This window comes from Brevibacterium otitidis (assembly GCF_042429315.1).
Classification (GTDB): Bacteria; Actinomycetota; Actinomycetes; order Actinomycetales; family Brevibacteriaceae; genus Brevibacterium; species Brevibacterium otitidis.
The window spans coordinates 56709-113586 of sequence record NZ_JBHMAU010000018.1 but is presented as its reverse complement, the minus strand read 5'-3'; the positions used below and the strand labels follow the sequence as shown (position 1 = coordinate 113586).

Annotated in this window: 49 protein-coding genes (2 of these 49 only partly in view); 23 read left to right on the top strand and 26 right to left on the bottom strand. The window is 66.6% G+C overall.

Going from position 1 to position 56878, the window contains the following annotated elements:
- Nucleotides 1-301: the 3' portion of an FKBP-type peptidyl-prolyl cis-trans isomerase gene (locus tag ACFFN1_RS01920; RefSeq protein WP_376838070.1), read on the top strand. Its footprint begins 74 nt before the window's first position; only the last 301 of its 375 coding nucleotides appear in the window; its start codon lies off the left edge, out of view; it ends in the stop codon at nt 299-301.
- Nucleotides 302-304: 3 nt separating this feature from the next.
- Here the strand turns inward: ACFFN1_RS01920 and ACFFN1_RS01915 are convergent, their stop codons facing one another.
- The gene (locus ACFFN1_RS01915) at nt 305-1456 is read right to left on the bottom strand and encodes a DUF3866 family protein (RefSeq protein WP_376838068.1); all 1152 of its coding nucleotides are present in this window, start codon (nt 1454-1456) and stop codon (nt 305-307) included.
- Between the two features lie 39 nt (nt 1457-1495).
- On the opposite strand from ACFFN1_RS01915, the gene ACFFN1_RS01910 reads away from it, so the two are divergent.
- From ACFFN1_RS01910 to ACFFN1_RS01890, 5 genes are all read left to right on the top strand, one after another.
- On the top strand, nt 1496-2611 hold the full coding sequence (locus ACFFN1_RS01910) for a helix-turn-helix transcriptional regulator (RefSeq protein WP_376838066.1): 1116 nt from the start codon (nt 1496-1498) through the stop codon (nt 2609-2611).
- On the top strand, nt 2592-3605 hold the full coding sequence (locus tag ACFFN1_RS01905) for a WYL domain-containing transcriptional regulator (RefSeq protein WP_376838064.1): 1014 nt from the start codon (nt 2592-2594) through the stop codon (nt 3603-3605). Before ACFFN1_RS01910 ends, ACFFN1_RS01905 begins: the two co-directional genes overlap by 20 nt.
- Nucleotides 3606-3698: 93 nt before the next feature.
- Complete coding sequence (locus ACFFN1_RS01900; RefSeq protein WP_376838063.1) at nt 3699-3986, top strand: twin-arginine translocase TatA/TatE family subunit; 288 nt, start codon at nt 3699-3701, stop codon at nt 3984-3986.
- A 59-nt stretch (nt 3987-4045) separates the two neighbouring features.
- Nucleotides 4046-4819, top strand: coding sequence for a twin-arginine translocase subunit TatC (gene tatC / locus ACFFN1_RS01895; protein ID WP_376838118.1), 774 nt, complete (start codon nt 4046-4048; stop codon nt 4817-4819).
- 57 nt (nt 4820-4876) lie between these two features.
- Nucleotides 4877-7576 (top strand): DEAD/DEAH box helicase, encoded by a 2700-nt coding sequence (locus ACFFN1_RS01890; RefSeq protein WP_376838062.1) that lies wholly within the window; start codon nt 4877-4879, stop codon nt 7574-7576.
- 145 nt (nt 7577-7721) lie between these two features.
- Here the strand turns inward: ACFFN1_RS01890 and secA2 are convergent, their stop codons facing one another.
- On the bottom strand, nt 7722-9986 hold the full coding sequence (secA2, locus tag ACFFN1_RS01885) for an accessory Sec system translocase SecA2 (protein ID WP_376838061.1): 2265 nt from the start codon (nt 9984-9986) through the stop codon (nt 7722-7724).
- Between the two features lie 99 nt (nt 9987-10085).
- Nucleotides 10086-11828, bottom strand: a complete 1743-nt coding sequence (locus ACFFN1_RS01880; protein ID WP_376838059.1) for a 5'-3' exonuclease H3TH domain-containing protein — start codon at nt 11826-11828, stop codon at nt 10086-10088.
- A 47-nt stretch (nt 11829-11875) separates the two neighbouring features.
- Between ACFFN1_RS01880 and ACFFN1_RS01875 the strand changes: the two genes are divergently transcribed.
- Together ACFFN1_RS01875 and ACFFN1_RS01870 are read left to right on the top strand one after the other, a co-directional pair.
- Nucleotides 11876-12862, top strand: coding sequence for a metal-dependent hydrolase (locus ACFFN1_RS01875; protein ID WP_376838057.1), 987 nt, complete (start codon nt 11876-11878; stop codon nt 12860-12862).
- Nucleotides 12863-12973: 111 nt separating this feature from the next.
- Nucleotides 12974-13729 carry a polyprenol monophosphomannose synthase gene (locus ACFFN1_RS01870; RefSeq protein WP_376838055.1) on the top strand — a complete coding sequence of 252 codons (756 nt, stop codon included), beginning with the start codon at nt 12974-12976 and terminating at the stop codon, nt 13727-13729.
- Between the two features lie 186 nt (nt 13730-13915).
- Here the strand turns inward: ACFFN1_RS01870 and ACFFN1_RS01865 are convergent, their stop codons facing one another.
- Together ACFFN1_RS01865 and ACFFN1_RS01860 are read right to left on the bottom strand one after the other, a co-directional pair.
- Nucleotides 13916-14257 (bottom strand): RNA polymerase-binding protein RbpA, encoded by a 342-nt coding sequence (locus tag ACFFN1_RS01865; RefSeq protein ID WP_376838053.1) that lies wholly within the window; start codon nt 14255-14257, stop codon nt 13916-13918.
- A gap of 134 nt (nt 14258-14391) precedes the next feature.
- Nucleotides 14392-15123, bottom strand: a complete 732-nt coding sequence (locus ACFFN1_RS01860; RefSeq protein WP_376838051.1) for a glycerophosphodiester phosphodiesterase family protein — start codon at nt 15121-15123, stop codon at nt 14392-14394.
- 225 nt (nt 15124-15348) lie between these two features.
- On the opposite strand from ACFFN1_RS01860, the gene ACFFN1_RS01855 reads away from it, so the two are divergent.
- Nucleotides 15349-15876, top strand: coding sequence for a hypothetical protein (locus tag ACFFN1_RS01855; protein ID WP_376838049.1), 528 nt, complete (start codon nt 15349-15351; stop codon nt 15874-15876).
- Between the two features lie 159 nt (nt 15877-16035).
- The gene (locus ACFFN1_RS01850; protein WP_376838047.1) at nt 16036-16842 is read left to right on the top strand and encodes a septal ring lytic transglycosylase RlpA family protein; all 807 of its coding nucleotides are present in this window, start codon (nt 16036-16038) and stop codon (nt 16840-16842) included.
- A 138-nt stretch (nt 16843-16980) separates the two neighbouring features.
- Here ACFFN1_RS01850 and ACFFN1_RS01845 read toward each other — a convergent pair whose 3' ends face one another.
- The 3 genes from ACFFN1_RS01845 to ACFFN1_RS01835 all read right to left on the bottom strand — a co-directional run bounded on the left by ACFFN1_RS01845 (nt 16981) and on the right by ACFFN1_RS01835 (nt 21341).
- Nucleotides 16981-17499 (bottom strand): ferritin, encoded by a 519-nt coding sequence (locus ACFFN1_RS01845; RefSeq protein WP_376838045.1) that lies wholly within the window; start codon nt 17497-17499, stop codon nt 16981-16983.
- Nucleotides 17500-18745: 1246 nt separating this feature from the next.
- A complete protein-coding gene (locus tag ACFFN1_RS01840; protein ID WP_376838043.1) occupies nt 18746-20302 on the bottom strand; it encodes a polysaccharide deacetylase family protein in 1557 nt (518 codons plus the stop codon).
- A 106-nt stretch (nt 20303-20408) separates the two neighbouring features.
- Complete coding sequence (locus ACFFN1_RS01835) at nt 20409-21341, bottom strand: AEC family transporter (RefSeq protein WP_376838041.1); 933 nt, start codon at nt 21339-21341, stop codon at nt 20409-20411.
- A 118-nt stretch (nt 21342-21459) separates the two neighbouring features.
- Between ACFFN1_RS01835 and ACFFN1_RS01830 the strand changes: the two genes are divergently transcribed.
- Nucleotides 21460-21894: an Hsp20/alpha crystallin family protein gene (locus tag ACFFN1_RS01830; protein WP_376838039.1), complete on the top strand. Its 435-nt coding sequence runs from the start codon at nt 21460-21462 to the stop codon at nt 21892-21894.
- Nucleotides 21895-21979: 85 nt separating this feature from the next.
- Here the strand turns inward: ACFFN1_RS01830 and ACFFN1_RS01825 are convergent, their stop codons facing one another.
- From ACFFN1_RS01825 to ACFFN1_RS01815, 3 genes are all read right to left on the bottom strand, one after another.
- Entirely contained in the window at nt 21980-22963 is a 984-nt protein-coding gene (locus ACFFN1_RS01825) for a quinone oxidoreductase family protein (RefSeq protein WP_376838037.1), read from the bottom strand.
- An 85-nt stretch (nt 22964-23048) separates the two neighbouring features.
- Nucleotides 23049-23840, bottom strand: coding sequence for a class I SAM-dependent methyltransferase (locus ACFFN1_RS01820; protein WP_376838035.1), 792 nt, complete (start codon nt 23838-23840; stop codon nt 23049-23051).
- Nucleotides 23837-24829 carry an endonuclease/exonuclease/phosphatase family protein gene (locus tag ACFFN1_RS01815; RefSeq protein ID WP_376838033.1) on the bottom strand — a complete coding sequence of 331 codons (993 nt, stop codon included), beginning with the start codon at nt 24827-24829 and terminating at the stop codon, nt 23837-23839. Before ACFFN1_RS01815 ends, ACFFN1_RS01820 begins: the two co-directional genes overlap by 4 nt.
- Nucleotides 24830-24881: 52 nt before the next feature.
- On the opposite strand from ACFFN1_RS01815, the gene ACFFN1_RS01810 reads away from it, so the two are divergent.
- Nucleotides 24882-26159: an aspartate aminotransferase type Ic gene (locus ACFFN1_RS01810; protein WP_376838031.1), complete on the top strand. Its 1278-nt coding sequence runs from the start codon at nt 24882-24884 to the stop codon at nt 26157-26159.
- Between the two features lie 126 nt (nt 26160-26285).
- Here the strand turns inward: ACFFN1_RS01810 and ACFFN1_RS01805 are convergent, their stop codons facing one another.
- Genes ACFFN1_RS01805 through ACFFN1_RS01795 form a run of 3 tightly spaced genes read right to left on the bottom strand, consistent with a single transcriptional unit; the run spans nt 26286 to nt 31081 of the window.
- Nucleotides 26286-27140, bottom strand: coding sequence for a 3-hydroxybutyryl-CoA dehydrogenase (locus ACFFN1_RS01805; protein ID WP_376838029.1), 855 nt, complete (start codon nt 27138-27140; stop codon nt 26286-26288).
- Nucleotides 27141-27183: 43 nt separating this feature from the next.
- Nucleotides 27184-27687, bottom strand: coding sequence for a peptide deformylase (gene def / locus ACFFN1_RS01800; protein ID WP_376838027.1), 504 nt, complete (start codon nt 27685-27687; stop codon nt 27184-27186).
- Complete coding sequence (locus ACFFN1_RS01795; protein WP_376838025.1) at nt 27680-31081, bottom strand: pyruvate carboxylase; 3402 nt, start codon at nt 31079-31081, stop codon at nt 27680-27682. The genes def and ACFFN1_RS01795 overlap by 8 nt, the downstream gene beginning before the upstream one ends.
- A gap of 197 nt (nt 31082-31278) precedes the next feature.
- On the opposite strand from ACFFN1_RS01795, the gene ACFFN1_RS01790 reads away from it, so the two are divergent.
- The 3 genes from ACFFN1_RS01790 (at nt 31279) to ACFFN1_RS01780 (ending at nt 37282) form a co-directional block, all read left to right on the top strand.
- Nucleotides 31279-32442: an exonuclease SbcCD subunit D gene (locus ACFFN1_RS01790; protein ID WP_376838024.1), complete on the top strand. Its 1164-nt coding sequence runs from the start codon at nt 31279-31281 to the stop codon at nt 32440-32442.
- Nucleotides 32439-35567 carry an AAA family ATPase gene (locus ACFFN1_RS01785; protein WP_376838022.1) on the top strand — a complete coding sequence of 1043 codons (3129 nt, stop codon included), beginning with the start codon at nt 32439-32441 and terminating at the stop codon, nt 35565-35567. The genes ACFFN1_RS01790 and ACFFN1_RS01785 overlap by 4 nt, the downstream gene beginning before the upstream one ends.
- A 158-nt stretch (nt 35568-35725) precedes the next feature.
- Nucleotides 35726-37282, top strand: coding sequence for a ParA family protein (locus ACFFN1_RS01780; protein WP_376838020.1), 1557 nt, complete (start codon nt 35726-35728; stop codon nt 37280-37282).
- Nucleotides 37283-37373: 91 nt separating this feature from the next.
- Here ACFFN1_RS01780 and ACFFN1_RS01775 read toward each other — a convergent pair whose 3' ends face one another.
- The 3 genes from ACFFN1_RS01775 to ACFFN1_RS01765 form a co-directional block, all read right to left on the bottom strand.
- Nucleotides 37374-37949 carry a MerR family transcriptional regulator gene (locus ACFFN1_RS01775; protein ID WP_376838018.1) on the bottom strand — a complete coding sequence of 192 codons (576 nt, stop codon included), beginning with the start codon at nt 37947-37949 and terminating at the stop codon, nt 37374-37376.
- A 239-nt stretch (nt 37950-38188) separates the two neighbouring features.
- Nucleotides 38189-38911, bottom strand: a complete 723-nt coding sequence (locus ACFFN1_RS01770; protein WP_376838017.1) for a lysophospholipid acyltransferase family protein — start codon at nt 38909-38911, stop codon at nt 38189-38191.
- Between the two features lie 45 nt (nt 38912-38956).
- Nucleotides 38957-39127: a hypothetical protein gene (locus ACFFN1_RS01765; protein WP_376838016.1), complete on the bottom strand. Its 171-nt coding sequence runs from the start codon at nt 39125-39127 to the stop codon at nt 38957-38959.
- 17 nt (nt 39128-39144) lie between these two features.
- On the opposite strand from ACFFN1_RS01765, the gene ACFFN1_RS01760 reads away from it, so the two are divergent.
- On the top strand, nt 39145-39927 hold the full coding sequence (locus ACFFN1_RS01760) for an alpha/beta hydrolase (protein ID WP_376838015.1): 783 nt from the start codon (nt 39145-39147) through the stop codon (nt 39925-39927).
- Nucleotides 39928-39929: 2 nt separating this feature from the next.
- Nucleotides 39930-40364, top strand: coding sequence for a hypothetical protein (locus ACFFN1_RS01755; protein WP_376838014.1), 435 nt, complete (start codon nt 39930-39932; stop codon nt 40362-40364).
- A 22-nt stretch (nt 40365-40386) separates the two neighbouring features.
- Here the strand turns inward: ACFFN1_RS01755 and ACFFN1_RS01750 are convergent, their stop codons facing one another.
- Entirely contained in the window at nt 40387-40752 is a 366-nt protein-coding gene (locus ACFFN1_RS01750; RefSeq protein ID WP_376838012.1) for a hypothetical protein, read from the bottom strand.
- A gap of 108 nt (nt 40753-40860) precedes the next feature.
- Between ACFFN1_RS01750 and ACFFN1_RS01745 the strand changes: the two genes are divergently transcribed.
- Nucleotides 40861-42648: a DEDD exonuclease domain-containing protein gene (locus tag ACFFN1_RS01745; RefSeq protein ID WP_376838011.1), complete on the top strand. Its 1788-nt coding sequence runs from the start codon at nt 40861-40863 to the stop codon at nt 42646-42648.
- Nucleotides 42649-42704: 56 nt separating this feature from the next.
- Here ACFFN1_RS01745 and trpD read toward each other — a convergent pair whose 3' ends face one another.
- Complete coding sequence (gene trpD, locus ACFFN1_RS01740) at nt 42705-43808, bottom strand: anthranilate phosphoribosyltransferase (protein ID WP_376838010.1); 1104 nt, start codon at nt 43806-43808, stop codon at nt 42705-42707.
- A gap of 363 nt (nt 43809-44171) precedes the next feature.
- Here trpD and ctaE point away from each other — a divergent pair, with 363 nt between their 5' ends.
- From ctaE to qcrB, 4 genes are read left to right on the top strand one after another with little or no spacing between them, the layout of a single operon-like run.
- A complete protein-coding gene (gene ctaE, locus ACFFN1_RS01735) occupies nt 44172-44810 on the top strand; it encodes an aa3-type cytochrome oxidase subunit III (RefSeq protein ID WP_376838008.1) in 639 nt (212 codons plus the stop codon).
- 51 nt (nt 44811-44861) lie between these two features.
- A complete protein-coding gene (qcrC, locus tag ACFFN1_RS01730; RefSeq protein WP_376838006.1) occupies nt 44862-45647 on the top strand; it encodes a cytochrome bc1 complex diheme cytochrome c subunit in 786 nt (261 codons plus the stop codon).
- 43 nt (nt 45648-45690) lie between these two features.
- Nucleotides 45691-46740, top strand: a complete 1050-nt coding sequence (gene qcrA / locus ACFFN1_RS01725; protein ID WP_376838004.1) for a cytochrome bc1 complex Rieske iron-sulfur subunit — start codon at nt 45691-45693, stop codon at nt 46738-46740.
- Entirely contained in the window at nt 46737-48371 is a 1635-nt protein-coding gene (gene qcrB / locus ACFFN1_RS01720; RefSeq protein WP_376838003.1) for a cytochrome bc1 complex cytochrome b subunit, read from the top strand. The genes qcrA and qcrB overlap by 4 nt, the downstream gene beginning before the upstream one ends.
- Before the next feature lie 1104 nt (nt 48372-49475).
- On the opposite strand, the gene ACFFN1_RS01715 is transcribed toward qcrB, so the two are convergent.
- The 6 genes from ACFFN1_RS01715 to ACFFN1_RS01690 form a co-directional block, all read right to left on the bottom strand.
- Nucleotides 49476-49877 (bottom strand): cytochrome c oxidase subunit 4, encoded by a 402-nt coding sequence (locus tag ACFFN1_RS01715; protein WP_376838002.1) that lies wholly within the window; start codon nt 49875-49877, stop codon nt 49476-49478.
- Nucleotides 49874-51586, bottom strand: a complete 1713-nt coding sequence (gene ctaD, locus ACFFN1_RS01710) for an aa3-type cytochrome oxidase subunit I (protein ID WP_376838000.1) — start codon at nt 51584-51586, stop codon at nt 49874-49876. Before ctaD ends, ACFFN1_RS01715 begins: the two co-directional genes overlap by 4 nt.
- Nucleotides 51583-52473 carry an aa3-type cytochrome oxidase subunit II gene (gene ctaC / locus ACFFN1_RS01705; RefSeq protein ID WP_376837999.1) on the bottom strand — a complete coding sequence of 297 codons (891 nt, stop codon included), beginning with the start codon at nt 52471-52473 and terminating at the stop codon, nt 51583-51585. Before ctaC ends, ctaD begins: the two co-directional genes overlap by 4 nt.
- A 133-nt stretch (nt 52474-52606) precedes the next feature.
- Complete coding sequence (gene aat / locus ACFFN1_RS01700; RefSeq protein ID WP_376837998.1) at nt 52607-53245, bottom strand: leucyl/phenylalanyl-tRNA--protein transferase; 639 nt, start codon at nt 53243-53245, stop codon at nt 52607-52609.
- 32 nt (nt 53246-53277) lie between these two features.
- Complete coding sequence (gene erpA, locus ACFFN1_RS01695) at nt 53278-53631, bottom strand: iron-sulfur cluster insertion protein ErpA (RefSeq protein ID WP_376837996.1); 354 nt, start codon at nt 53629-53631, stop codon at nt 53278-53280.
- 229 nt (nt 53632-53860) lie between these two features.
- Nucleotides 53861-55225, bottom strand: a complete 1365-nt coding sequence (locus tag ACFFN1_RS01690) for a M20/M25/M40 family metallo-hydrolase (RefSeq protein ID WP_376837993.1) — start codon at nt 55223-55225, stop codon at nt 53861-53863.
- A 24-nt stretch (nt 55226-55249) separates the two neighbouring features.
- Here ACFFN1_RS01690 and ACFFN1_RS01685 point away from each other — a divergent pair, with 24 nt between their 5' ends.
- The gene (locus ACFFN1_RS01685; protein WP_376837991.1) at nt 55250-55894 is read left to right on the top strand and encodes a DUF3043 domain-containing protein; all 645 of its coding nucleotides are present in this window, start codon (nt 55250-55252) and stop codon (nt 55892-55894) included.
- Nucleotides 55895-55940: 46 nt separating this feature from the next.
- On the opposite strand, the gene ACFFN1_RS01680 is transcribed toward ACFFN1_RS01685, so the two are convergent.
- Nucleotides 55941-56878, bottom strand: the 3' portion of a protein-coding gene (locus ACFFN1_RS01680) for a quinone-dependent dihydroorotate dehydrogenase (RefSeq protein WP_376837989.1). 142 nt of this gene lie beyond the right edge of the window; the window shows 938 of its 1080 coding nt (coding positions 143-1080); its start codon lies beyond the right edge, outside the window; the stop codon is at nt 55941-55943.

Here is a 56878-nt window from a genome sequence, read left to right as displayed (position 1 = left end):
CGTCGGTGACGGCGCCGAGGCGAAGGCCGGCGACACCGTGTCCGTGCACTACGTCGGCGTCGCCCACTCGACCGGTGAGCAGTTCGACGCCTCCTGGGACCGCGGCCAGCCGCTGCAGTTCAAGCTCGGTGTCGGCATGGTCATCCAGGGCTGGGACGAAGGCGTGCAGGGTATGAAGGTCGGCGGACGCCGCACCCTGCGCATCCCGCCGCACATGGCTTACGGCCCCAACGGCGTGCCGGGTGCGATCGGCCCGAACGAGAGCCTCATCTTCGTCTGCGACCTCGAAGGCGTCGGCTGAGTCTCAGCTCAGACGAGCAGCAGCAGCACAGGTGCCCGCTGCGGCAGCAGCGATGAATGACACGGGATCCTCTGTCAGTCCCCGCCCCATCGTTGAAAGCCGCACGGGCACCTGCTGCAATTCAGCCAGCAGACCGCGCGGGTCGACCCAGTCGACGGTGTGCCGCTGCAGGCCCGGCAGCTGCGCTGACACCGTCTCGATGACCGAGCGCGGATCGGCCGCCTCGGCGCCGAGCGCCTCGCTGATCTCCGCATCGCTCAGCTGCGCCAGATCCGGCAGCGGGACGAGGCAGCCGGGATTGGCCGCCTGCCCGACGGCGGTGAGCGTGTGGTGGGAGATGCCGTAGTGCCGGCCGCGGGCATCGGCATTCGACATCCGTGCCAGTGCGATCGGCGTGCCGCCCAGCAGTGCTGCGGCATTGAGGTGGTCGGCGACCATCATCCCGGTGAACCCGTACGGGGTGCCGGTGCCCAGGTTCCCCGGACCCTGGGAGACGATGACGATATCGGCGCGGGCCACCTCGGCGGCGGCCAACAGCGCCGAGTGGATCGTCACCGCCTCATAGTCCCCGCCATAGGCCTGCCCGACGCTGATCGTCGCCGCCAGCCAGCCGCACGCACGCAGCTCAGCTGCCGCGCGGGAGAACGGCAGCGGCAGGGCCGCCCCATCGGTCATGACATAGGCGACCCGCGCCTCGGGAGCGGCCACCCGGATCCCGGCCAGTGCCGCTGGCAGCGCCGAATGGAGGTCAGCGACGATAACCGGCAGACCAGAGAGCGAAGCGGCGTCGCGGATCGCGGTGTGATGCGCAGATTCCTGATCATCGACGCCGAGCACCATCGTCTGCAGCGGCGCATAGCGGTCCTTGACCATGTGGCCGGGCTGCGGTGGGGGATCGGCTGGGAGGTTCTCCGGCAGCGCGACGATGAGCCCGAAACCGCCGGTGCCCAGCCGGCGGGCCAGCGCCGAGACGTTGACGAGCACCCGGTCGCCGGGGCGCGGGGTGCCGACGATCTCCGTATAGGCGATCGCGGCGATCTCCCGTTCGCTGTCCTCGCGCCCGGGCAGCGGGGAGGTGAGTTCGACACGGGTCTGGTGGACGCCCGACCAGGTCTTCGTGACCGCGCGGACGGTTCCTTCACGCCAATGGATCATGTGCTTAACCGTACCGGCCAAACGTAGTAGCTTAGAAGCGTGAACCAGATACGCCAGGCCACCGAGCGGCTGCTCAATCTGCTCATCGCCCTGCGTGCCGCCTGCGGCTGGGTCGATCGCGACACGCTGCGGCGCAAGATCACCGGCTATCACGGCCTCAGCGACGATGCCTTCGACCGGCGATTCTCCCGCGACAAGGACGCGCTGCGGGATCTGGGAATCGAGATCTCCACGACGAACTGGACCGATATCGGCTCCAGCGACACCGTCTACGGCTACCGGATCACCCATGAGGACTATGAGCTGCCGGCCATCGACTTCACCCCGGCCGAGGCGGCGGCCCTGTCCGTGGCCGCCGACTGGTGGCGCTCCTCACCCGTGGCCGGGCAGGCCGAACGCGCCCGGCACAAGCTCACCGGCCTCGGCACGGAGCTGAGCGCGCAGGCCGATGGCAGCGAACCGCTCGTGGCGCCCTCTGCCGGTTTCTGGCCCGGCGATGTCGCCACCGCCATCCGGGCGACGAGCGAGCGGCTGCCGGTGCGCTTCTCCTACCGCAAGACCAGCGGTGAGACCGCCACCCGCACCCTGGAGCCCTATGCGCTGCTGACCCGCGGCAACCGCGTGTACCTCATGGGCCGCGACGTCGACCGCGATGCGGTGCGCACCTTCCGGCTCTCGCGCATCATGGGCCGGATCCGCAAAGCTCCGCGACGCACGGCCGGTGACTATGAGATCCCGGCTGGCTTCGATGCCGCCGCGCACTTCAATCCGGCTCCGGAGCCCGGCACCCGCCGGCAGGCTGTCATCGCGATCGCACCCGGCCGGGCCGAGCCGCTGCGCCGCGAGGGTACCCACACCGGCACGACCGCGCAGGGCTGGGACACGTTCGCGCTCGACTTCGACGACGCCGAGCTGTGCGCGACGACGCTGGCAGAGTTCGGTCCGAGCGTGCGCGTCATGAGCCCCCGCGAGCTGGCTATCGCCCACCACGCGCATGTGCAGGCGACGATCTCGGCGCTCACCGGGCTCATCGGCGCTGGGGATGACAGCGAAGGCCCCGCGGACGACAGCGGAGGCGCCGGCGACGACACCCACACCGCACGTGAAGCCACCACCGCAGGGGAGGGGAGTGACGATGGCGCAGACGACGCCTGAGCGGCTCAGCCGGCTGCTCGGCCTGGTGCCGTACCTGACCGCCAATCCCGGAGCCGAGCTCAGCGACGTGGCCGCGACCTTCGGCTGCACCCGCGAGGAGCTCATCGACGACCTCGAGCTGCTCTTCGTCTCCGGCCGGCCCGGGCACATGCCCGATGACCTTATTGAGGCGAGCTGGGAGGACGACCGCATCTACGTCTCCAACGCCGAGGAAGTCTCCGTGCCGGTGCGCCTCTCACGCGCCGAGGCCGGCACCCTGACACTGGCCCTGGAGACGATCCTGGCCCTCGACCCGGCCGACGCCGAGGCGGTGGCCAGCGCCAAGGACAAGCTCGCCGCAGCTGCCAGCCCCGAAGAGACTGCGCAGCGCTTCGACATCGTTCTCCCGCCGGTCGACCCGCACGTCAAACAGGTCGTCGAGACCGCGCTGGCCGACGGCGACGATCTGCAGCTGACCTATTACGTGCCCAGCCGCGATGAGCTCACCGAACGCATCGTCGACCCGCTCACCCTCCGGCTGTCCGGCCGCTGGTACCTCGCAGCCCACTGCCACACCGCCGGCGGGCTGCGCAGCTTCGCCCTCGACAACATCCGCCGCATCCAGCCGGTGCCTGCCCGTCCCCACGCCGGCACCAGCAGCAAGGAGACCGCAGCAAACGCAGCCGGCGCAGCGGCTGGGACCGTTCCCGAGGCGGGGGAGAGGCGACGCGATCGCCGCACCCCCGCCTCGGGCGCGGTGACGATGACGCTGACGGCCGCCGGGGCCAGGCTTGTTGAGGACATGCAGGCAGAGACCTCCTATGACACGCATGGGCCGGGCACCGTCACGATCACCCTGCCGGTCTACGACCAGGCGTGGCTCGTACGCTGGCTGCTCGCCCACGGCAAGCATGTCATCGCCCTCGACCCGGCCGATGCCGTGCATGAGGCGCTGCGGCAGTCCGAGGCGGCTCTGGCAGAGATCCGCTCCGCACCGCAGAGCGCTGCCGGCTGAGTCCCAGCGGCCGGAGATCCGCCAGCTGTCACGGTGTGAAGCATCCGGTCCGAAGGACTACACTTGAGAAGCAGTCATTGCAAAGGAGACTCCATGCGTCCGCAACCTGTCCACCTGCTCATCCTCGTGCTGGCCATCATCGTCGTCTTCGGCGCGGCCAAGCTGCCGATGGTGGCGAAGAACCTCGGCCGGTCGATGAAGGTGTTCAAATCCGAGATCAAGGATCTGCGCGACGACGACGGCAGCGATGATGACGCCAAGGAGATCACCGATGCCCAGCGCCCGGCCGATTCCGGCAGTGCGCATCGTTCGGCACCCGCGGCTGATCGTGTGTCCGAAGCCCGCAGCGAAGGTGAGTCGCGCCGCGACGACGACCTCTGAGGTCGTTCGTGGCGAAACCTTCCAGGCGTCAGCCGCGACGCCAGAACCCTGAGCGCCGCATGCCCCTGGGCGGGCATCTGCGCGAACTCCGCAACCGCCTCATCATCTGCCTCATCGGCCTGCTGCTGGGCGGTGTTGTCGGCTGGATCCTCTATGATCCGGTGCTCGACATCCTGCAGATGCCGATTCGCCAGGTCGCCGAGCAGGAGGGCCGCGATGCGACCCTGAACTTCGCCGGCGTCGCCTCTCCCTTCGATCTCAAGCTCAAGGTCTCGCTGTTCCTCGGCATCCTCGTCACCGCCCCGCTGTGGCTCTACCAGCTGTGGGCTTTCATCATGCCCGGGCTGACGAAGCGGGAGCGGCTCTACACCCTCAGCTTCCTCGCCACTGCTCTGCCGCTGTTCTTCGCCGGCGCGGCGCTGGCGTTCTTCGCGCTGCCCAATGCGGTGCGCACCCTCATGGTCTTCACCCCGTTGGGGGCGTCGAACTTCGTGCCGGCGCAGGACTACTTCTCCTTCGTCATGCTCATCATCGTGGTCTTCGGCATCGCGTTCGTGCTGCCGGTCCTCATGGTGGGGCTCAACCTCATCGGCATCCTCTCGGCGACCGGGATCCGCAAGTCGTGGCGGTGGATCGTCGTGCTCGTCTTCACCTTCGCCGCGATCGCCACCCCGTCACCGGACGCGCTGTCGATGTTCTTCCTCGTCATCCCGATGATGCTGATGTTCGTCCTCGCCTGGGTGGTGTGCGTGTTCAATGACCGCCGCCGCAAGAAGCGGATGATCGCCGAAGGCACGTGGGTGGAGCCGGTCGAACTCGACGACGAGGACTGAGCAGCAGGGCGCTCACCGCGACGCTGGGCCGGACCCGAGCCGGTAGAATGGGCCGATATGGAGCTCTCACCTGCCGAAGCCTATGCCGCCCACCAGCGCCGCGTGGAACAGGCAGGCTCACCGCTCGGCCGCTATGCCGCTGAACTCGACTACGAGCTCGATGACTTCCAGACCTCAGCCTGCCTGTCGCTGCAGGCCGGCAAGTCCGTGCTCGTGGCCGCACCCACCGGCGCCGGCAAGACCGTCGTCGCGCAGTTCGCCGTCCGCCTGGCCTTCGAACGCGGTGTCCGGGCCTTCTACACCACCCCCATCAAGGCGCTGAGCAATCAGAAGTTCCTCCAGCTCTGCGCTGAGTACGGTGAGGAGAACGTCGGCCTGCTCACCGGCGATACGACGATCCGCCGCGACGCCCAGGTCATCGTCATGACGACCGAGGTGCTGCGCAATATGATCTACTCCGGCACCGATCTGACGAAGCTCGGCTTCGTCGTCCTCGATGAGGTCCACTACCTGGGCGACAGGTTCCGCGGCCCGGTGTGGGAAGAGGTCATCATCCATCTGCCCATGCACGTGGCGCTCGTGAGCCTGTCGGCCACCGTGTCGAACGCTGAGGAGTTCGGCGACTGGCTGGCCGAGGTGCGCGGCGACACAGACGTCATCGTCTCCGAACACCGCCCGGTGCCGCTGTACAACCACGTGGCCGTCGGCACGAACCTCTATCCGCTGTTCGCGCCGGGGAAGAAGAACGCCCACAAGCTCAACCGCGATCTCGTCTATGCGACGCAGAAGTTCACCCGCCGGCCCACGAGCCGCCGGGACCGCCGCAATCCGCGCCAGATGCGCTTCCGCCGCCCGACCCGCACCTCGATCATCACCGAGCTGCTGCACGAACGGCTGCTGCCGGCCATCTGCTTCATCTTCTCCCGCAATGCCTGCGACGACGCCGTCGAACAGTGCCTGGCCGCCGGCCTCGAACTCACGAGCGCGGAGCAGAAGCGCCACATCCGCACCCGAGTCGAGGAGCTGCAGGACGAACTCGCGGCCGAAGACCTCGGAGTGCTCGGCTTCCACACCTTCGCCACCGGCCTCCTCCACGGCTTCGCCGCCCACCACGCCGGGCTCATTCCGCAGTTCAAAGAGCTCGTCGAGGAGCTCTTCGCCGCCGGCTGCCTCCACGTCGTCTTCGCCACTGAGACCCTGGCCCTGGGCATCAATATGCCGGCGCGCACGGTGGTGTTGGAGAAGCTCACGAAGTTCAACGGCGAATCCCACGTCCAGATCACGCCCGGTGAGTTCACGCAGCTGACCGGCAGAGCCGGCCGGCGCGGCATCGACATCGAAGGCCACGCCGTCGTCATCTGGCATCCGACGATCTCACCGGAGGAGATTCAGGCGCTGGCCTCGAAGCGCACCTATGCGCTGCGCAGCCAGTTCACCCCCACCTACAACATGGCGGCCAATCTGCTCGCCCGCATGACGAAGGACGACGCCGCGAAGGTGCTGGAGACCTCCTTCGCGCAGTTCCAGGCCGACCGCGGCGTTGTGGGCCTGGCGAAGAAGCTGCGGCGCAATGAGGAGGCGATGGCCGGCTACCGGGCCTCGATGACCTGCGAGGCCGGAGACTTCACCTCCTATGCGCAGTTGCGCCGGACGCTGTCGACCATGGAGAAGAAGGCCAGCCGCTACCGCTCGAAGGTCAAGCAGCGGGATGTCATCGAGTCCCTCGCCAGCCTCACACCCGGCGATGTCATCGTGCTGCCTTCGCACAAGTTCTCCGAGCCAGCCGTCGTCATCCAGGCGATGCAGAGCCAGGAGGGCACGAGCCGGCTGCCGACGATCCTCACGAGTTTCGGCAAGGTGTGGCATCTGCGCCCGCACGAGGTGACCGAACCTGCCCAGCAGCTCGGCCACATCCGGCTGCCGAAGAAGTTCAACCACCGGCAGGTCGCTGCCCGCCGGCAGGTCATCGACCTCATGGAGAGCGCTTTCGAACGCGGACAGCTGAGTTCGCCGCAGGGCAAGAACAAGACCCGCCACCGGCCGCCGCGCTCGGGGGAATCTGAGATCGAGGCGGTGCGCGAACAGCTGCGTGCGCACCCCTGCCATTCCTGCCCGGAACGGGAGAACCACGCCCGCTGGGCGGAGCGGCTGTTCAAACTCGAGCAGGAGACTGCCGCGCTGCGCCGCCAAATCTCCGGGCGCACCTCCTCGATCGCGCACGTGTTCGACCGGGTGTGCTCGGTGCTCACCGCGCTGCACTTCCTGCCGGATGATTCGAGGATCCTGCGCCGCATCTACGGGGAGCGCGATCTGCTCGCTGCGATGAGTGTGCGAGCTGGTCTGTGGGATGCGCTCACCGAGCCCGAGGCAGCGGGCCTGGCTTCTGCGCTGTGCTATCAGTCCCGCCGCGAGGGCGGCTGGGCGATGCCGCCGATGCCGACAGCCGGCCTCGAGCAGGCCGCCACCGAGCTGCGCGGGCTGTGGGCCGATCTGTTCCGCATGGAGACCGACTTCCGGTTGCCGCCGACCCCGGAGCCGGATTTCGGGCTTGTGCAGGCGGTGTTCCGCTGGACGGAGGGCAAGAGCCTCAGCGGCGCGCTGGCCGGATCCGAGGTGGCTGCCGGCGACTTCGTGCGCTGGGCCAAGCAGACGCTCGACATGCTCGGACAGATCGCCGATGTCTGCCCGCCGGCAGTCGAACCGACGGTGCGGCGGGCAGCCGATGCGATCCGCCGCGGCGTCGTCGCTGATTCCTGAGCGCCGGCGGCTTCCTGAGCGCCGGCGGCTTCCTGAGCGCCGGCGGCTTCCTGAACGCCGGCGGCGTGGACTCCGCAGCGGCTGGCTCGCCGCTCAGCCCTTCCTCGCCCCTTCGCCGCTCAGCGCTTCCTCGACTGTTCGCCGCTCAGCGCTTGCGGGCGCGCTTGACGACGGCCTCGATATCGGAGCCGAATGTCGACTCGGTCGTCAGATACGTCCATGTCGACGACGGCCGCTTCATACCGTGAGAGGGCAGGTCGATGCCATCAGCAGTGATCTCAGCTTCTCCCAGCACCTCCTCGGCAGCATCGAGGACATCGGGCCAGAAGGTGTCGAAGGCTGCGATCGACTCGGTGTTGAACGCCTCGTGCGGCCGTTCCTTCGCCAGGGTACGCAGGTGGATGCCCTCGCGCAGATCGTTGAGATAGGCCAGGTGCTCGACCCAGCGCTGATCGAGCTGGAAGAGCAGCACATCGCGCAGCGCATCGTCGACGACCTCTGCGCCGAACTCCTCATCCCAGGCCTCGACCGCCTCGGGCAGCCGGTCGCGCAGCTCATCGACGCCGGAGTGCTCCTTGCGGATCCGGTCGCGCTTGCCGAGCACGATCTCCCGCTGCTGCTTCATGAGCTGGTTGAACCGCCACGTATCGCGGTGCACCGCGGTGTTGTGTCCTTCGGACATCCGCTGGGCGTGCTCGACGAGCTGGGCGGCGCGCCGATTGCCGATGTAGCCGGTCTCATCGCCTTCTTCGACGAAGCGCTTGGCCTCGGGAACGTGACTCATGAGCTCGTCCTCCAGGCAGGTGAAGAACACCGAAGAGCCCGGATCGCCCTGTCGTCCTGCACGTCCGCGCAGCTGGTCGTCCAGCCGCGACGACGGGTACCGCCCGGCACCGATGACGAGCAGACCACCGGCGTCGACGGCCTTCTCGTCGACGAGCCGGATATCGGTGCCGCGACCGGCCATCTGGGTTGACACCGTCACTGCTCCGCTGCGTCCGGCCTGGGCGATGATCTCCGCTTCCCGGGAGTCGTCCTTGGCGTTGAGCACCTCGCAGGAGATGCCGCGCTCCTTCAGGCGGGCTGCGAGGCTTTCGGATTCGGCGACCGAACGGGTGCCGATGAGGATCGGCCGGCCGGTGGCGTGCTGTTCGTCGACCTCTTCGACGATCGCACGCTCCTTCGACTCCTGGAAGGTGTAGAGCCGGTCGGGTTCGTCCTCGCGGATGACCTTCTCATTCGGTTCGACCGGCACGATCTCCAGGTCGTAGAACTCGCGCAGGTCATCACCGACGGCCAGCGCGGTGCCGGTCATGCCGCAGACGGTGTCGTAGCCGCGGATGAACTCCTCGACCGTCATCTGGTCGAGGATCTCACCGGATTCCGTGGTGGTGAGCTTCTCCTTCGCCTCGACTGCCGCCTGCAGGCCGTCCGGCCAGCGCTGCAGCTCGGCCACACGCCCGCGCGAGCCGGAGATGAGCTTCACCTGCCCGTCGACGACGAGATAGTCGATATCGCGCGTCACGAGAGCTTCTGCGTAGAGGGCGATGTTGATCGCCGCCAGCGTCTGGGCATCCTCACCGTAGAGGTCGACGTCGAGCAGCTCTTCGATGTGGTCGACGCCGGCATCGGTGAGGGAGACGGCCTGCCGGTCGGAGCTGACCTCATAGTGGACATCAGGGTCGAGGCCGCTGACGAGCGCGGCGATCTTCTCATCGGCATCCTGCACCTCGGTGGAGCCAGCGAGTACGAGCGGCACGCGCGCCTCGTCGATGAGCACCGAATCGGCTTCGTCGACGATGACGACATCGCGGGTGTGCACGCGGATCTCATCGTCATCGACGATGAACCGGTCGCGCAGCACATCGAAGCCGATCTCCGTCACCGCCCCGTAGACGACCTCCGCGCGGTAGGCCTTGCGGCGGGTGACGTTGCCGGCGGACTCGAAGATGCTGGCCGACTTGACGCCGAGCAGGTCGAACAGCGGCTTCATCCAGTTGCGGTCGCGCACCGCGAGATAGTCGTTGACCGACACGACGTGGACGCTGCGGCCCTGCAGGGCATAGCCGGCCGCTGCCATCGCGCCGACGAGCGTCTTGCCCTCACCGGTGAGCATCTGCACGATCGAACCGTCGAGCAGGCCGATGAGACCTTGGATCTGCGAGTTGTAGGGGCGCTCGTCCAGAGCGCGTTCGGCAGCCTCCCGCACAAGCGCGGCATAGCGGCGCAGCTGCTCCTGCCGGCCGCCGGTGGTGAAGATCTCAGCCGCGGTCTCGGCGATCTCCTCGTCCGTAAGCTCGGCGTACTCCTTGCCCAGCGCATCGAGCTGCGGCCAGGCCCGGTCGAGCCAGCCGATGCTCTTCTCAGCTTGGGCGCCGGGCCGGTTGAGCAGGCGGGAGAGGAATCCCATATGTCACGTCCTCAGGGTCGTTCGGGGGCAGTGGCGCCGCTCACCGGCGCCGCGGGTTCGTGCTCTGGAAAGTCTACGTGCTCTTTTCGCCGCTGCGGCTCAGTCCGGCAGGTGTGGTGTCTCGAACGGCCATTCGCGGCTGACGGTGATGGAGTCGTCCCCGCGTTTGCGCCGCAGATACGCCTCGAAGCTCGCCGACTGCTCCCGCTTCCAGCCGACCTGCGCCTCGTGCAGCTCGCCCGCCGCGAGGCTGCCGATCGTCTCCGGGTGGGCGGCCGCGATCCGCAGCGCGATCTCGACAGCAGCCACCGCATCGGCAGTGGCATCGTGGGCATTATCGAGTGCGACGCTCCAGTGTTCTGCGAGCGCTGTCAGCACGCGGGATCCGCGGCGGTAGGGGTCGACGTGCTTGTCAATGACGAAGGTGTCGATCACCGGCGGGCACACCTGTGCGGCGTGAGTCGGTGTGCCCAGCCGCTGGGACTCGACCTCGAGGATGGTGAGGTCGAAGACGATGTTGTGGCCGACGATGAGCCCGCCGCTGTCCCGGATCCGCGCGAACCATTCGAGCACTTCGCCGACGACGTCCGCCAGGGGCCGGCCGTGCGTGCGTGCGTGTTCGGTGGTGATCCCGTGGACCTCAGCGGCAGCGCGCGGGATCTCCACCCCCGGATCGGCCAGCCATTCGAGCCGGCTGGTCTCCACACCGTCGCGGAACTCGCACAGTGATGCGGTGACGATGCGGGCGGTGTGCGGGTCGGTGCCGGTGGTCTCCAGGTCGAAGCCCCAGACCGGGGAGCGCGTCCAGCCGCGGTCCGGCAGCGTCGGTTCCGGCGGGGCGAACAGCTCGCCGGTGGCTTCTGCCGCCGCACCTGAGGTGGTGGGCGCCGCTATCGAGGCGAGGGGCGCCTCGGCGGTTGGCGTGGGGGAGAGCACGGCGATGAGGCGTTCGGCGCTGCGTTCGAAGCCGTGCGTGCCGGCCAGCTCGCGCAGGGTTGCGGCGTCGCGGTTCTGTTCAGAGGCCGCCACGGCAGCGAGGAACTCGCCGATCTCCAGGTCGTCGACGGCCGTCATCACCTGATGCTGCCGACGGACCGCCTCGGCGTGGACGAGGATGCTCTCCCGGCGCTTGGGGCTGAGCCCATGGTCCTTCTCACCGGCCTCGGCGGCGGCGATGACTCCGTCCAGGCTGCCGTAGCCGTCGACGAGTTTCGCGGCGGTCTTCTCTCCGATCCCGGGGACGCCGGGCAGGCCATCAGAAGGGTCTCCGCGCAGCGCCGCGAGCGCACGATAAGCGGTGCCGCTTGCCACACCGTAGAGCTCCGGGAGATCACGGGCCCGCACCTGCTCCCACACGCCGCCCTTCTTGGGCCGCGAGACGGTCGCACGGCCGGCGTCATCGAGCAGGGCGAGCAGATCGCGGTCCGGGGAGACGATGACCACCGGCTCATCGGTTCCGGCGATGAAGGAGGCGATGACGTCATCGGCTTCGGTGCCGGCCACCTCGGCGATGGGGATCCCGGCGGCGATGAGGCTCGAGCGCAGCAGCGGCAGCTGCGCGGCGAGGTCCGGCGGAGTCTCCGTTCCGGCCTCGTGGTCGAGGATCCGCTGCTCCTTGTACTCCGGGACGATCGCGGTGCGGAACGCCGGCCGCCAATCGGCGTCCATCGTCGCCACGATCCGCGTCGAGGACCAGCTCTCCGCCAGCTGGGCGATCGTGTCGAGCACACCGCGCACGGCGTTGACGGGGAAGCCCTCAGGGGAGCGGATGGTGTCCGGCAGCGCGTAGAACGCCCGATAGTACAGCGCCGGCGTGTCGAGGATGATGAGTGGAGCCTTCACACACGTCACCCTAACCCGCCGGCACGGACTCGTGACACAATGACCGCGTGACTGATACGACGATCCTCTTCAACGCAGACGTGTACTCCAGCGTCGATCCCTTCGCCACGGCGATCATCTTCGCCGGTTCGACGGTCGGCTGGGTCGGCTCCGATGAGGCCGCGCAGGCTGCCGAGGGCGACCACCGCGACCTCGCTGGCGCATTCGTCACCCCCGGCCTCGTCTCCGCGGCCGTCGACCTGCGGCCGGAAGCCGTCCGCAAGGCTCCGAGCGGCCGTGAGCTCCTCGCCCGAGGTGTGACCGCCGCCCATGTCATCGGCACCGCCGAGCAGCTGGCCGACTACCGGGCCGTTGCGCCGCCTGAGCTGGCGATCACCGCGTATGTGCTGGACGGCGGGGGAGAGGCAGGCAGTGCCGCGGCGATCCGAGTCGCCGATGTCGATGCGTCAGCCCTGGCTGCCGGGGCGCACTTCGTGCTCATCGACAGTGCAGAGGAGCTTGGCGCCGTCACCGGCCTGCTCGCTGACGATGAGGTGCGCACCCACCTGCAGCGCTTCGGCTGGCGGCTGGCCGTCAACACCGCGATCCCGGATGACGCCATCGAGGCGCTGGCGCAGTCGGGTCTGGGCCTCACCGTCGACCCGCTGGCCTTCGAGCAGCCGCTGGCGCAGCTGCTGAGCGCCGGCGCCCAGGTGAGCTTTGCTCTGACGGCCGAGAATCCCTGGGAGAGTCTGCGTGCAGCTGTCTACGATGCAGCCGCTGGAGTCTCTGCGCGCGCTGCGTTCAATGCCGTCACGCGCTTCGGCTATCGGGCTCTCGGGCGCTTCGAAGGGGGAGTGCTGGCTCCCGGTGCTGCGGCGACCGCGTGCGTATGGGAGGTTGAGGACCTGCTGGTGCAGGCGGCGGACGCCCGTGTTGCTGCGTGGAGCACGGATCCGCGTTCCGGCACTCCCGGCCTGCCGGATCTCAGCGCGGATGCCACGCTGCCGCGGCTGCGTGAGGTCTGGGTCGAGGGCACACAGCTGTCACGCTGAGCCGGGCTGCGTCTGCGGCACGCTGGAGCGCACCGGTCGCATTCTGGAGCGAACCGGCCCTGCGGGATGTGCGGCTGCCCGGGTGATGTCGTTTAAGGTGGAGTGGTGCCTATGTCTACGCTCATCATCATCCCGACGTACAACGAACGCGATTCGCTGCCGGTGACCCTCGCGTCGATCCATGCGTATGCCCCGCATGCCGACGTGCTCATCGCCGACGACAACTCTCCGGACGGCACCGGCCAGTGGGCCGACGAGAAGGCCGCCGAGGACTCGCGCATCCACGTTCTGCACCGGACCGAGAAGGCCGGGCTCGGGCCCGCCTATGTGGCAGGGTTCCGGTGGGCGCTGGAGCGGGACTATGCGATCATCTGCGAGATGGACGCTGACGGCTCGCACCGCGGCAAGGACCTGCCGCTGCTGCTTGAGGCCGTCGAGAACGGTGCCGATCTGGCGATCGGCTCCCGCTGGGTTCCCGGGGGTGCTGTCGTCAACTGGCCGCGCAACCGGCATGTCCTCTCCCGCGGCGCCAACATCTACGTCGATGTGCTCATGGGTATGGGCGTCAAGGACGCGACCGCCGGTTTCCGTGCCTTCCGCCGCAGCACCTTGGAGCAGCTGGATCTCGGCCAGATCGCTTCCCAGGGCTACTGCTTCCAGATCGATATGACCAAGCGCGTCTACGACGCCGGACTGCAGATCGCCGAGGTGCCGGTCGTCTTCGTCGAACGCGAGCTCGGGGAGTCGAAGATGCACGGCAGCATCATTCGCGAAGCCGTCGTCCGCGTCGCGCAGTGGGGCGCCGAGCACCGGCTCGCACAGGCCCGCCGTCTCCTCACGCAGGTGAGCGGTGGCCGCAACGGCTGACGACGCGCACCGGCTGCTGACGACGCGCACCAGTTGCTGGCGTGCGCACCGACTGAGGCGCGCACCGGCTGAAGTGCGGTGAATCTGAGCACAGCTGAATGCAGCAGGAGGGCGGGCCCGGTGATCGGGCCCGCCCTCTCTGTTCAGATCAGTGGCGCTGGAGCTGACGTCTGACGCCGCGAGGTGTCACACCTGCGGTGGGATCTCTCCGCGGCGGATCGCCAGGCGTTCGTCGAGGAGCACCTGCAGCTCTTCGAAGGAGCGACGCTCCAGGAGCATGTCCCAGTGGGTGCGCACCGGCTTCTCCGGCTCTTCGTCCGGCTCGGCGCCGCCGACGCGGGTGCCGATGCCGTGGGTGCCGGAGTCCCAGGTGGCAGGGACGTCGGCCTCAACGGAGAAGGGGACGGTGAACGTATGACCGTCTTCGCAGACGTACTCGACCAACTGGCGCGGAGCCGGCTCAACACCGACTTCCGATTCGAGGCTCCTGGAGCCCAGCTGGGTACCGCGCAGACTGCGTTCACTCATCTGTTGCACACCTTCCGATGATGGATTTCACGCTCTTGGCAACCACAACAGTCTAGCGACTCGTTTCATTCCCGCCTAAACTGCGCCCTGCCCGCCTCCGCCGCGCGTTCCGGCGCGGGCAGTGCTGCCATCGTCTACTCGAGAGCGGCGAGCACCTGCTGGGCGGTCACCGGATCATCGGTCACCAGCCCATCGACTCCCAACTGCGCCAGGCGGCGCATCTCCTGCGGCTCGTTGATCGTCCATGCGTCGACGCGCAGCCCGCGTGCATGAGCGGTGCGCAGGAACCGGGGTGTGATGACGGGAATGCCGTTCCAGCTCGCAGGCACCTGGACTGCGTCGACCGAAGGGTGGAGCCTCATCCCACGGGAGCCGCAGAGCAGAAGCTGGGCCACCTCGGTGGTTCCCACTGAGGTGGCGATGCTGGGCAGGGCTCGGCGCAGGCGCTGCAGGCGCCGGGTGGAAAACGATGCCAGGCGCAGGCGGCGGGTGTCGGTGCGCGCACGCATGAAGCGGATGACAGCAGCAGTGGTGGTGCGATCGGCTTTGACGTCGATGTTGATGTGGGCAGCGGGGAAGGCATCGAGCAGATCGGCCAGGCGGAGGAGAGTCCCACCGTCGGTCAGCTCGATGCGCTCCAGCTCGGCTGCCGGGACCTCGTGGAGTCGTTCAGGGCGGCCGGCGATGCGCTTGAGGTCAGCATCATGAGCGGCGAAGATGATCCCGTCCTTCGACAGATGCACATCGGTTTCGAGCATAGTGATGCCGTGAGCCACGGCCTGTTCGAAAGCCGCCAAAGTGTTCTCAGCAGCAGCGGGCCACAGGCCGCCCCGATGGGCGATGACATCCGTGCGATGGGCGCTCATAGAACCCCAGCCTATTGCAGGTCTGGGCAGCCCGTGCGGCAGGGGAGAGGCACCGTTGTGAGCGCCGACTGTCGGCAGGAACGGGGAGGGCAGGAGCAGCTGGGCAGCAGCCCTCGGGAGACCGATCTCTGGACGGGTTCCGACTCTGTGTGAACGCTCAGTGCGCTGACTCCACTCGTGCTGTCATACTGACAGCAGCGCCCAACTCTGTGAGGACGGATAACCATGAAGCACAGTGCAGCCGAACCCATCGAACCGACCGCAGTCTACGACTCCACTGATACGTCCCGGTCTGACCGCCTGCGGTCGATCGCAGGCCGCACAGTCGCCTACGGTCTCAGCGTCGCCGATGCGCTCGGGCGCACGGCACGCGAGGGCGGCAGCCAGCTGCTCAGCGAGGCCCGCATGCTGCGCAGCAATCCGCGCGGCCGCACCCGCGCATATCAGGACAATGCGCGGTGGGCTGTGGACAAGGGCCGCGAACAGCTGAAGTCGACGCTCTCCGGATCCGATAAGGCCGTCGACTGGACCGAGGAGAAGCTCACTGATCTGCTGAGCGGAGCGCAGGAGCAGGTGTCCGGTCGGCTCGAACAGACCTTCATCTCCATGCAGCGCGGCGTCGCCACCAGTGCGGAGAAGACACGCGGATTCATCCGCCGCAGCACCGCCGCCTCAGAAGAGCGCGACAGCGCACATCCGCACGTCATCACGACTCTCGACGAGCGCCCGGCACGCGACGACGCAGCACGCTGAGCTGCGCCGTCTGCAGCCCCCGCGCAGGTCGCCGCAGTGCTGTGGTGAGGGGATTTCATCACGTTTTCCTCTGAAAGCGGCCCCCGGGCTGGCTCTTAATCCTTCTGTTACATATGCTGTGATTGTCATGACTGGCTTTGTAGTGTGAAGGGTCTCACAGTGGGCAAGCATTCTGCGCCGAAAAGGACGTTTGGAGCGTCGATCTCTGACTTCCTCGGGTCGTTCGGGCGCAGTCGCCAAGGTCGCCACAGCTATCTGGACGAAGAGCCGGCATCGGCCGCCAGCATCCTGCGCTCCACCAACCGGATGCCCAACTGGGCTGCACTGGCCGTGCCGACAGCAGCTGTTGCCAGCCTCGTCGTTTCGGGCGTCATGCTCGCTCCGGGTGATCCCGGCACACCCGATCACGTCTCCTTCAGCACCGAGGAACAGCCGCGCACCGGCCCGGCGTTCACACAGCCGATCTCCGCTGACAACGCGCATGCTGACAAGGTCCGCAAGGATTGGGACGATGCGGTCAGCCGTTCCAAGGAGACCCGCGAACCCGAAGCATTCGCTGCGACGATGAAGCCCACCACGCCACCGGTGCCGGACACGACGGTTCCCAACCCTGGTGGAAGCGGGAACTCCGGATCGGCAACGCCGGCCGGGGGAGCAGCGGGATCAGACAATGCGGCCGACACCGGCCAGAGCGGCACCTGCAAGGCGTCGTTCTACAACACCGGCCATACGACGGCCAACGGGGAATCGTACAACCCGATGGGCATCACGGCTGCGCATAAGCAGCTGCCGTTCAACAGCAAGGTGAAGGTCACGAACAAGGCCAACGGCCAGTCCGTTGTCGTCCGGATCAATGACCGTGGACCATTCGTCGCCGGCCGCTGCCTCGACTTGAGTGAAGGCGCGATGAAGGCCGTCGGCGGCACCGGCTCCGGTGTCATCACCGTCGACTGGGAAGTGCTCTGAGCCGCATCCTCTGAAACCTATCCAGCTGGCGATCGCAGTCGTCTGAACTCATTCTGACTGCCTGATGTCGTCACTGAATCGACGTCGCCCCGGTCCGTGTGGACCGGGGCGACGCTCAGTTCAGGTGGTGCCGAACGCTCACTCTTCGGTGTCGGCCACGACAGCCGGAGTGCGGGCGCCGAGCTTGGCGTCAATGCGCAGGAGGCCGCTGAAGTCATCGCCGATGCCCTCGAGCTGCCCGACGATCTCACCGACGCTGGCTTCTTCTTCGACCTGCTCTTCGATGAACCAGTTGAGCAGCGGGATGATGTCGATGTCATCTTCCTTCTGCGCCGTGCGGTAGAGGTTGCGGATCGATTCCGAGACCTTGCGCTCGTGGTCGAGCGCAGCCTGGAACAGCTCGGCCGGCGACTTGCCGGAGAAGCTCGGTGCGGAGATCGTGCCGATCTGCGGAGCGGTTCCGCGATCGAGCGAGTGCTGCATGAACTTCGCTGCGTGGACCTGCTCTTCCTCAGCCTGGGCCCGCATCCACGAGCTCATACCGGTGAGGTCCTGGTCTTCGAGTTCGATGGCCAGCTGCAGGTAGACGATTGATGCTTCGAGTTCCATGGTGACCTGGTCGCTGACAGCGGCGGCCATATTCTTCGTCAGTTCCATTGCTGCTCCTTCTGATCGTGTGTGTGATCGGACCAGTCGACATGTGCAGGATCTGCGCCTTCGGTCCGAGTGGAGGCGCTGATCGCAGGCCTTGCGATCCGCCCTGCCGGCTTCACGCAGTTTCGAGCCTATAGCAGAAGATCGTGCCCCTCCAGTAAGGCAAAGAACCCCTAACCCGGAAACATTCCAGATTAGGATCGCTTAATCTCGGGACGATCTCGCAGGGGAGAAGGAGCAGCACAATAAGCGCCTCCCGCACGATATCGCCACGCCATACCCGCCATGAGGACGCCGCGGCTCGACAGCAGGTAACCGGCGGCGACTTCAGTTGCAGAAGGCAGCGCGTAGAGTTCAGTTAGGGACCGTCGATCACGCCGGGGGCACGAGCAGCGTCAGGCAGATTGACATAACGCCTGCCAACTCAGTTCGCTGCGCACAGAATCGCGCACGTTGGCTTATAGCGCGCACCTGGAGTGCCACACGGGAGAACAGCAGAACGCCCACACAGCGTCGGAGATCGCCGAGCGCACATGAGCGGCACGCGAGCGACACGACGAGAACGCGACAGCTAGCGACACGACCACAGAGGAGGCGAACGCTGGAGACGCCGCCGCCACCAGGCAGAGCTGCACAGCACCGTGCAGGACGGAGAACGCCACAAGCAGCAGATCCAGCGCATCGCAACCAGCGTGCTGCGCCGTGGCGCATCGCCGCTGAACCGGACCGGGTCCAGCCATACGGTTAGTACCGATAATATACATTATGTAAACTCCGCATGCAGGCGTACAGCCGCTACCTTGCGCCTCTCCAGCGCCCCGCGCCTCTTCACCGCATTGCTCACGCCTGTCTCCCCTGCGCTCGGCACAGCCGCCCACGCCGACTGGACCCAGCACCACCTCGGCCTCAAACACCCGGTCGTGAATGCGAAACGGTGCACTGCCGGGTCGTGGCAGTGCACCGCAGGCTGTGGCGTTCCGCTCAGCCGTGATGGCAGACGCGCTGCCCTCAGTTGTCCTGGCTGGTCACGGTCGTGCGACCGCTGCGTGCCGGCAGGAACAGCGTTGCGACGATCGGCGCAAACATGACGGCGCCGACGATCACCATAGCGACAATGGTGTCTTCCACGTAGTACACCTCCCGACAAAGGTAGTTGAGCAGATCCTTGCGTATCTCTGCATCAGGATGCCCAATGGGCTGCCTCACCAGGTAGCCGACCTGCCGTCTGCTCCCGCTGGCGCCGGTCTCGTCACCCAGCCCAGGGCGGGATGTGGCGGCTGCCCTCCATGCGCTCATCGCTGTAGTAGCTGTGATCGGCCTGCAGATCGCCGCCGAAGAGCTCACTGACGGTCACGAGAGTGAACCCGTCAGCCTGCAACCTGTCGATGATCTCCGGTGCCGCATCGACCGTGCCTGCGTGCTTGTCATGCATGAGGATGATGTCGCCGGGCCGCACATCGGCAGTCGCCGCATCGACGGTCGCCTGCGGATCGTCCTGGTGCCGCCAGTCATTGCTGTCGACGCTCCAGATGATTGCCGGCAGACCGCCATCGGGGATACCGCGGGCGAAATCGCCGTAGGGCGGTCGGAACACCGTGGGCTTCTCCCCTGTGACCTTTTCGATCTCGGAGTTGACGCGCTCATGTTCGCGCTCTGCCCGCTCATGCGAGACCTTCGTCAGCTGCGGGTGGTTCCACGTGTGGCTGCCGACTTCGTGTCCCTCGTCGGCGACGCGCTTGAGGATGTCCTCTCTGCCGGCGATATTCTGCCCGAGAACGAAAAACGTCGCCGGAACCGCCTTCTCCTCAAGCGTGTCGAGCAGCTGCGCAGTGTGGTCGCTGGGCCCGTCATCGTAGGTCAGGGCGACGCACTTGGTGGTGGCGCAGTCGACATTGCGTTCCCGCGTGGTCTTCTCCGGCACCGGCTCACCGGCGCCGAGGCGGGGGCCGGCTTCCGAGTCATCGAGCCAGTCCTGGCCGGCCGAGGTCAGCCATCCGCGGGCGTCCTCTGCCGGGAAGCTGATGGCGACCGGGTCGTCGCTGTCGGAGTTGAGGACCCCGCTGCCCAGATAGGCGACGAGGTCTCCTGCACTGTCGACCGTCGCGCCGTCCATGACAGCGTCGATCTGCTCACTGCTGAGCTCGGCAGCCTCAGCCGAATGCGTCGGGGAGCCCTGAGTCTTGAGTGCATCGAGGGCCGCAGCGGCCATCGCCTCGCGCCCCTCAACGGTGAACAGCTCCATCGATCGGATCTCATCACCGGTGTCGCGGTTGAGGATCATGCTGTAGAAGGCCCCGGGCGCCGCGTCCGGCAGCGTCGATTCATCACGCAGCAGGAACGAAATATAGTGCTTGCTGTTGCGCGCGACCTCCCAGTCGAGGCGGTATTCCCCTGTCTCTGTGGGCGTCTGGGGCGCGGCGGGCTCACTGCTCTCCCCTGGCGTGGGTGCATCAGTCTCTGCCGGATCTGACGCACCGGGCTTCCCTGTCCCGGCCGCATCGCCGTTGAGCATATGGGTATCGCGCAGCTGCTCGATGAACTCAGACATCTGGTGGTTGAAGCCAGCCGCGTCCTGGACCTCGGGATAGCGCAGTGTGAAGGCCGGGTCGCCGACCGATTCGATGCGCTGGCTGGTGACATCGGCTGGGCTGTCGGTTTCGGACAGCGGTGAGGGTCCGTCGTCGATCGCGATGATCTGGGCACTGTCGACCGCGGAGTCGCGGGTGGTGCCGGGCGAGGTGCAGCCGCTGGCCAGCAGCAGGACAACCGCTGCAAGAGCCGCGGCGATACGGGGACATCGCTGCATAAACTGGGGATCCTTGACTGAAAGGAGGTGCGGGACGTCTCTTAGCGTACCGTGCCGCCCGTACCGAAATCACCGAAACGCCCCGATGTGAGGAATCAGACACCCTTCACAGCAGCAGCTGCGCGCCGAGGCTCAGCACGATCGGCAGTGTGAACATCGAGATGATCGTCTGCCCTGCGATGAGGGCGGCCATGAGTGCAGCGTTGCCGCCGAGCTGTCGGGCCATGACGTAGGCGCTGGAGGCTGTGGCGATCGATTGGAAGATGAGACCGACGACAGCAGCCTCTCCCCTGATGCCGAAGGCCAGCATCGACACGACGGTTGCCGCGGGCAAGATGAGGAGTTTGACGACGCTGGAGGTGAGGAAGGCGAAGGCGTGTGCACGGACCGAGACCTGCCGGATCCCGGCGCCGACGCACAGCAGGCCGATCGGCAGCGCAGCGGCGGCGAGGGGATCGATGATCCCTGCCACCACCTCGGGCGTGGTGACAGGCAGCAGATTCCACGCCGCACCGGCAGCGCAGCCGAGCACCAGCGGATTCACGATGACAGACCGACCCAGCGCCAGCCACGATCGCTTGTCGACGAGGAAGACCTCGAAAGCGATCGAGGACAGCACATTGACCACAGGCACGAGCACAGCGCCGACGATCGCCGCGAGCGCAGCGCCCTCGGGGCCGAAGAGCGTCGCCGAGAGCGACAGGCCGATATACGTGTTGAAGCGGATCGCGCCCTGGAGGACTGAGGTGAAGGACGGTGCGTCGGCGGCGAGCACGCGGTGGAGGGCGAAGAGCACGATGGTGATGACCACGGTCGGCAGCACGAGCGCTGCTGCCAGGCGGCCGATGTCGACGTGGGAGATGTCGACGGATGAGATGTTGCGGAAGAGCAGCACGGGCAGGAGAACGAAGTAGGCGAGCTTCTCAGCCCCGGTCCAGAAGTCGGCGTCGGCCAGCAGTCGTAGGCGGCGCAGCACCCAGCCGAAGGCGATGAGCCCGGCCACCGGGATGAGCGCGCCGACGATGCTGAGGAAGTCCATGCGCCCACTCTACGGATCCCAAGCTGATTCCCAGGATCCGGGTCGGGATGCGGGAATGAAAGCAAACTTGAGCGCGTTACACTCAACGTAATCGGCCACTGACCGAAAGGAGCCAGCAATGGCTGCAAAGTTCGATCCGATCCGCGATCTCGACCGCTTCTTCGCTGATATCACCCGCACTCCCAACAGCACTGCACTGCCGATGGATCTCTACCGCGACGGCGATGCCTTCATCGCCCGCATCGACATGCCCGGCGTCGATCCCTCCAGCATCGACGTCGACGTGCAGGACCGCACTCTGACGGTGCGCGCCGAGCGCGTTGCCGCAACTGATGATGCCGAGGTGCAGTGGCTCAGCCGTGAGCGTCCGACGGGCACCTTCGCCCGCCAGCTGACCCTGGGCAACCGCATTGCACTCGACCAGATCACCGCCGCCTATGAGGATGGCGTGCTCATGCTCACCATCCCGGTGGCCGAAGAGGCCAAGCCGCGCAAGATCTCGGTCAACCACGCCAAGCGCCCCGAGGTCGTCTCCGGCGACGAGTCGCTCTGAGCTGACTGCCGACCACGGCTGACTCAGGACAACGGGCCGCACACCTGAAATGGTGTGCGGCCCGTTGCGCTGCTGGGTCGACCGGTCAGTCTGTGCTCAGCACGAGCTTGCCGAAGCGCAGATTCGAGTCGAGCTGCGCGTGGGCCTCGGCAGCCTCGTCGAGGGGATAGACCGAGTCGATGACCGGGTCGATCGAACCATCGCCGACTATGTCGAGCAGTCCGGCGAAGTCGCGCGGGGATCCCATCGCGGTGCCGAGCACCCGCTTGTGCGTGAGATACAGGGTGCGGATGTCGAAATCGGAGACGACGCCGCCGTTCTCGGTGCCGCCCATCGCCACCACTGCCCCGCCGGGCCGGAGCATCATGACTGACTCCTGCAGGGTCGAGCCGACGGAGTCGAAGACGAGGTCGGCCTCGCCGATCTCATCGCGGAGGGTCAGTTCCCAGTCATCGACGGTGTAGTCGACGCCGGCGACCGCGCCGAGTTCGGTCGCGAGGTTGATCTTGTCGCGGTTCGAGGAGGTCACGGCCACCCGGGCGCCGGCCTTGACCGCCAGCTGCAGGGCGAGCAGCGAGAGCCCGGAGCCGGCACCGAGGATGACGACGGTCTGCCCCTTCTGCAGCTGACCGACGGTGAAGAGCGCCCGGTAGGCTGTCACGCCGGACAGCGCCAGCGCCCCGGCTTCTGCCCAGGCCATGCGCTTGGGTTTCGGGTAGAGGTTCTCCTCCGGCACGGCGATGAGTTCGGCATAGGTGCCGTCGCTCGGACCGCCGATGATGCTGAAGTCCGGGCCGGCGCATGCATCGGAGTCGCCCCAGTTGAGCGACGGGAAGATGATGACCTCCTCACCGGTGTCGCGGCGGATGCCGGCGGCGTCGGAGCCGAGGATGAGCGGCAGCTGCGGCCGGTACTGCGGTCCCGCTCCTTCGCGGATGAGCGCGTCCCGCCGGTTGATGCCGGCGGTCTTGATCTCGACGAGTACCTTCCCGTCTGTCTGCGGATCGGGGAGCTCGGAGCACTGCAGCACCTCGGGGCCGCCATGTTCTGTGAGTTGGATTCCACGCATGACCTCTCCTTCCTGCCTGTGCGGCTATCCTCTCACGTCGACCCGAGGCGGACCCTGCTCTCACGGCCCTGCGACCGGTGGCGTCTCACCGTTCGGACAGCAGTTCTGAGATGCTCACGAGGCACAGATAGGGAAGGTCGAAGGTCCGCTCGGCAGGGAAGCCGGCTTCCGCTGCCAGGTACTGGCGGATATTGGCCTCGACGCGGGCGCGGGTGCGGTCGTCTGAGCGCAGCCAGTACGAGCGGGTTGCCGCCAGCTGCACGATGGTGTCAGCCGTGACCGAGGTGGTGAAGAGATGCTTCTGCGTGGCTGCCGTGGCGAAGCCGCGCCCGAGGTGTGGGCGCCAGCCGGGCCGGTAGACATCGCCTGCGTGCATGATGCGGGCCAGGCGCAGCACCCAGGGAATGCGCACATCGAGCTGATTGTTGAGGATCGCCAGCCGCCCGCCGGGTCGCAGCACCCGGGCGATCTCGCGGGCCGCGGCCTGCTCGTCGAACCAGTGCCACGCCTGTGCCACGGTCACGAGGTCGACGCTGGCAGCGGGCAGCGGGATCTCCTCAGCGGTGCCGATCGCTGTCGTCACCGGGTTGCGGACGAGCAACTGGGCATCGGGGTCGACGGCGATGAGTGAGCCGACGCGCTCGTCAGCTGCCAGGGCACGGCTCAGCAGCCCGGTTCCGGCACCGAGATCGCAGACGGACAGCCGCTCCTCCCCCGCTGCGGCAGCGGTGAGGAGCGCATCGACGGCTGCCGGCGGGTAGCCGGGCCGGACCGCGTCATAGAGCTCGGCGGTGGTGCCGAAGCGGCGGCCGTGCACCGTACGGGACGGGGCGGGGATCCGCGGTGCGACGCGGCGCTGCTCAGCCGACGGGGTCACGCCGCGTGTTCCCCGGTCAGCTCGTAGTCGATGACCATGCCGCGATGGTCGGAGCCCTCGATGCTGAAGAACTTCCCCGCTGTCGGGGTGAGGACTGCGCTGTCGTAGAGCTGGTGGTCGATCTGTGCGCCGATGAAGCTGGGAGCAGTCGAAGGCCAGGTGCCGGCACCAGCCATGCGCAGGCTGCGCGCGGCATCAGCGCAGCCCTCGTGCAGCCTGAAGGGCGCGTGGTCGAGGGTGGCATTGAAGTCTCCGGCGGCCAGCGCTCCGGTGCCGGGCTCGCACAGCTGGCTGGCCGCGGAGACGGTGCGCTGCCACTGCCGCTGGTGCACACGGCGTTCGATCGGCGCATGCGTGTGCACCGCATAGACGTCGCCGAGTGAGGTTCCCAGACCGACGAAGCCGCGGGACACCTCGGACGCGGGGATCTCCGTGGGAGACAGCGAGCGGTGCACGGCGAGCACAGTGCCGATCTCCCCTTCGAAGTGCACCCGGTGGGCGATGCGGTAGTCATCGGCCAGTCCCCGCTCGTGCAGCGCGTCGTAGAGGGTCTGCCGGTGGGTCTCCTGCAGCGCGATGATCTGTGCCCCGCGCGCATCGCCTCCGAGCACATCGTCGATGCTGCCGTGGTCGAAGTACATATTCGCCGATAGCACCCGCACGTCGCTGTCGGCCTCGGTGGGTGCAGCGGCCAGATGGTTGCCGCCGCGCACCCCGACCACCCCGAGGCTGATGCTCGCGAAGACGAGGGAGACGGCGATGAAGCCGGCGGTCATGCGCATCCCGCGGCCGAAGACGAAGCTGAGCGCCAGGAACAGCAGAAGAGCCGCAGTGACGGGTGCACGGAAGGACTGCAGATGTGCGATCCCGGTGACAGCGCCGAGACCAACGATGTGCGGGAACCACAGCAGCACGCCGCACACGGCAGCTGCGACGGCACCGCAGAGGACGGGCACAATCCATGAGGGAGCACGAGGGGGTATCGGCACGGCAGATAGTATAGGAGACACTCATGCCGTCGCGTTGCGAGAGGACCTGTCCATGTCTCTGTCCGATCTGTCCCGCTCCGAACTTGAGGCCGAGCTCACACGTGCGCACGCCGACTACGAGGCGTTCGCCGGTCGTGGTCTGGCGCTCGACATCACGCGCGGCAAGCCCTCCGTGCAGCAGCTCGACCTGGCCGATGCGCTGCTCACGAGCGTGACCGGCGATGACTGCACCTCCCCCAGCGGCGTTGATGTGCGCAACTACGGTGGGCTCGAAGGGCTCATCGAGCTGCGCGAGATCTTCGCGGAACTGCTCAAGGTCCCGGCCGCACAGCTGCTGGCCCAGGGGAACTCCTCGCTCACCCTCATGCATCAAGCGCTCAGCTTCGCCTGCCTGTTCGGCACCTCGGCCGGCACCACGCCGTGGGCCCAGCAGCCGCGCCGCATCCTGTGCCCGGTGCCCGGCTATGACCGGCACTTCGGGCTCGCCGAAGCGCTCGGCTTCGAACTCGTCTCTGTCGAGATGGACGCAGACGGCCCGGTCATCGAGCAGGTCGAGGAGCTCGTCGCCACCGATCCGACGATCAAGGGCATGTGGCTGGTGCCGCTGTACTCGAACCCCACCGGCATCACCATCAGCGAGGACCGGGCGCGCCGGCTCGTGGACATGAAGACCGTCGCTGAGGACTTCAAGCTGCTGTGGGACAACGCCTATGCGCTGCACCATCTGTCGGAGCCCCACGCTGAGGTGCTCGACATCCTGGCGCTCGCCGCTGCGGCGGGCAACCCCGACCGGGTATGGATCTTCGCCTCGACATCGAAGGTCACCCACGCCGGTGCCGGGGTGGCGTTCTTCGGCGCCTCGGAAGCCGATGTCGCCTGGTTCACCGGCCACCTCGGCGCCGGCTCGATCGGCCCGGACAAGGTCAATCAGCTGCGCCATCTGCGCTTCTTCGGCGATGCTGCCGGTGTGGTCGAGCATATGAAGGCGCATGCGGCGATCCTCCGCCCGAAGTTCGAGGCAGTCACCCGCATCCTGTCGGACCGCCTCGGCGGTGACGGGATCGCGACGTGGACAGAGCCCAAGGGCGGCTACTTCGTGACGGTCTCTGTGCTGCCGGGCACTGCCGACCGTGTCGTCGAGCTCGCCGCTGATGCCGGTGTCAAGCTCACGCCTGCTGGATCGACGCATCCGTACAAGCTGGATCCGGACAACCGGGTCATCCGGGTTGCTCCGTCGATGCCGACTCTGGCTGAGGTCGAGACTGCAGTCGAGGGCTTCGCCGCCTGCGTGCGGCTGGCTGCCTGCGAGAAGCTCCTCGCCGCGGACTGAGCGGCGCCGCATACGTCACTCGACAGCGGGCCTGAGCACAGAACATACAGCAGCGCGGGTGCAGGGATACGGTTCCCTGCACCCGCGCTGCTGTCACCGGCGGAGGTGAGTGCTCAGCTCACCGGCTCACCAGTCGTAGAAGCCCTTGCCGGTCTTGGCGCCGAGCAGGCCGCCGTCGACCATCCGGGAGAGCAGGATCGGCGGCTTGGCTGCCGGATCGCCGGTCTCCTCGTAGATGCTCTGGCCGACGAACAGGCAGGTGTCGAGGCCGACCATATCGGCGAGCTTGATCGGTCCCATCGGGTGGGCACAGCCGTTGACCATGCCGGTGTCGATGTCCTCCTTCGTGGCGTGGCCGGATTCGAGCATCCGGATCGCGGAGAAGAGGAACGGGATGAGCAGTGCGTTGACGATGAAGCCGGGGCGGTCATCGGAGCGGATCGGGGTCTTGCCGAGCACCTGGGTGGAGAAGTCCTCGATCGTGTCGGCCACCGCGGGATCGGTGACGACTGAGGAGATGATCTCGACGAGCGGCTGCACCGGTGCCGGGTTGAAGAAGTGGAGGCCGAGCACGCGCGCGGGCCGGTTGGTGGCCTGAGCGAAGCGGATGATCGGCATCGAGGAGGTGTTCGAGGCCAGGATCGCCTGCTCATCGGTGACGATCGCATCGAGTTCGGCGAAGATCTTCTTCTTGATCTCCTCGTTCTCGCTGGCGGCTTCGATGACGAGCTGACGGTCGGCCATCGCACCGAGGTCGGTGGTGAAGGTCATCCGGCCGAGCGCCTCGTCGCGTTCCTGTTCGGTCATCTTGCCGCGCTCGACGCCCTTGGCGAAGGACTTCTCGACGCGCGCGCGGCCGGCGGCCACCGCCTCGTCGCTGATGTCGCGGACGACGACGTCAAGGCCGGCGCGGGCGAGCACCTCGGCGATGCCCGATCCCATCAGGCCGCAGCCGATGACTCCTGCACGTTCAATGGTCACTGGTACTCCTTCTGGTTCTCATTCCTGCTTGCGATTGCGTCGCTCAGCGCCCGGCCATGAACCAGTCGCTGCGGCGGATCTCCTTGAGCGCCTGCTTGCGCCGGTCGGCCGGCAGCGTCTCGATGTAGACGATGCCGTCGAGGTGCTGGGTTTCGTGCTGCAGCATCTGGGCGAAGACCTCTTCGCCTTCGACGCGGATCTCCTCGCCGTCGACGTTGAGCCCGGTGACGGCGGCGTACTCCCATCGCGGGGTGGGGAACCACAGTCCCGGCACCGACAGGCAGCCTTCGTCGATATCGCGCTTCTCACCGCCGGTCTCGACGATGACGGGGTTGATGACATGCCCGATGCGGCCTTCGAGATGGTAGGCGAAGATCCGCTTGTCCATCCCGATCTGGGGTGCTGCGACGGCGGCCCGGCCCTCCGGCACGGTGGTGTCGGCGAGGTCCTGGACCATGCGCCGCAGGCGGTCGTCGAAGACCGTCACCTCCGTGCAGCGGGTGCGCAGGACCGGGTCGCCGTAGCAGCGGATGTCGCGTTCAGCCATTAACGACCACGACGAGGTCTCCGCCTTCGAGCTGCTGCACTTCGCCGATCGCCACGCGCGAGACGGTGCCGTCGATGTGGCTGGTGATCGATGCCTCCATCTTCATCGCCTCGATGGTGGCGACGGTCTGGCCGGCCTTGACTTCGTCGCCGACCTTGACCTGCAGGGTCACGACGCCGGCGAAGGGGCTGGCGACATGTCCCGGGTTCGAGGTGTCGGCCCGTTCGGCGGTAGCGACATCGACCTCGATCGAGCGGTCGCGCACCGACATCGGGCGCAGCTGGCCGTTGAGCGTGCACATGACGGTGCGCATGCCGCGCTCGTCTGCCGCGCCGACAGCCTGCACACCGGTGAGCAGGGCCTTGCCCTTCTCAATCGTGACGGAGTGCTCTTCACCTTCGTCGAGACCGTAGAGGAACGCCTGCGTCTCCAGCACCGACAGGTCGCCGTAGGTCTCGCGCATCCGGTTGAATTCCTTCGTCGGCGCCGGGAACAGCAGCCGGTTGAGGGTCTCCTGGCGCAGGCGGCCGGGTTCGGTGAGCAGCCCGGCATCATGTGCCGAGAGCTCCTCGAAGGCCGGCTTGTGGGAGCGGCCGTCGAGTGCCTTCGTGCGGAAGGGCTCCGGCCAGCCGCCGGGAGGATCGCCGAGGTCGCCGGAGAGGAAGCCGATGACCGAGTCCGGGATGTCGAAGTTCGCCGGGTTCTGCGCGAACTCCTCCGGATCGGCGCCGACAGCCACGAGGTGCAGCGCAAGATCGCCGACGACCTTCGAAGACGGGGTCACCTTGACGAGGTGGCCGAGGATGTCGTCTGCGGCTTCGTACATCGCCTCGATCTCCTCGAACTTCTCCCCCAGGCCGAGCGCATTGGCCTGCTGGCGGAGGTTCGAGAGCTGACCGCCGGGGATCTCGTGGCGGTAGACGCGGCCGGTCGGTCCGGGCAGTCCGGACTCGAAAGGCTTGTAGACGTTGCGCACGGCCTCCCAGTAGGGCTCGAGGTCCTCGACGCTCTTGAGCGACATACCCGTATCGCGCTCGGTGTGCTCGAGCGCGGCGACGAGTGCCGAGAGCGAGGGCTGCGAAGTGGTGCCGGCGACCGAGGCGCTGGCGGCGTCGACGGCGTCGGCGCCCGCTGCCGAGGCGGCGAGCAGGGTGGCGAGCTGGCCGCCGGCGGTGTCGTGGGTGTGGACGTGCACCGGCAGGTCGAAGTTCTCCCGCAGGGCGGTCACGAGCGTCGTGGCGGCTGCCGGGCGCAGCAGGCCGGCCATGTCCTTGATGGCGAGCACATGCGCACCAGCCTCGACGATCTTCTCCGCGAGGCTGAGGTAGTAGTCGAGCGTGTAGAGCTTCTCGTTCGGGTTGCTGAGGTCCGAGGTGTAGCACAGCGCCACCTCGGCGACGGCTGAGCCGGTCGCGCGCACCGCTTCGATCGCCGGGCGCATCTGCTCGACGTCGTTGAGCGCATCGAAGATGCGGAAGATGTCGACGCCGGTGCGGGTCGCCTCGTCGATGAACGCATCCGTCACCTCGGTCGGGTACGGGGTGTAGCCGACGGTGTTGCGGCCGCGCAGCAGCATCTGCAGGTTGATGTTCGGCATCGCCGCGCGCAGCTTCTCCAGCCGCTCCCACGGGTCCTCGGCCAGGAAGCGCAACGCGACATCATAGGTGGCTCCGCCCCAGCATTCGACCGACAGCAGCTGCGGGGTCATCCCGGCGACATAGGGGGCGACGTCGAGCAGGTCCTTCGTGCGCACGCGGGTGGCGAGCAGCGACTGGTGGGCGTCGCGGAAGGAGGTGTCGGTGACGGCGAGGGTCTTCTCCTCACGCAGGCGCTGGGCGAAGCCCTCCGGGCCGCGCTCGTCGAGGATGTGCTTCCAGCCCTCGGCCGGCGGCGTCTTCAGGTCGAAAGCCGGCAGCTTCTCGCGCGGGCTCAGATGCACCGGGGAGTCGCCGTTGGGCTTGTTGACAGTGACATCGGCGAGGAACTCCAGCAGTTTCGAACCGCGGTCGGCACCGACCTTGGCTTCCAGCAGGTGCGGGCGCTCCTCGATGAACCGCGTCGACAGGTCACCGCGGATGAGCGCGGGGTCGTCGAGCACGGCGCGCAGGAAGCCGATGTTCGTGGCGACACCGCGGATGCGGAACTCGGCGATCGCACGGCGGGCGCGGTTGGCGGCCTGCTCGAAGTCGCGGCCGCGGGTGGTGCACTTGACGAGCATCGAGTCGAAGTGAGCCGACACCTCGGCTCCGGCGTACACCGTGCCGCCGTCAAGGCGCACACCTGCGCCGCCGGCCGACCGGTAGGCGGTGATGGTGCCGGTGTCCGGGCGGAAGGAGTTGGCCGGATCCTCGGTGGTGATGCGGCACTGCAGCGCCGCACCCTTGATGTGCAGGGAGTCCTGGGTGAGGCCGAGATCGGCGAGGGACTCACCGGCGGCGATGCGCATCTGGGACTGCACGAGGTCGACATCGGTGATCTCCTCGGTCACCGTGTGCTCGACCTGGATGCGCGGGTTCATCTCGATGAAGGCGTGCTTGCCAGCGCGCGGCCCCTCGGTCTCGAGGAGGAACTCGACGGTGCCGGCGTTCTGGTAGCCCAGCGCCCGGGCGAAGGCCAGGGCATCGCTGCGCAACGCCTCGGCGACCGTCTCGTCCAGGTGCGGGGCGGGAGCGATCTCGACGACCTTCTGGTGGCGGCGCTGGATCGAGCAGTCGCGCTCGAACAGGTGCACGGCCTCGGAGTTGTTGTCCGCCAGCACCTGCACCTCGATGTGGCGGGGGCGCTGCACGGCCTGCTCGATGAAGACCGTCGGATCGCCGAAGGCGCCTTCGGCCTCGCGCATGGCGGCCTTGAGCGCGTCGACGAGCTCAGTCTTGTTGCTCACCCGGCGCATACCGCGTCCGCCGCCGCCGGCGACAGCCTTGACGAACAGCGGGTACTCCATGTTCTCGGCCTCGCTCAGCAGCTGATCGATATCAGCCGACGGGCGGGTGGAGCCAAGGGTGGGGATGCCGGCCCGGCGGGCGGCGTCGAGGGCCTGGACCTTGTTGCCGGCCATTTCGAGCACCTCGGCGGAGGGACCGATGAACGTCAGGCCGTTCTCCTCGCAGGCGCGCGCGAGATCGGGATTCTCCGACAGAAATCCATAGCCGGGATAGATGGCATCGGCACCGGACTCCTTGGCGACCCGGATCATCTCGTCGACGCTGAGGTAGGCGCGGACAGGATGTCCCTTCTCTCCGATGAGGTAGGCCTCATCAGCTTTCAGCCTGTGCTCCGAATTGCGGTCCTCATAGGGGAAGACGGCAACGGTGGAGGCACCGAGTTCATAGGCGGCACGGAAAGCGCGCACCGCGATTTCACCGCGGTTGGCAACGAGAACTTTGGAGAACATCAGTTGAGACCGTTTCTCTCGGCGCCGACGGGTGGGTCGGCGGTATTCCTGTATCGGTTCCTACTGTACTCAGGGAGCTTTCGGCACTCTGGCACAGGTTCCGGATCTGCTGACTAAAGTGTACGGGCAGGGGTGGACGCACATGTGACCGGCCTGACGCTCAGGGCGGTGTCCGTGGTCTTGGCTACGCTTGAACCATGCGGATCCTCCACACCTCCGACTGGCATCTGGGACGCACGTTCTTCGGCGTCGACCAGACGCGTGCACAGCGCGCCTTCCTCTCCCATCTGCGCGAGGTCGTTGCCGCCGAGCGCGTCGACGTCGTGCTCATCGCCGGTGATGTCTACGACCGGGCGATTCCCCCAGCCGATGCGCTCACGAGCTTCGATGAGACGGTCACCGGACTGCTCGATGACGGTGTCAGGGTCATCGCCACGAGCGGCAACCACGACTCCTTCATGCGTTTGGGACATGGCCGCCGCACCCTCGATCGGGCCGGGCTGCACCTGCGCACGCGGCTGTCGGACATCACCTGGCCGGTGCCGCTGGGCGGGACCGCTGCCGCGCCCGAGGCGGTGGTGTACGGGATCCCGTATCTGGAGCCTGGGCTGGTGGCTGAGCGGTTCGGCTGCGCCCGCTCCCATGAGGCGGTGCTCGGTCATGCGATGGATCTCATCCGCGCTGATCATGAGCAGCGCTTTCCGGATGCGAAGCTCATCGTCGCAGCCCACGCCTTCGTTCGCGCGCAGTCGCTGGCGAGCGAATCGGAGCGCTCGATCGACGTCGGCGGCGTCTCCATCGTCTCCGCCGAGGTGTTCGCCGGCACCGACTACACCGCCCTTGGGCATCTGCACCGGCCCCAGGACGTCAGCCCCACGGTCCGCTACTCCGGTTCTCCGCTCCCCTACTCCTTCACAGAAGCGAAGACGACCAAGCGCATGCTGCTGCTCGACACCTCGGGCGCGGAGCTCACCGTCGAATCACGGGAGCTTCCAGCCTTCAGCGATGTGCGCACGCTGCGCGGCACGCTGGAGGAGGTGCTGCAGGCTGCAGCGTCCGCCCGAGCCGACGGTGAGGATCTCTCGGCGACGCTCGTGTCCGCCGAGCTGACCGATCCCAGCCGGGTGTCGGGTGCGCTCGGCCGGCTCAAGGAGGCCTTTCCCGGCCTCATCAAGCTCGCGTGGGTCAATGCCGACCCGCCGGCGGCCAGTGCAGCAGCGGTGTCACCCCGGAGCGCGCAGCGCACCGACCGCCAGGTGTTCTCCGACTTCTACGCCTTCGTCACCGGCGGCCCGGCAGGCGCAGACGATATGGCGCGCTTCGATTCCGCCTGCCAGAGCCAGCGGGAGGCCGTCTCATGAGGATCCACACTCTGCGCCTGCAGGCCTTCGGACCGTTCCCCGCCGAGGAGACGGTGGACTTCGATGAGCTCGGCGCCGATGGGCTCTTCCTCATCAGCGGGCCGACCGGAGCCGGGAAGACGACGATCCTCGATGCTCTGGCGTTCGGTCTCTACGGCAAAGTGCCGGGAGCGCGCAATGAGGCCGCCGACTACCGCAGTGAGTATGCGCAGCCTGAGACCAGCACATTCGTCGAAGTCGGGTTCACCGCGCAGCAACGCCGCTGGCGGGTGCACCGCAGCCCCAGATACACACGGCCGAAGAAGCGCGGTATGGGCACGACGGAATCACGGCCGGCCGCCCAGCTGTCCGTGTGGAATCCCAGCAGCGGCGAATGGGACGGGATCGGTCGCACGATTGCCGAGGTGCAGTCGGAGATCGACCGCGTGCTGGGGCTCCGAGCTGAGCAGTTCATGCAGATCGTCATGCTGCCCCAAGGGGAGTTCGCCCGGTTCCTGCGCGCCGACCCGATCGAGCGCGAGCCGATCCTGCGCCGGCTGTTCAACACGGAGCACTTCACGTCACTTGAGGCGATCCTTGAGAAGCGTGCCCAAGTGGCCCGCCAAGCGCTCGAAACAGTGTCCCAGCAGCGGCGGATCATGATGGAGCAGGCCCGCAAGGGCTGCGCAGAGGACCTCGACCTGCCTGCTGCCGCGCACCCTGATCGCTCGGACGTGGCCGCAGTGCTCGGCTCAGCCGTCGCTGTCGCCCGGGAGCGGGTGGAGGTGTTTGCGACAGCGCTCCAGGATGCCCGCGAGTGCGCCGATGCTGCGCAGACTGCCGCGAGGGACGCTGCCGTACGCCTGCAGAACCGCACGCTGCTGCAGCAGCTGCGCAGCCGCCAGGACGCATTCGCTGCTGGTGCCGATGAGCGCGCACAGCTGACAGCGCAGCGCGACCGCGGTGTGCAGGCAGGGAAGGTCAGGCCGGCCGAACAGGAAGCCGCACGAGCAGCACAAAATGAGGCGACAGCCAAGGATCAGCTTGACACTGCCGCAGAACGACTGACCGCTGAGCTCACCGCACTCCCCCGCCGGCCCGATGGCGATGCAGAAGAGAGCGGCGCTGAAGAGCTCGTGCGCCTCACCGCTGATGCTCACCAAGCCGCCGACCGGGTGAGTCAGAATCTGCAGCGGCTCCACGACCTGCAGGTGCACCGCGATGCGCTCAGCGCCGAGCAGAAGGACACGGCTCAACGCCGCGACGAGCTCCAGGCGCAGGCCGCCACACTCGATGCGGAGATCACGAGGCTCGACGCCGAGCTGGCGAAACGCGCATCTGTCGAGAGCCAGCATCATCAGCTCACTCAGGAGATCACGACCGCCACCCTGCGTCAGCAGCGACTGTCCGAGATCATCACCGCCGAACACACGGTCGACGAGCGGCAGGCTCAGCTGGAGCAGGCGCAGTCGAAAGCTGAGGAGGCGCGCAGCCGCTACGCCGAGGTGCGTGCGAGCCGGCTGGCGGGCATCGCCGCGGAGCTGGCCGCTGAGCTGCAGGACGGGCAGCCCTGTGCCGTCTGCGGCGCCACCGCCCACCCGAATCCTGCTGCGCCGGATGATGCCGCGGCGACGAAGGCCGATGAAGAGGACGCGCTGCAGCGCTGGACTGCAGCGCAGGAGGCCGCCAACGCCGCGCGCAGCTCGCTGGCGGAAGCGAAGGCGCAGCGTGCCGCTCTGGTGAGCGGTCTGGCAGAGCCTGCCGACGGTGAACGGAGTGATGCGCCAGGTACTCCGGAGCTGGACGGTGAGGATGTTGATTACGCCGTGGCACAGGAGAACGCTGCGATCGCACTCGCCACGCTGAGCGAACAGCGTGATGCTGTCATGCAGCGATTCAACGCCCTCGACGCTGCTGAGGAGCAGCGCGCACAGCTGAACGAACAGCGCAGCACCCACCGGGAGAAGCAGGAGCAGACCGCAGCTGCCCTCCAGGACCTATCGCAGCAGCTCGCCGGTGTCGGCGGGAAGCTCGCCCAGCTCAATGACGTCGTCGCAGCTGACCAGACGGCGGCACTTCAGCCTTTTGGTCTGACAGTTCCGAGCACAGCGCAGAAGGCAGCGGCGATGGTCGAGCAGCTGCAGACGCTGCACACATGCGCAGAGGCAATCCTCGCAGCACGGTCTCGGTATGCGCAGGCGCAGAAGGAAGGCACGACCCGCGCCGATGCGTTCGTCCGGGCACGCACCTCGGCAGGGTTCGCCAGCGTGGAGGACTACCAGGAAGCTCTGCAGGTTGATCTGCGCGCTGTCGAGGCGGCGCTGCGCGCAGCCGCTGATGAGCAGGCACGGATCGCTGAGCTGACGAACCAGGACTGGTATGCCCCGGCCTGTGCTGACACAGCTGACGCCACCGAGCTCGAAACCCTCACCGGCACAGCTGAGGAAGCACTGCGCACAGCCCAGCAGCAGCGCGATGCGATCCACGAGCAGCTGGCAGTTCACACGCGTGCAGAGCAGGACCTGCGTGAACTGCGCGAGGACTTCGTCGCCGCGGCTGATGAAGAGGAAGCGGCACTGGCTCGTCATCGCGGCGATGTCGCACTCGATGGCATCATCCGGGCGACGTCACCGGACAATGTGCAGCGGCTGCCGCTGAGCGCATACGCCCTGCTGTCGCTGTTCATCGAGGTCGCGCACAACGCTTCCGAACGGCTCAAGACCATGAGCAGCGGCCGTTTCACCCTCGCCCATAATCTGCAGCGGCACCGCAAGGAGACACGGGCAGGTCTCAGCCTCAGCGTCATCGACACCTTCACCGATGAGTCCCGCGATCCCCGCGCCCTGTCAGGCGGTGAGACATTCATGGCCTCACTGGCGCTCGCGCTCGGACTGGCCGACACCGTGTCCGCCGCGGCCGGCGGCATCCGGTTGGATTCGCTGTTCATCGACGAGGGCTTCGGCTCACTCGACCCGGACGCTCTCGCCCAGGTGCTCCAGGTGCTCGATGAGCTGCGCAGCGGCGGCCGCTGTGTCGGGGTCATCTCCCATGTGCAGTCGATGCTGCAGTCGATTCCGCAGCAGCTGCGGATCGAACGCAGCCCGACCGGCTCGACCATCGCGCGCCAGAGCACCCCAGCCGATTGAGTGCGCCGAGCGGTGAGCCACACCGACTGCTCCCCGGCAACGGCGGCGTGAACGCTGGCGCGGTGGCTGCGGTAAGGCTGCTTGCATCGGTCGCCGGATGCAAAGTGCCAGCCACCGGCGGCGATGTCCGTGACCGTGCTGGGCATATCCGATAACGTATGAATGTGCTTGTCCTCAGTGTCTCCAGTCTCAAAGGCGGGGTCGGAAAGACCTCCGTGACCCTCGGTCTGGCCTCTGCCGCCTACAGTCGCGGCATCCCGACCCTTGTCATGGATATGGATCCGCAGGCCGATGCCTCGACCGGGCTCGACATTCCTGTGCGCACTGAGGCCGACATCGCCGATGTTCTGGCAGCACCCCGCAAGCGCATCCTCGAACGCGCCGTCGTGCCCAGCGGGTGGGTCGGAGACCAGCGCGGGCACATCGACGTGATCTCCGGATCCCCGCGCGCGGCAGAGTTCGACCAGCCCTCACTGTCGATGCGCTACCTCCGTCGGCTCTCCCAAGCCATCCACAAAGCAGGGACCGGCTACCGTCTCGTGCTCATCGACTGCCCGCCGTCGCTCAACGGCCTCACCCGCGCCGCCTGGACAGCGAGCAACCGCGTCCTCATCGTCACCGAGCCCGGGCTGTTCTCCGTCGCCGCGGCCGACCGTGCGCTGCGCGCCACCGACGAGCTGCGCCGCCGCACCGCCAGTGGACTGCAGCCGTTGGGCATCGTCGTGAATCGCGCCCGCCTGCAGTCGCGCGAGCATTCCTACCGCATCGAAGAGCTGCGCGAGATGTTCGGCCCGCTCATCCTCAACCCGCCGGTGCCGGAGCGCACCGTGCTCCAGCAGGCGCAGGGCTCTGCCCGGCCGATCCATTCCTGGCCCGGCAAGCCAGCCGCTGAATTGGCCGCTGCTTTCGACAAGATCCTCGACCGTGCTCTGCGTTCCGAACGCATCGGCCGCAAGAACACCTCTTCAGCCGGCGCCTCACGACCCGCTGCTGCCGACGCCAGCGAGGCTTCCGCAGCCGCCGACCGAACGCAGCAGGCTGAGCCAGCCGCAAACGCTCAGCAGTATGAGCCGCAGCAGCAGGACGCGCAGGCCTCTGAACCCGACATGTCAGACGGTGCAGACGCGACAAAGGACTCCGTCGAGACGGTGGACGCGCCGAGCAAGCAGGATTCCGACGCTCCGACGGCTGACAACGCTGCAGATCCTGCAGCAGCAGGCGAGGCTGACAGCCAGGCGGCCGCTGACCATGAGCCGGCGGCATCCGGTCCTGAGCAGCCGGAGGCACACGATGCTCCGGCCGAGGGGAGCGTCACCGATGAGGGCGAGGGCACGCCCGCCGACGATGCGCATCCCGCTGCCGGTGCGCCTCCCGCTGCCGGTGCGCAGGAGGTGCCGGCGACGAAGCACAAGCCGGAGACGTCCGAGCGTTCGCGTCCTGCGGAGCCGCTCAAGCCGACTTCGGCGCCGACCGTCGGCAGCCCGCCCAGCTCTGCCGCGGCCATGCCGGCTGCGGATGACCGTGCATCAGCCCCTGAGGCTGCTTCCGGCAGCAACGACATCGGCGCCGCCACCGAAGCCATGCCGCGCGTGACCGACGATGCATCTCCGGCAGCCGAATCTGATCCGGCAGAGGAGCAGTTCTTAACCCGCCGGCAGCTGCGCGTGATGCGCGCGCGGGAGAAGGCGTCCAAGCCTAAGTGGTTCGGCCGCTGAGGCCGGACACACGACAGCTGAGGCGGTCAGGGAGTTTCCCTGACCGCCTCAGCTGTATCGACCAGCTCAATCCTGCTGGTGAGGAGTCACGTCAGTTGGCGCGGCGGCGCTCCCGCAGCTCAGCCAGTTCGTCGACGAGGGGCAGTTCGTCGGCGGGACGTTCGCTCGGAAGTTCGACGAGCGAACCTTCGACTTCGCGGAACACGCTTCCCACTGCGATCGCGAAGACGCCCTGACCGCCCTGCACCAGGTCGATGACCTCATCTGTCGAGGTGCATTCGAAGACACTGGAGCCGTCGCTCATGAGCGTGATGGTTGCCAGATCGTCGACGCCGCGCTCGCGCAGATGCTGCACGGCCGTGCGGATCTGCTGCAGACCCACACCGGTGTCCAGCAGGCGCTTGACGATCTTGAGGACGAGGATGTCGCGGAAGCTGTAGAGCCGCTGCGATCCGGAACCGGTTGCGGATCGAATCGAGGGAACGACGAGGTCGGTGCGCGCCCAGTAGTCCAGCTGGCGGTAGGTGATACCGACGACGTTGATGACTGTGGTTCCGCGGTAACCGGCGTCCTCGTCAAGGTTCGGCAGATCATCGTCGAACAGCAGACCTTGAGCTGACGACGGCACAGCTGGTGCAATCGCCTGTTCCTGACTTGAGCGGTTCACACCGACTCCTCCTTTTAGCCCCTAGGGGAAGCGAAGTCACATCTCGTGTTGCGGCAGTGTGTCGATTCTACCGCATGCCGGTCAGCGACTCGGGGTTAACGTACACATCGAACCTACTTGCTGGGTTTCCGCTGGCCAAACACCTGTCGATAACGATTTCCCCGTGTCGCCGTTATCGAAGGAATCGAACGGGCGTCCGCCCGTAACCAGGCCAGCCGCCGCCAGGCCGGCTTGGCCGGTCAGCTCTTCGCGTCGCCGGCCGACTGCTCGTCGGGCTTTTTGGACGTCAGCAGCTTCGCCTTCGCCGAGGAGGCGTAGGTGTCGATATAGCGCTGACCGGACAGGCGCAGGATCTCGTACATGATGTCGTCGGTGATCGAGCGCAGCAGGAACCGGTCTCCGGCCATCCCCTCGTATTCGGAGAAGTCCAGCGGCTCGCCGAACACAACGCCGACCCGGCGCAGGCGCGGCAGCATCCGTCCAGCAGGCTGCACTTTGTCCGTGCCGATGAGCGCCACAGGGATGACCGGAACCCCTGCTTCGAGCACGAGCCGGGCGACACCGGTGCGTCCGCGGTAGAGGTTTCCGTCAGGGCTCCGTGTGCCTTCCGGGTAGATGCCGAGGAGGTTGCCGCCGTTGAGGACTTTGAGTCCGGAATTCAGTGAGGCTTCCGAGGCCGAACCTCCGGAGCGGTCCATCGGCAGCTGATTCGTCAGCCGGAAGAACCAGCGGGTGACCATGCCCTTGAGGCCGCGGCCGGTGAAGTAGTCCTTCTTCGCCAGATAGACCACTGGTCGCGGAGTGACGAGGGGCACGAAGATCGAGTCCATGAACGACAGATGGTTGCCGGCGATGATCGCTCCGCCGGTCTCCGGAATGTTCTCCAAGCCGCGCACCCACGGGCGGAAGAGCGCACGCAGGAACGGTCCTACGAAGATGCGCTTGAGCAGCCAGTAGAACACTCGGGCCCTCTCGACGAATCTGAGTCACGAACGAATCCGAGACTACTACACCGCGGCGATGAGCAGGAAAACTCCGCGCTGGCTGGAATCCGCGCCTGTCAGCGTGTTCTTCATCGTCCGGAAGCTGGGTTCAGCGAGGGTCGTCCAAGACCGCGCCAAGGCCAGCAGCCCCACCGGCTCCGCTGCAGCATTCATGCTGTCGGAGTCGGCATTCATATGGCAGTGTGGAGCCCATGCACAACAACGCTTCGTCCGCCGGTCCTGACATCCACGCCGCCGTGCGGATGACCTCTGAGTCCGCCTCAACGGCGGTGCTCTTCATCCATGGCTTCACCGGCTCACCTGCCGTCTTCACTGAAATGGCTCATGCAGTCGCCGATGCCGCGGATGCGACCGTCAGCGTGCCGCGACTCGCAGGCCACGGCACAACCTGGCAGGAGATGAGCCGCACCGGCTGGGCGGACTGGCAGGGTGATGCAGAGGCCGATCTGCTCGATCTGGCCGCTGACCACGACTCGATCGTGGTGGTGGGACTGTCGATGGGCGGCGCCTTGGCTCTGTCTCTGGCAGCTGAGCATCCAGATCTCGTCGACCGCCTCGTGCTCATCAACCCCGCGCTGTATGTTGACTCTCCCCTGGCTCCGCTGACCCCGGCCCTGCGCTTCGTCGTCCGGTCGGTTCCCGGCATCGGCGGTGACATCGCGCTGCCCGGCGCCGCCGAGCACGCATACACCCGGACTCCGGTGGCTGCTGTCGCCTCCTTCTATCGAGGACTCATCGGAGTGCGCCGCCGCCTGTGGCAGGTGACAGCGCCGACGACACTGTGTCTGTCGACCGCTGACCATGTGGTTGGGCCTCGTACGGCACGGCTGCTGCGCAGCGCGCTGCTCGCTCCGCTGCGCATTGTCATGCTGCGGCGCAGCTATCACGTTGCGACCGTTGACTACGACGCAGAGCTCATCGTCTCTGAGATCCTCGACAACCTCGGATCTCTGCAGTCGGACGGGAGAGGCTGAGGATGTCGTCTTCTTCTGACGATGAGCACGGTTCCGATGACGGTCGCACCGATCCGACCTGGGATTCCCTCGGAGACGGCGAACGCGTCGCCGACGATGAGTGGAGCGAGCTCGTCTCCGGAATCAACCGGGACTACGGTTTTGTCCCGGAGATGTCGGCGGACGAGATCCGCGATGCCCTGGCCGAGGACGAGGAATGGCATCCTCCGGAACCGGCACCGGTCGGCTGGCGAACCGCCCCGCCGCTGTTCGTGCTCGGCCTCCTCGGGCTCATCGGCGGCATCATCGCACTGCTCCTGAGCGCCTTCATCCTCCGGGCGCTGCCCGGATTCGTGCTCGCCGTCATCATCGTGGTGATCCTGCTGAGCACAGTGATCGTCATCCGGCACCTGCCCGAGCACCGGTCCCCCGACGACGGCGACGGCGCACAAGTCTGAGCGGCAGCGCCGCCGCGATCCCTCAGGCGCCGCGCACCCCAGGTGCACCGGCGCCGTGGAGACCCACCGGCCGCATTCCGCTGGCGGCGTCATCCAAACCAGGGCTGACGATCTGCGGGATGAGCCCGGCATCACCGAGGATCGCCAGCGCTTCCACCTCCCCCTCTTCGAGCACGTCCGGGCTTGAGAGGATCCACTCGGGCCGCTGGCGCGGCAGTCGGTCCATGGGGTTCGGGGCCAGACCGGTCGTGCTGCGGTCGATCGCGGCGACCAGGCAGCGCGGATCTGGGCAGTCGACACGGCCTGCGGCATCGACGACGTGGTCAGGGTGAGTGCATTCGATGAACATGATGAGCTCCTTGACATCTCTGCAGTGGTGAGCGGTCATCTCCGACACTAGGAGCAGGCACGGACATCGCTGTCTGCGCACCGCACTCCGCGGCCGCTGCTGCCATGTGCGGCTGCGATGTCTGCGGTGAATGACATCATGTGCTCTATGCCAGCCCACCAGCAGCCGCCGTTGTTCGACCAGACCGCGCAGCCGCGCAGCGGACAGCTCTCCTTCGCCGATGTCGGCACTCCCCTGTACGACGTCACCTTCGTCATCGTCGACCTCGAGACGACCGGCGCGCACGCGCAGCGGGAGGAGATCACGGAGATCGGTGCGGTCAAGACCCGCGGCGGTGAGGTCATCGGCGAGTTCTCCACCCTCGTGCGCCCCGAACACGCAGTGATCTCCTCCTTCGTCGAGCGCCTGACCGGCATCACCAACGGCATGGTCGCCGGAGCGCCCTCGATCCATGCTGTGCTGCCGAGCTTCCTGGAGTTCAGCCGCGGCTGCGTGCTCGTCGCACACAATGCAGGCTTCGACATCGGCTTCCTCAAAGCCGCATGCGCCCGTCTCGACTACACCTGGCCGAATCCGCACGTCCTCGACACGGTCAAACTGGCCAGGCATGTCGTACCGCGTCCCGAGGTGCGCAACCACAAGCTATCAACACTTGCCGAGCACTTCGCCACCACAACCTCGCCGGCGCACCGGGCGCTCGACGATGCGCGGGCAACGAACGAGATCCTCCACCACCTCTTCGAACGGTTCGGGTCCTTCGGCATCACCACCCTCGAAGAGCTCGGCACCGTGCGCACCGCCGGCTGGCAGAAGCGACAGCAGAAGTCCCACCTGGCCCGCGACGTCCCCGCCCAGCCCGGCGTCTACATGTTCCTCGACGGCTCACGCCGGACGCTCTACATCGGCACCAGCGGCAATATGGCCGCCCGGGTGCGCCAGTACTTCAACGCCGGTGAGACACGCGGACGGATGACAGAGATGGTCACCGCCACCCAAGAGGTGTCGACACTGACCTGCGACACCGTGCTCGAAGCGCATGTCCGCGAGGTCCGACTCATCGCAGAGCTGCAGCCGCCGTACAACCGCCGTTCGAAGTACCCGGACAGACGCGCCTGGCTGCGCCTGACCGATGAACCTTATCCGCGCCTGTCGGTGACCCGCACCCCACCGGCGGCCGACCGGCCGGAACGCTTCCCGCGCCTCGGGCCCTTCCGCTCCCAGGGCACCGCCCAGCGGATCAAAGACACCCTCGAACGCATCGTCACCGTCAAACGCTGCACACAGTCGGCTGCTGCGGCCCACCGCACCCCATGCGCCGCAGCGGAGATGGGAAAGTGCGCCGGCCCGTGCGCAGGACAGGACCGCGAGGAGTACATGGCGCAGCTCGGCGATCTCATCAGCTTCCTCGGCGGGAGCTCGGCCGGGCTGCTGGCGCAGATCCGGCAAGCGATGCTGACCGCCAGCAGCGAGCAGCGCTACGAGCGTGCTGCCGAGATCCGTGACCTGGCTGCCGATCTGCTGCGCACCACAGTGGCCGATGAGCAGCGGCGCAGCCTCTACCGGATCCCCGAGCTCGTCGCCGCCCAGCCGCGCGACGAACACAGCTCGGCTGCCGGTTTCGATGTGGCGCTCATCCGCTACGGCAAGCTCGCCGGATCCGCCCACGCGGTCCACCTGAGCCGGCTTGCGGAGATCGTCTCAGCGCTGCAGCTGACCGCTGAGCATGTTGATGAGCCGGTGGAAGGCGGTGCCAGCACCTATGAGGAGGAGACCGATATCGTGCTGCGCTGGCTGCTGCAGCCACATACGCGGCTGCTGTCGGTCAGCGGCGCCTGGGCTCTGCCGGTGCGCGGCCACACCTATGGCCTGCACTCCAGCGGGTTTGCTGCCGGGACCGCTCCCGAGGCGGACGCTGGAACCCGCCGGATGCGCTGAGTTCGGCTGCCGGTCGCCGCGGCGCCCGACGCCTCGGCAGCGGCGCTCAGTGCGACTCAGCTGTCGGCAGCCTCCCGGCCGGACAGGCGCTGCGAGGCGCTGATGAGCTCCTGCAGCTTCTCATAGGCTGCACCCGCGTCGAGGTGCTCACGGGCCACTGCGACCTTGCCTTCGAGCCGGCTGGTGAAGTTGCCGTCTGCGTTCGCATCTGCAGCGACGAGAGCCGCGGCCGCGTTCAGCAGCACGATGTCGCGCACGGGCGAATGCTCACCGGCGAGCACGCTCTGGATGGCGCGGGCGTTGAACTCAGGGTCACCGCCGCGCAGATCGTCCTTCGTCACACGCGGGAAGCCGAGGTCGCGGGCGTCGAACTCGCTGTGCTCGATGCGGCCGTCACGCACCTCCCACACGTCGTTGACCGCTGTGTTGCTCAGCTCGTCCAGACCGTCCTGGGAGCGGAACACGACAGCGGAGTCTCCGCGGCGCGCGAGCACGCCAGCCACGAGCGGAGCCATCTCCCGGCGGGCGACGCCGATCGCGGTCGCGCGCGTGCGCGCCGGATTCGTCAGCGGCCCCAGGATGTTGAAGGCCGAGGGCACCTTGATCGCCCGGCGCACCGGAGCGATGAAGCGCATCGCAGGATGGTAGACATTGGCGAAGCAGAACGCCATGCCGACCTCATCGGCGAGCTCTCGCGACTGCTCGGGTGTCAGGTCGAGCACGAGGCCGAGGGTCTCGAGCACATCGGCTGAGCCCGAAGCCGAGGAGGTGGCCCGGTTGCCGTGCTTGACGACGCGCTGACCGGTGGCTGCGATGACGAACGATGCAGTCGATGACACGTTCACTGTCTTGGCGCGGTCGCCGCCGGTGCCGACGATGTCGACTGCATCGGAGAGGCCTTCGAGGGGAACGGCATGGCCCATCATCGCCTCGACGAGCCCGGTGATCTCTTCGACGGTTTCGCCCTTGGCGTGGTGTGCGACGAGGAACGCCGCCATCGTGACGTCCGGCACGCGGCCGGACATGATCTCGTCCATCGCCCAGCTGGCGGTGGCCGCATCGAGGTGCTCCTTGTTCATGAGCGCAACGAGAAGATCCGGCCACTCCCGCACACCGGAGACGGTCGCAGGAGCATCAGCTGCAGAGGAGTGGACAGACATAGAGGCCTTTCACACGAGGGAGGGTGGATCGCGGACACCGGACGCGCCGTGACCGGAACGTCCTGCACATCCTACGCGTCCTGCGCACCGCTGACCCAACCCGCCACAGAGCAGACAGGACAGGCACCACGGCGTGAGCAGCCGCGCTGGGAAATGACCGGTGACACGGTGCGAGCGCCGGCGCTGAGGAGGGAGGACAGCCGGTTCGGGCTGCAGCGCCGCTCCGACACGCAGACAGCATCAGACTGTCCGAAGCGGGCGATCCGCGAGTTCTCGCGGGAAATTCCACACGCTGTAGAAAAACTCAGCCGCATAGCTGAGCAAAAGGTGAATTTACCCTGCGGACTGGGTAATAATGGGATCGTGTCTACTGCCACTGCAACTTCCACAGCGCCGGTTCATCCAGTCGTAAACAGGCCCAACACGACGACCGTTGGTTTCATCGTGTGGCTGTCGAGCGAGCTGATGTTCTTCGCCGCGCTCTTCGCCATGTACTTCACCATCCGGTCCGTTGTGCCCGAGATGTGGGAAGCCGAGACCGCCAAGCACGACGTCGTGTTCGCCTCGATCAACACGACGATCCTGGTGCTCTCGTCCGTCACCTGCCAGTTCGGTGTGTTCAAGGCTGAGCACTTCAAGCCGCGCCGCACCGGCAGCCTGCTGAACATCGGATCCTGGGGCATGGTCGAGTGGTACTACCTCTCCTTCATCCTCGGCGCGATCTTCATCGGCGGACAGGTCCTTGAGTACGCAACCCTCGTCTCCGAGGGCATCGCGATCAACTCCAACGCCTACGGTTCGGTCTTCTACCTGACCACCGGCTTCCACGGCCTGCACGTGCTCGGCGGACTCCTCGCCTTCCTGCTCGTCATCGGCCGCGCCCACGCAGCGAAGCGCTTCGGTCACCGTGAGGCGACCTTCGCCATCTGCATGTCGTACTACTGGCACTTCGTCGACATCGTGTGGGTCGGACTCTTCTTCGTCATCTACATCCTGATGTGACGAGTCTCTGAGACCTCACACCTGGTACACCTGCAACAAAAGGACTAACTAGTGAAGCTTCTAGCGGAACGACGCCGGCACCCGATGGCACTCGTTGTGCTTCTGCTCGTCGGCCTCCTCCTCACCGGAGGCGCCTACGCCGCGTTCACCGGATCGAGCACTGCGAATGCTGAAGAGTACTCCGCCTCGGATATCGAGGAGGGCAACAAGCTCTTCATCACCAACTGCGCGACCTGCCACGGCATGAACGGCGAGGGCACTGAGAACGGCCCCGGCCTCATCGGCGTTGGCGCAGCCGCTGTCGACTTCCAGGTCGGCACCGGCCGCATGCCGCTGCAGATGATGGGTCCGCAGGCCCAGGTCAAGCAGCCGCAGTTCAGCGAAGAGCAGACCCGCCAGATGGCCGCCTACGTCGCATCCCTCGGCCCCGGACCGGCAGTTCCGGAGGACGAGTACCTGGATCCGGCAAACGGCGACGCAGCAGCCGGCGGTGGACTCTTCCGCACCAACTGCGCCATGTGCCACAACGTGGTCGGCGCCGGCGGTGCTCTGACCCGCGGCAAGTACGCACCGAGCCTCTCCGGTGTCTCCGAGAAGCACCTCTACGAGGCCATGCAGACCGGCCCGCAGAACATGCCGATCTTCAACGACGCGAACCTCTCCCCGGAGCAGAAGCGCGACGTCATCGCCTACATCAAGGAAGTCACCGAGGAAACCCCTCCTGGCGGCTTCTCCCTGGGCTCGCTCGGACCGGTGTCTGAGGGTCTGTTCATCTGGTTCTTCGGCCTCGCAGGCGTCATCGGCATCACGATGTGGCTGTCCTCGCGTTCGAAGTAACCCGCAAGTTTTCATCCGTATCGAGTTATAGACGAGGAAGCGAATGACCTCGAAGCATCTCACTGCCGAAGCCGGCAGCCAGCTCGAGCAGGTGAACGGGCACACCAACCCAGGTCTGCCCGAACACAAGCCACGAGTCACTGACAGCTCGCCGCAGGCAGAGCGCATCACCGAACGCCAGATCGCCCTGTGGTTCATCGTCTCGATGATCGGCACCATCGGGTTCATCGTGTCGTACTTCCTGTTCGACTCCGAGCCGGGAACCTACGACAATCTGCGCCTGCAGAACACGGCATTCGGCATCTCTGCTACTGCGGCGCTTGCCGGCATCGGCATCGGCGTCATCCTGTGGGCACGTCAGCTCATTCCGGATGCCGAAGTCGTCGAGGATCGGCACGACGTCGAGGGCTCGGAAGAGGATCAGGCTGTCGCCATCGAGATCCTCAACCAGGCCAAGGAGGAGTCGGGCATCGCCCGCCGTCCGTTCCTGCGCAATACCCTCATCGCTGCTGTCGCAATCGCTCCGCTTCCGGCCGTCCTCGTCTTCCGCGACCTCGGCCCGCTGCCCGGTGACAGCCTCTTCAACACCCTGTGGGGACCGGGCGTCCGCCTGTGCCAGGACTCCGGCATGGTGCCCGAGGAGGATCGCTACATCCGCGCCGAAGAGGTCACCATCGGCTCGGCCTTCCACGTCATCCCGGAGAAGATGCACGAGTCGGAGCACCCGCTCGACGAGAAGGCCAAGGCCGCTGTGCTCCTCATGCGTGTCGACCCGCGCGAACTGAATACGGATCCTGAGAAGGAAGACTGGGGTGTCGACGGTATCGTCGCCTACTCCAAGATCTGCACCCACGTCGGCTGCCCGGTCGCACTCTATGAGCACCAGACTCACCACCTGCTGTGCCCGTGCCACCAGTCGACCTTTGACGTGACAAACCACTGCGCGGTCATCTTCGGACCGGCAAAGCGCCCGCTGCCCCAGCTGCCGATCGCCGTCGACGACGAGGGATACCTCGTGGCTCAGCGTGACTTCCCTGAGCCCGTCGGACCGACCTTCTGGGAGATCAACATGAGGGAGACTTCGGTAGAATGACGACGCCTCAAGAACCCACCACCGCGATCGGTAAGGCAGCTGCTTTCGCCGAGACCCGCGTCGGCGCCTCGAAGATGGTCCGTGAATTCGGACGCAAGATCTTCCCTTCTCACTGGTCGTTCATGCTCGGTGAGGTGGCGCTGTACACCTTCATCATCCTCGTGCTCACCGGCACGTTCCTGACCTTCTGGTTCAAGCCGGCCATGGGCCACGCGATCTACGAAGGCCCCTACGTCCCGCTGCAGGGCGTTGAGATGTCCGAGGCCTACGAATCGACCCTCGCGATCTCCTTCGAAATCCGCGGCGGTCTGTTCATCCGCCAGATGCACCACTGGGCAGCGCTGCTGTTCATGGTCGCTGTGTCGGTCCACGCTCTGCGCATCTTCTTCACCGGCGCCTACCGTCGCCCGCGTGAGATCAACTGGATGGTCGGCATCGCCCTCATCGCCCTCGGCATGGCTGCAGGCTTCACCGGCTACTCGCTGCCTGACGACCTGCTGTCCGGTAACGGCCTGCGCATCATCGACGGCCTGCTCAAGTCGATTCCGCTCATCGGCACCTACATCTCGTTCTTCCTCTTCGGAGGCGAGTTCCCCGGTGTCGACATCGTCTCGCGCCTCTACACGCTGCACATCATGATCGTCCCGGCGCTCATCATCGCCTTCATCGCGATCCACCTGATGTTCGTCGTGGTCCACCAGCACGCCCAGTGGCCCGGCGCTGGTCATACGAAACGCAACGTCGTCGGCGAACCGATCCTCCCGACCTTCGCGGCCAAGGGCGGCGGCTTCTTCTTCATGATCTTCGCGCTGCTGTCGTTCCTGTCCGGCATCTTCACGATCAATGCTGTCTGGAACTACGGCCCGTACGATCCCTCCCCCGTGTCCGCAGGTACGCAGCCTGACTGGTACATCGGCTGGATGGACGGCTACCTCCGTATCGTGCCGGGCTGGCTCGAGGTCTACATCTTCGGTCTGCCGCTCAGCCTCAACATCAACACGGCTCTGCTTGCTGCGCTCGTGCTCTTCGGCGCGATGGCGATCTGGCCGTTCTTCGAGGCCTGGCTGACGAAGGACTACCGCGAGCACCATGTCCTTGATCGTCCGCGCAACAACCCGACGCGCACTGCGATCGGTGTTGCAGCAGTCGTGTGGTACTGCGTCATGTGGGCAGCCGCCTCCGGTGACCTCATGGCAGTGTTCTTCCACATGTCGCTCAACGACATGATCTACATCTTCCGGACCCTGTTCTTCCTTGGACCGATTCTCGGATACGTCATCACGAAGCGCATCTGCCTTGGCCTGCAGCGGAAGGATCGCGAGATCGTCCTGCACGGCTTCGAGTCCGGCGAGATCATCCGCCTGCCGCACGGTGAGTTCCAGGAGCGCCACAAGCCGCTGGATCCGCACAAGCTGTGGAAGCTCATGGCGTACGAGTCGCCGCGCTACATCCCGGCTGAGCCTGGCCCCGACGGCAAGATCTCCAAGGGCGAGCGGCGCCGCGCCACGATCGCAAAGTACTTCTACGAGGATCGCGTCGCACCGGTGACCAAGGAGGAGCTCGATGCAGCTCACCATGATCACCACCTCGCTGAGGTCGGCGCTGGATCAGGTTCGCAGACCGAGCACTGATCTGCCGGCAGATCCTGCATGCGCTGAAGGGCGCCAGTCACGATGACTGGCGCCCTTCGCCGTTCCTGCTCCCTAGGCTCGTGGATGCCCGTCAGGCTCCTTGCTTGCGGACTCCGTGCATTCTCGTCCCGTTGCCGAGGTGGTGGTTGCGTCCTCCGCGTGCGGACGACTTCTTCGAAAGGTTCCGCTCACGAGGCGCAGCCGTTGATGCACTGCGGGGAACCCTGCGTGAAGCCCTGCAGACGGGCAGCCAACCAGCCCGCAAGCCTTGGCTTGCGATGCCAGTTGCGGGCAGCATGAGGCGTTCCGCCCGATCTGCATGCCTGGTCCCCTGGCAGCGCCGCCTGCTTCCCTTCGCGCGGTCCAGGATCGCGCAGCACAGCTGGTACCGCTGAAATCGAGCAGCATCCGCGGGCGGAGAACGGCTGCCGCGGCCTCAAAGCTGACTCCGCTGAGAGCACAACGCCCGGCGACGTCCCACGCCTCCACGTGTAGCCAGATGAGATGCGAGTTCCATCGCAGCGAGGCTCATCGAGACGCAGATCCCAGCGTTCAGCGTCCCCAGCAGACCTGCGAACGCACATCCGGGGATGGTTCTCTACCGGCAGGTGCTAGCGCCGCAAAGGGGCGTCACTGTGGTCAGTCGTGTAGGCAGCAGCGTGCTAACGCACCTGCCAATGCCCTGGCGCACCATTCCCCTGGCGCGCTGCGCCAAAGCGGTCGGCACTAAGGCCCGCTGTGGCACGCTGATTCCACTCGGCATAGTCGAAAGGGAACTCCACCCGCCAGGGGTGCCCAACGCCGGAGAGCGCAGCGCGTGTGTGCGACAGCGTCATCTGGATGTGGAGCCGTTATCGGATGGGGAGAGCCAAAGCCGCGAGAACGCGATTGCGGGGCGCGAGGCACACGATCGCCTCCGCGCGCGTCAAACCGAGCAGGTTGCTGCGTTTGCAACGGGCGGCGGGCGGAGAAGGCGGCGACCACCTCGGGAACGGCGGTGGGCCGCGCAGGAACAGCAAGGCGACGCGACGAACCCCGGTGGCAAAACAGATGATCCCGGCAGGAGGAGTCCTGCCAGGATCATCAGATGCTGCGCTTCAAGCGTCAGTGGGCGTGGTTGCCCCGATCGTACTCGAAGACGAGGCCGATGACGCCGATGAAGGCGACGACGGCACCGAACGGGAAGATCCACCATCCGACGGCAACGCCGAGGAAGCACGTTCCGGCGCCAGCGGCGATGAGGATCGGCCACCAGCTCCACGGGCTGTAGAAGCCGTACTCGTAATGCTCGTCGGAGATCTCCCCGTCGAGGCGGTCCATCGGGGTGTCACCGACGCTGCGGTGCTGCAGGAACAGGTAGCCGCCGATCATCACGGCCATGCCGCCGAGCAGGAGGATCGCCGGGAAGCCGACGAGTTCCTTGAAGTCGGTCAGGATGCCGTAGACGATCGCGATGGGAATGAAGAAGAACACTCCCGAAGAGAAGATGATGGCAGAAGTCTTCACTTGGCGGTCTCCTTCTTCTCGATCATCGAGTAGGCATCAGCCGGGTGGCCGGCGAGCTCCAGGAGCTCAGGATGGTTGGCGTCGAACACCGGGCGCTCCGAGCGGATGCGCGGCAGCGAGGTGAAGTTGTGACGCGGCGGCGGGCAGGAGGTAGCCCACTCCAGTGAGGAGCCGTATCCCCACGGGTCGTTCACCGTCACCTTCGGCGCCTTGCGGGCGGTAACCCAGACGTTCCAGAACCACGGGATCATCGAGACGCCGAGGATCAGCGCGCCGACGGTCGAGATCTGGTTCATCCAGGTCCAGCCGTCCTGCGGCAGGAAGTCAGCGTAGCGACGCGGCATACCGTCGGCACCCATCCAGTGCTGGACGAGGAAGGTGGCGTGGAAGCCGATGAACAGGATCCAGAAGTGGATCTTGCCGAGGGTCTCATCGAGCATCCGGCCCGTCCACTTCGGCCACCAGAAGTAGAATCCGGCGAACATCGCGAACACCACGGTGCCGAAGATGACGTAGTGGAAGTGAGCGACGACGAAGTACGAGTCGGACAGCTGCTGATCCATGGCCGGGCTGGCCAGCACGACGCCGGTGATGCCACCGAACACGAAGCTGACGAGGAAGCCGAGCGACCAGAGCATCGGGGTCTCGAAGGTCAGCGAACCCCGCCACATGGTGCCGATCCAGTTGTAGATCTTCACGCCGGTCGGGACTGCGATGAGCATCGTCATGAAGGCGAAGAACGGCAGCAGCACAGCGCCGGTGACGTACATGTGGTGTGCCCACACGGTCACGGACAGGGCGGCAATGGCGATCGTCGCGTAGACGAGACCCTTGTAGCCGAAGATCGGCTTGCGGCTGAAGGCCGGGAAGATCTCCGACACAATGCCGAAGAACGGCAGTGCGATGACGTAGACCTCAGGGTGTCCGAAGAACCAGAAGAGGTGCTGCCACAGGATCGGGCCGCCGTTCTCCGGGCTGAAGACGTGCGCACCGAGGATGCGGTCGGCGCCGAGCGAGAGCAGAGCGGCGGCCAGCGGCGGGAAGGCCATCATCACGAGGATGCCGGTGATGAGGGTGTTCCAGGTGAAAATCGGCATGCGGAACATCGTCATGCCCGGTGCACGCATCGTGATGATGGTGGTGATGAAGTTCACCGAGCCGAGGATGGTGCCGAAGCCCTGGAAGGCGAGGCCCATCACCCACATGTGTCCGCCGATGCCGGGTGTGAACGTCGTGTTCGACAGCGGCGCGTAGGCGGTCCAGCCGAAGGATGCGGCACCCTGCGGGGTGAGGAAGCCGGCGCAGGCGATGAGGCTGCCGAAGAGGAACAGCCAGAAGGCGAAGGCGTTGAGGCGCGGGAACGCCACATCGGGTGCGCCGATCTGCAGCGGCATGATGACGTTGGCGAAGCCGGCGAACAGCGGGGTCGCGAACATCAGCAGCATGAGCGTGCCGTGCATGGTGAACAGCTGGTTGTACTGTTCCTTGGTCTCCAGGATCTGCATGCCCGGTTCGAAGAGCTCGAGCCGGATGACGAGCGCCATGACGCCGCCGATGCAGAAGAACGCGAAGGACGCAATCAGGTACATGTACCCGATCGTCTTGTGGTCAGTAGACGTGATCCAGTTGACGATGACCTTGCCCAGACTCTTGGGCACAGGTGCCTGGTCGACTGTGACTGTGCGGTTGCCATCTGCGACTGCGGTCACTCGTCATCCCCTCCTTCATGTGGGTTCTTGTACCAGTCCGTGCGGTCGTACTCAGGACCGAGGGTGCCGGTGTTGCCAGCCTCGCGCAGCGAGTCGGTGTACTCGATGTACGCGTCCATCGGCACCACCTCGACGTCGAAGATCATCTCCGAGTGGAACTCACCGCAGAGCTCAGCGCACTTGCCCATGTACTTGCCTTCCTTGAGGGCCTGGAAGTGCAGCGAGGACTCGCGGCCGGGGATCATATCGCGCTTCTCCAGGAAGGCGGGAACCCAGAACGAGTGGATGACATCGCGCGAGCGGAGCTTGATCTCAAGATCGGTGTTCGACGGCAGGTACAGGACCGGGACCTTGTCGGCGGCAGCCTCAGTGCCGTCGAGGTTGACCTGCGTGCTGGAGTAGTGGACGTCTTCGGTGACGTAGTTGAAGTCCCACGCCCACTGCTTGCCGACGACCTCGATGACGACCTCACCGGGGGTGTCATCGTTGGAGGTCTGCTCGATGGCCTTGACGGTCTCGAAGAAGAAGCCGACGACGAGGATGATCGGCACGACCGTGTAGAGGATCTCGATCGGCATGTTGTATGCCAGCTGGACGGGCAGTCCGCGCTCGTGCTTGCGCCGGCGGTAGGCGACGACGCACCAGAGCAGCAGACCCCAGGTCACGAAGCCGACGATGAGTGCGGCGATCCAGCCGCCGTTCCACAGGCTGATGTAGTCATCAGTGTGGGTCGTCGCTCCCTTCGACTCCGGGGGGAGGAATCCGACTTCCCAGTGCTCCTTCGAGCAGCCGGAAAGCAGCGCTACAGCGCCCAGGGCACCCAAGACGCCGAGCCGCTTGGCCCAGGCGGACAGTCCCGAGCGGACTGGCTGATTCTGAGAATCCACGTGCAGCCTTTCGCAACTTTGTCAGCTCATCGCTGGCCGCCTCAGACGGAGAGGGCGCACACGAATCGCCGAACACTGACTTTGTTCTCGTCCACCTTACCGCTACAAGAGGTAGAAATTCACTTCTGACTGCTCATTTCCTTTGAAACACCTGGAAATGATGGCCGCCCCGCGCGGCGCTGAGCGCTTCGAGGTACTCGTAGCCGCTGATCTCCGACACGCCGAGGGACTCCAAGTGTGATGTCTGCCACTGTGTGTCGATGATCCACGGAGTGTCGTCGTCGGCGCTGTCGAGCAGTTCGACGAGCCGGACGAGTGCGGCTTTGGAGGCGTCCCGGCGCGTGTGGAACATCGACTCGCCGCAGAACACACCGTCGAAGGCGACCCCGTAGAGACCGCCGACGAGCGCGCCCTCCTCATAGACCTCGATCGAGTGCGCATGTCCGGCCGCGTGGAGGCCCGCATACAGCTCTGCGATCTGCGGGGTGATCCAGGCGCCGTCCCGGCTGGGATCCGCACAGCCGGCCACCACCTCGGCGAAGGCCGCGTCGACAGACCAGGTGAAGCGCTTGAGCGAACGGCGCAGAGAGCGGGAGACGCGCAGCTGTCCGGGCCGCAGCACGCCGCGGGCCAGCGGCGCCCACCAGCCGATCGGCCGGCCGCCGTGCGGGCCGATGCCCATCGGGAACAGGCCGGCCCGATATGCAGACAGAACCTGGTCGATCCCGGTGATGACGCCGACGGCGCGGAGATCGTCCAGGTTCTGCGACATGGAGGGTGGGTGGACTCAGAATGCAGCTGGGCTCAGCTGAAGGAGTCACCGCAGGCGCACGAGCCTGCAGCGTTCGGGTTGTCGATTGTGAAGCCCTGCTTCTCGATGGTGTCGGAGAAGTCGATCGTCGATCCGTTGAGGTACGGAACGCTCATCCGGTCGACGATGACCTCGACGCCGTCGAAGTCGCGCACGGCATCGCCGTCGAGGAACCGCTCATCGAAGTACAGCTGGTAGATGAGGCCCGAGCAGCCGCCGGGCTGCACGGCGACGCGCAGGCGCAGGTCGTCGCGACCCTCCTGCTCCAGCAGGCTGCGCACCTTCTCGGCCGCCACGGAAGTGAGGTTGACTTCGTGGGCGGCGCTCGTGTCCTGCGTGGCGGTCATGCGGTCTCCTTACATTCAGTTCGCATCGTGCAGCCGGCTGAGCCTGGGCTGCGGTTCCGGCGTTCGTCCCCCGGTTCCGCGCCTGGAATGCGTATCCGGTTCCGAGGGGGTCGTCGCCTGGGCAACGTTCATCGTGTCGCCATTATTCCACTGCTGGCCGGCTGCAGCACCTGTCCTTGTGGATGAGCTGCGGCGCCCAAGCGGCAGCTGCCGCCCGGCAGCTCTGCGCTCAGTAGCGGGCGAGCCGGTCGAGCAGCAGCGCCTCGGAGATAATCGCGGAGCGGAAATCCGGCAGATACAGCGATTCGTTCGGGCTGTGCGCGCGGGTGTCCGGGTCCTCGATGCCGGTGACGAGGATCGAGGCGGACGGGAACACCTCGACGAGGTCGGCGATGAACGGGATCGAACCGCCCAGGCCCATCTGCACGGCGTCGACTCCGAATCCCTCGCTCAGCGCGTCCAGCGCGGTGGCGATGACCGGGTCGGCGGCATCGGCACTCCACGGCGCACCCGACTCCTCGGGGCCGAACTCCAGCTCCGCACCGAAGGGCACATGCTCCTGCAGATGCACCTTGACGGCGGCCAGCGCCTCGGCCGGCTTCTCCCCCGGCGCCAGGCGGATCGAGATCTTCGCCCGCACGCTGGCCAGCAGCGTGTTCGAGGAGTCATCGACATTCGGGGTGTCGATGCCGATGACGGTGATGGACGGCTGGTGCCACAGGCGCGAGGCGATCGAACCGCGGCCGATGAGCTCGGTGCCGGCGAGGGCGACCGTGTCGGTGCCCAGCGGCTCGTCTCCGTACTCAGCTGCCGCCTCGGGCGCGGAATGCAGGCCGGCGACGGCAACCTGGCCGGCGTCGTCGTGGAGGCTCGCGAGCAGCTTCGTCATCGCCAGGGTCGCATCGGGCACCGCGCCGCCGTACATGCCCGAGTGCACCGAGTGGCTGAGCGTGCGGACGGTGAACTCCAGGCCGGCCATGCCGCGCAGGCTCGTCGTCAGCGCCGGCGTGCCGCAGGCGAGGTTGGAGGAGTCGGCGACGATGATCGCATCGCCGGAGAGCTTGTCGCGGTAGGTCTCCAGGAAGCTGCGGAAGCTCGGCGAGCCGATCTCCTCCTCACCTTCGATGAAGAGGACGACGCCCACGCCGAGCTCATCGCCGAGCAGCTGCAGGGCGGTGAGATGGACGAGGATGCCGGCCTTGTCATCGGCCGAGCCGCGGCCGTACATGCGGTCTCCGCGAATCGTCGCCTCGAACGGCGGGGTCTCCCACGCCTCGAGGTCACCGGCCGGCTGCACATCGTGATGTGCGTAGAGGACGACGGTCGGCCGCCCGGCCGGCGCCTGACGGCTGGCGACGACAGCAGGGAAGCCGGGGGTGCCGTCCGGATTCTCCGCGCGCAGGATCTCAACGGAGTCGAATCCCAGCGGTTCGGCCATCCGCGCAACGGCTGCGGCGGTGGCGTCGACGTGGGCGGGATCGGCTGTCGGCCACGCCAGCGAGGGGATCGCGACGAGTTCGCGCAGGCGGTCGAGGACATCCTCGTAGACGGCATCGAGACGGGAGGTGAGTGCAGTGCGGTTCAGCTGAGTCATAGGCCGATTCTATCGTCGGATACCATGGTGGGCGTGTTTGGACGGAAGAAGAACTCTCAGAATGACGCCGCCGCAGCATCGACGGGCGCTGATGCTGCCGCAGCGAGCCCGGCCGAGGAGACTGCCCAGGTGAGCAACCCGGCCGAGGCGAAGAAGAACCGCCCGACGCCCAAGCGCTCGCAGCAGCAGGCCGCCCGCCGGCAGCCGCTCGTCGGCGACAACCGGCGCGAGGCGAACAAGCAGGCGAAGGCCGAGATCCGACGCAAGCGCGATGAGGCGCGCATCGGTCTCATGGAGGGCAATGAGAAGTATCTGGGGCCCCGCGACCGCGGCCCGCAGCGCCGCTATGTGCGCGATTTCGTCGACGCCCGGTTCTCGATCGGCGAGCTGTTCATCCCTTTCGCCTTCGTGGTGCTGCTCATCGGCTTCATCATCAACACCGCCCAGGTGCAGGTCATCACGAGCTACGCCGTCTACGGCCTCATCGTCCTCGTCATCATCGACTGCTTCATCCTCAACTACGTTCTCAAGGGCCGGATGGCCACGAAGTTCGGCGGCAAGGAGAAGCTCGAGCGCGGGCTGACCTTCTATGCCGTCATGCGCGCCGTGCAGCTGCGGGTGCTGCGCATCCCCAAGCCCCAGGTCAAGCGCGGCCAGTACCCGTCCTGAGACTCACGGCCTGATAACCGCCCCCGAGGTGTGCGCGCCCGGGCAGTCAGGCGCGCCGGCGCAGTGCGCGCAGAATGCGGCCGGGCCACATCGGCCCGCCGTAGATGAGACCCGAATAGGTCTGCACGAGATCGGCACCGGCACCGAGCCGGGCCACAGCATCGCGTTCATCGGCGATGCCGCCGACGGCGATGATGCTCAGCCGGTCCCCCACATGGCGGCGCACCAGCCGCAGCACCTCGAAGGCGCGCTCGGCCAGCGGCTCACCGGAGATCCCACCGGCCTCAGCGGCGGCGAAGTCGCGATCCGACCCGGTGAGAACACTGCGGTCGATCGTCGTGTTCGTCGTGATGAGACCGTCGACGCCGGTGCGCAACGCCAGATCGGCGATGGCGATGACGTCCTCATCAGCGAGATCCGGGGCGATCTTGATGAGCAGCGGCACGTGCCCGAGCGTCGAACGCGGAGTCTCGACCGCCTCGGCGGCGGCCTCCCGGACCGCGGTGATGATCGGTTCGAGGGCAGCAGCCGACTGCAGATCGCGCAGACCCGGAGTGTTGGGCGAGCTGACGTTGATGACGAGGTAATCAGCCAGCGGAGCCAGCAGCTCAGCTGACTGACGGTAGTCCTCGGCCGCATCGGCGGCGTCGACGACCTTCGTCTTGCCGATGTTGACGCCGATGATCGGGCGCCGCTGCTCCGGCAGCTTCGCAATGTCCGCCCGTGCCTGCAGCAGCTGCAGGCGGGCGGCGGCCGCACCGTCGTTGTTGAAGCCCATGCGGTTGAGGATCGCGCGGTTGCCCAGCAGCCGGAACAGCCGCGGCCGCGGATTGCCCGGCTGGCCGTGGGCGGTGACAGTGCCGACCTCCACATGCCCGAAGCCCAGCTGCGTGAGCGCACGGATGCCGACAGCGTTCTTGTCGAAGCCGGCCGCCATGCCCAGGCGATTGGGGAACGGCAGGCCGAGCACCTCGGCGGGATCAG

Excerpts from the sequence above, each read along its gene's own strand:
- ACFFN1_RS01915 (WP_376838068.1), bottom strand. The coding sequence starts at position 1,456 with ATGATCCATTGGCGTGAAGGAACCGTCCGCGCGGTCACGAAGACCTGG.
- ACFFN1_RS01905 (WP_376838064.1), top strand. The coding sequence starts at position 2,592 with ATGGCGCAGACGACGCCTGAGCGGCTCAGCCGGCTGCTCGGCCTGGTG.
- ACFFN1_RS01900 (WP_376838063.1), top strand. The coding sequence starts at position 3,699 with ATGCGTCCGCAACCTGTCCACCTGCTCATCCTCGTGCTGGCCATCATC.
- tatC (WP_376838118.1), top strand. The coding sequence starts at position 4,046 with ATGCCCCTGGGCGGGCATCTGCGCGAACTCCGCAACCGCCTCATCATC.
- ACFFN1_RS01890 (WP_376838062.1), top strand. The coding sequence starts at position 4,877 with ATGGAGCTCTCACCTGCCGAAGCCTATGCCGCCCACCAGCGCCGCGTG.
- secA2 (WP_376838061.1), bottom strand. The coding sequence starts at position 9,986 with ATGGGATTCCTCTCCCGCCTGCTCAACCGGCCCGGCGCCCAAGCTGAG.
- ACFFN1_RS01870 (WP_376838055.1), top strand. The coding sequence starts at position 12,974 with ATGTCTACGCTCATCATCATCCCGACGTACAACGAACGCGATTCGCTG.
- ACFFN1_RS01865 (WP_376838053.1), bottom strand. The coding sequence starts at position 14,257 with ATGAGTGAACGCAGTCTGCGCGGTACCCAGCTGGGCTCCAGGAGCCTC.
- ACFFN1_RS01860 (WP_376838051.1), bottom strand. The coding sequence starts at position 15,123 with ATGAGCGCCCATCGCACGGATGTCATCGCCCATCGGGGCGGCCTGTGG.
- ACFFN1_RS01855 (WP_376838049.1), top strand. The coding sequence starts at position 15,349 with ATGAAGCACAGTGCAGCCGAACCCATCGAACCGACCGCAGTCTACGAC.
- ACFFN1_RS01845 (WP_376838045.1), bottom strand. The coding sequence starts at position 17,499 with ATGGAACTGACGAAGAATATGGCCGCCGCTGTCAGCGACCAGGTCACC.
- ACFFN1_RS01840 (WP_376838043.1), bottom strand. The coding sequence starts at position 20,302 with ATGCAGCGATGTCCCCGTATCGCCGCGGCTCTTGCAGCGGTTGTCCTG.
- ACFFN1_RS01835 (WP_376838041.1), bottom strand. The coding sequence starts at position 21,341 with ATGGACTTCCTCAGCATCGTCGGCGCGCTCATCCCGGTGGCCGGGCTC.
- ACFFN1_RS01830 (WP_376838039.1), top strand. The coding sequence starts at position 21,460 with ATGGCTGCAAAGTTCGATCCGATCCGCGATCTCGACCGCTTCTTCGCT.
- ACFFN1_RS01825 (WP_376838037.1), bottom strand. The coding sequence starts at position 22,963 with ATGCGTGGAATCCAACTCACAGAACATGGCGGCCCCGAGGTGCTGCAG.
- ACFFN1_RS01810 (WP_376838031.1), top strand. The coding sequence starts at position 24,882 with ATGTCTCTGTCCGATCTGTCCCGCTCCGAACTTGAGGCCGAGCTCACA.
- def (WP_376838027.1), bottom strand. The coding sequence starts at position 27,687 with ATGGCTGAACGCGACATCCGCTGCTACGGCGACCCGGTCCTGCGCACC.
- ACFFN1_RS01795 (WP_376838025.1), bottom strand. The coding sequence starts at position 31,081 with ATGTTCTCCAAAGTTCTCGTTGCCAACCGCGGTGAAATCGCGGTGCGC.
- ACFFN1_RS01790 (WP_376838024.1), top strand. The coding sequence starts at position 31,279 with ATGCGGATCCTCCACACCTCCGACTGGCATCTGGGACGCACGTTCTTC.
- ACFFN1_RS01785 (WP_376838022.1), top strand. The coding sequence starts at position 32,439 with ATGAGGATCCACACTCTGCGCCTGCAGGCCTTCGGACCGTTCCCCGCC.
- ACFFN1_RS01780 (WP_376838020.1), top strand. The coding sequence starts at position 35,726 with ATGAATGTGCTTGTCCTCAGTGTCTCCAGTCTCAAAGGCGGGGTCGGA.
- ACFFN1_RS01765 (WP_376838016.1), bottom strand. The coding sequence starts at position 39,127 with ATGAATGCCGACTCCGACAGCATGAATGCTGCAGCGGAGCCGGTGGGG.
- ACFFN1_RS01760 (WP_376838015.1), top strand. The coding sequence starts at position 39,145 with ATGCACAACAACGCTTCGTCCGCCGGTCCTGACATCCACGCCGCCGTG.
- ACFFN1_RS01755 (WP_376838014.1), top strand. The coding sequence starts at position 39,930 with ATGTCGTCTTCTTCTGACGATGAGCACGGTTCCGATGACGGTCGCACC.
- ACFFN1_RS01750 (WP_376838012.1), bottom strand. The coding sequence starts at position 40,752 with ATGACCGCTCACCACTGCAGAGATGTCAAGGAGCTCATCATGTTCATC.
- ACFFN1_RS01745 (WP_376838011.1), top strand. The coding sequence starts at position 40,861 with ATGCCAGCCCACCAGCAGCCGCCGTTGTTCGACCAGACCGCGCAGCCG.
- trpD (WP_376838010.1), bottom strand. The coding sequence starts at position 43,808 with ATGTCTGTCCACTCCTCTGCAGCTGATGCTCCTGCGACCGTCTCCGGT.
- qcrA (WP_376838004.1), top strand. The coding sequence starts at position 45,691 with ATGACCTCGAAGCATCTCACTGCCGAAGCCGGCAGCCAGCTCGAGCAG.
- qcrB (WP_376838003.1), top strand. The coding sequence starts at position 46,737 with ATGACGACGCCTCAAGAACCCACCACCGCGATCGGTAAGGCAGCTGCT.
- aat (WP_376837998.1), bottom strand. The coding sequence starts at position 53,245 with ATGTCGCAGAACCTGGACGATCTCCGCGCCGTCGGCGTCATCACCGGG.
- erpA (WP_376837996.1), bottom strand. The coding sequence starts at position 53,631 with ATGACCGCCACGCAGGACACGAGCGCCGCCCACGAAGTCAACCTCACT.
- ACFFN1_RS01690 (WP_376837993.1), bottom strand. The coding sequence starts at position 55,225 with ATGACTCAGCTGAACCGCACTGCACTCACCTCCCGTCTCGATGCCGTC.
- ACFFN1_RS01685 (WP_376837991.1), top strand. The coding sequence starts at position 55,250 with ATGGTGGGCGTGTTTGGACGGAAGAAGAACTCTCAGAATGACGCCGCC.